This is a genomic window from Flavobacterium phragmitis, from assembly GCF_900112575.1.
Classification (GTDB): Bacteria; Bacteroidota; Bacteroidia; order Flavobacteriales; family Flavobacteriaceae; genus Flavobacterium; species Flavobacterium phragmitis.
Genome location: NZ_FOMH01000019.1, coordinates 57,672 through 104,858, shown reverse-complemented (window position 1 = coordinate 104,858; position 47,187 = coordinate 57,672). Strand labels below are relative to the sequence as shown.

At 32.6% G+C, this 47,187-nt stretch carries 40 protein-coding genes and 1 tRNA gene (1 of these 41 cut by a window edge); 20 read left to right on the top strand and 21 right to left on the bottom strand.

The features are described 5' to 3' along the window. Window positions 1-91 precede the first annotated feature (91 nt). Complete coding sequence (locus BM289_RS24620) at window positions 92-343, bottom strand: GIY-YIG nuclease family protein (protein WP_091499065.1); 252 nt, start codon at window positions 341-343, stop codon at window positions 92-94. Window positions 344-402: 59 nt separating this feature from the next. Continuing rightward, window positions 403-477: transfer RNA gene (locus tag BM289_RS24615), tRNA-Val, on the bottom strand. Window positions 478-1,152: 675 nt separating this feature from the next. Here BM289_RS24615 and BM289_RS24610 point away from each other — a divergent pair. Then, the gene (locus BM289_RS24610) at window positions 1,153-2,937 is read left to right on the top strand and encodes an ABC transporter ATP-binding protein (protein WP_091499056.1); all 1,785 of its coding nucleotides are present in this window, start codon (window positions 1,153-1,155) and stop codon (window positions 2,935-2,937) included. Between the two features lie 221 nt (window positions 2,938-3,158). Here the strand turns inward: BM289_RS24610 and BM289_RS24605 are convergent, their stop codons facing one another. Next, window positions 3,159-4,328: a proline dehydrogenase family protein gene (locus tag BM289_RS24605; protein ID WP_091499053.1), complete on the bottom strand. Its 1,170-nt coding sequence runs from the start codon at window positions 4,326-4,328 to the stop codon at window positions 3,159-3,161. Window positions 4,329-4,577: 249 nt separating this feature from the next. Between BM289_RS24605 and aroB the strand changes: the two genes are divergently transcribed. The 5 genes from aroB to recQ all read left to right on the top strand — a co-directional run bounded on the left by aroB (window position 4,578) and on the right by recQ (window position 11,109). Further along, window positions 4,578-5,645, top strand: a complete 1,068-nt coding sequence (aroB, locus tag BM289_RS24600; RefSeq protein WP_091499052.1) for a 3-dehydroquinate synthase — start codon at window positions 4,578-4,580, stop codon at window positions 5,643-5,645. A gap of 304 nt (window positions 5,646-5,949) precedes the next feature. Beyond that, entirely contained in the window at window positions 5,950-7,353 is a 1,404-nt protein-coding gene (locus tag BM289_RS24590) for a type III PLP-dependent enzyme domain-containing protein (RefSeq protein ID WP_091499049.1), read from the top strand. 98 nt (window positions 7,354-7,451) lie between these two features. Next, entirely contained in the window at window positions 7,452-8,420 is a 969-nt protein-coding gene (locus BM289_RS24585; protein WP_057117936.1) for a deoxyhypusine synthase family protein, read from the top strand. Between the two features lie 8 nt (window positions 8,421-8,428). Continuing rightward, window positions 8,429-8,845 (top strand): DNA primase, encoded by a 417-nt coding sequence (locus BM289_RS24580; RefSeq protein WP_091499048.1) that lies wholly within the window; start codon window positions 8,429-8,431, stop codon window positions 8,843-8,845. A gap of 146 nt (window positions 8,846-8,991) precedes the next feature. Further along, window positions 8,992-11,109, top strand: coding sequence for a DNA helicase RecQ (gene recQ, locus BM289_RS24575; RefSeq protein ID WP_091499047.1), 2,118 nt, complete (start codon window positions 8,992-8,994; stop codon window positions 11,107-11,109). 209 nt (window positions 11,110-11,318) lie between these two features. Here the strand turns inward: recQ and BM289_RS24570 are convergent, their stop codons facing one another. The 6 genes from BM289_RS24570 to BM289_RS24545 all read right to left on the bottom strand — a co-directional run bounded on the left by BM289_RS24570 (window position 11,319) and on the right by BM289_RS24545 (window position 18,176). Next, the gene (locus tag BM289_RS24570) at window positions 11,319-11,834 is read right to left on the bottom strand and encodes a DinB family protein (RefSeq protein WP_091499046.1); all 516 of its coding nucleotides are present in this window, start codon (window positions 11,832-11,834) and stop codon (window positions 11,319-11,321) included. Between the two features lie 21 nt (window positions 11,835-11,855). After that, a complete protein-coding gene (locus tag BM289_RS24565; protein WP_091499045.1) occupies window positions 11,856-14,441 on the bottom strand; it encodes a phosphoenolpyruvate carboxylase in 2,586 nt (861 codons plus the stop codon). A 91-nt stretch (window positions 14,442-14,532) separates the two neighbouring features. Further along, a complete protein-coding gene (locus BM289_RS24560) occupies window positions 14,533-15,012 on the bottom strand; it encodes an Lrp/AsnC family transcriptional regulator (RefSeq protein ID WP_008468989.1) in 480 nt (159 codons plus the stop codon). Between the two features lie 77 nt (window positions 15,013-15,089). Continuing rightward, window positions 15,090-16,244, bottom strand: coding sequence for a M14 family metallopeptidase (locus BM289_RS24555; protein WP_091499042.1), 1,155 nt, complete (start codon window positions 16,242-16,244; stop codon window positions 15,090-15,092). Window positions 16,245-16,535: 291 nt separating this feature from the next. Then, the gene (locus BM289_RS24550; protein WP_091499040.1) at window positions 16,536-17,540 is read right to left on the bottom strand and encodes a hypothetical protein; all 1,005 of its coding nucleotides are present in this window, start codon (window positions 17,538-17,540) and stop codon (window positions 16,536-16,538) included. A gap of 84 nt (window positions 17,541-17,624) precedes the next feature. Further along, on the bottom strand, window positions 17,625-18,176 hold the full coding sequence (locus BM289_RS24545) for a 1-acyl-sn-glycerol-3-phosphate acyltransferase (protein ID WP_091499037.1): 552 nt from the start codon (window positions 18,174-18,176) through the stop codon (window positions 17,625-17,627). Between the two features lie 64 nt (window positions 18,177-18,240). On the opposite strand from BM289_RS24545, the gene BM289_RS24540 reads away from it, so the two are divergent. The 6 genes from BM289_RS24540 (at window position 18,241) to BM289_RS24515 (ending at window position 22,985) form a co-directional block, all read left to right on the top strand. Next, window positions 18,241-18,906: a spermidine synthase gene (locus BM289_RS24540; protein ID WP_091499034.1), complete on the top strand. Its 666-nt coding sequence runs from the start codon at window positions 18,241-18,243 to the stop codon at window positions 18,904-18,906. Between the two features lie 4 nt (window positions 18,907-18,910). Further along, window positions 18,911-19,588: a peptidoglycan DD-metalloendopeptidase family protein gene (locus tag BM289_RS24535; protein ID WP_091499033.1), complete on the top strand. Its 678-nt coding sequence runs from the start codon at window positions 18,911-18,913 to the stop codon at window positions 19,586-19,588. Between the two features lie 6 nt (window positions 19,589-19,594). Further along, window positions 19,595-20,071, top strand: a complete 477-nt coding sequence (locus BM289_RS24530; protein WP_091499032.1) for a hypothetical protein — start codon at window positions 19,595-19,597, stop codon at window positions 20,069-20,071. A gap of 9 nt (window positions 20,072-20,080) precedes the next feature. After that, a complete protein-coding gene (locus BM289_RS24525) occupies window positions 20,081-20,605 on the top strand; it encodes a hypothetical protein (protein WP_091499031.1) in 525 nt (174 codons plus the stop codon). 47 nt (window positions 20,606-20,652) lie between these two features. Further along, the gene (locus BM289_RS24520) at window positions 20,653-21,123 is read left to right on the top strand and encodes a nuclear transport factor 2 family protein (protein WP_091499030.1); all 471 of its coding nucleotides are present in this window, start codon (window positions 20,653-20,655) and stop codon (window positions 21,121-21,123) included. Between the two features lie 119 nt (window positions 21,124-21,242). Next, the gene (locus BM289_RS24515; RefSeq protein WP_091499029.1) at window positions 21,243-22,985 is read left to right on the top strand and encodes an APC family permease; all 1,743 of its coding nucleotides are present in this window, start codon (window positions 21,243-21,245) and stop codon (window positions 22,983-22,985) included. 241 nt (window positions 22,986-23,226) lie between these two features. Here the strand turns inward: BM289_RS24515 and BM289_RS24510 are convergent, their stop codons facing one another. Beyond that, window positions 23,227-24,714, bottom strand: coding sequence for an aminotransferase class V-fold PLP-dependent enzyme (locus BM289_RS24510; RefSeq protein ID WP_091499021.1), 1,488 nt, complete (start codon window positions 24,712-24,714; stop codon window positions 23,227-23,229). Between the two features lie 182 nt (window positions 24,715-24,896). On the opposite strand from BM289_RS24510, the gene msrA reads away from it, so the two are divergent. Further along, entirely contained in the window at window positions 24,897-25,430 is a 534-nt protein-coding gene (msrA, locus tag BM289_RS24505; protein ID WP_091499017.1) for a peptide-methionine (S)-S-oxide reductase MsrA, read from the top strand. Window positions 25,431-25,592: 162 nt separating this feature from the next. Further along, window positions 25,593-27,161 carry a protein adenylyltransferase SelO gene (locus BM289_RS24500; RefSeq protein ID WP_091499016.1) on the top strand — a complete coding sequence of 523 codons (1,569 nt, stop codon included), beginning with the start codon at window positions 25,593-25,595 and terminating at the stop codon, window positions 27,159-27,161. A 77-nt stretch (window positions 27,162-27,238) separates the two neighbouring features. Here BM289_RS24500 and BM289_RS24495 read toward each other — a convergent pair whose 3' ends face one another. Beyond that, window positions 27,239-28,210, bottom strand: a complete 972-nt coding sequence (locus BM289_RS24495; protein ID WP_091499015.1) for a YpdA family putative bacillithiol disulfide reductase — start codon at window positions 28,208-28,210, stop codon at window positions 27,239-27,241. A gap of 1 nt (window position 28,211) precedes the next feature. After that, window positions 28,212-28,685: a CYTH domain-containing protein gene (locus tag BM289_RS24490; RefSeq protein WP_091499068.1), complete on the bottom strand. Its 474-nt coding sequence runs from the start codon at window positions 28,683-28,685 to the stop codon at window positions 28,212-28,214. Window positions 28,686-28,869: 184 nt separating this feature from the next. Between BM289_RS24490 and BM289_RS24485 the strand changes: the two genes are divergently transcribed. Further along, on the top strand, window positions 28,870-29,787 hold the full coding sequence (locus tag BM289_RS24485) for an OmpA family protein (RefSeq protein ID WP_091499014.1): 918 nt from the start codon (window positions 28,870-28,872) through the stop codon (window positions 29,785-29,787). Between the two features lie 19 nt (window positions 29,788-29,806). After that, the gene (locus tag BM289_RS24480) at window positions 29,807-30,355 is read left to right on the top strand and encodes a hypothetical protein (RefSeq protein WP_091499009.1); all 549 of its coding nucleotides are present in this window, start codon (window positions 29,807-29,809) and stop codon (window positions 30,353-30,355) included. A gap of 136 nt (window positions 30,356-30,491) precedes the next feature. Here the strand turns inward: BM289_RS24480 and BM289_RS24475 are convergent, their stop codons facing one another. From BM289_RS24475 to menD, 7 genes are all read right to left on the bottom strand, one after another. Then, the gene (locus BM289_RS24475) at window positions 30,492-31,532 is read right to left on the bottom strand and encodes an o-succinylbenzoate synthase (protein ID WP_091498999.1); all 1,041 of its coding nucleotides are present in this window, start codon (window positions 31,530-31,532) and stop codon (window positions 30,492-30,494) included. A gap of 84 nt (window positions 31,533-31,616) precedes the next feature. Beyond that, window positions 31,617-32,846 carry a tetratricopeptide repeat protein gene (locus BM289_RS24470; protein ID WP_394332986.1) on the bottom strand — a complete coding sequence of 410 codons (1,230 nt, stop codon included), beginning with the start codon at window positions 32,844-32,846 and terminating at the stop codon, window positions 31,617-31,619. A 146-nt stretch (window positions 32,847-32,992) separates the two neighbouring features. Continuing rightward, complete coding sequence (locus tag BM289_RS24465; RefSeq protein ID WP_091498995.1) at window positions 32,993-33,670, bottom strand: metal-dependent hydrolase; 678 nt, start codon at window positions 33,668-33,670, stop codon at window positions 32,993-32,995. A 30-nt stretch (window positions 33,671-33,700) separates the two neighbouring features. Beyond that, window positions 33,701-34,663, bottom strand: coding sequence for a 1,4-dihydroxy-2-naphthoate octaprenyltransferase (gene menA, locus BM289_RS24460; protein ID WP_091498992.1), 963 nt, complete (start codon window positions 34,661-34,663; stop codon window positions 33,701-33,703). 105 nt (window positions 34,664-34,768) lie between these two features. Next, on the bottom strand, window positions 34,769-35,602 hold the full coding sequence (locus BM289_RS24455) for a 1,4-dihydroxy-2-naphthoyl-CoA synthase (protein WP_091498989.1): 834 nt from the start codon (window positions 35,600-35,602) through the stop codon (window positions 34,769-34,771). 764 nt (window positions 35,603-36,366) lie between these two features. Beyond that, window positions 36,367-37,218, bottom strand: coding sequence for a CvfB family protein (locus BM289_RS24450; RefSeq protein ID WP_091498986.1), 852 nt, complete (start codon window positions 37,216-37,218; stop codon window positions 36,367-36,369). A 150-nt stretch (window positions 37,219-37,368) separates the two neighbouring features. Next, complete coding sequence (menD, locus tag BM289_RS24445; RefSeq protein ID WP_091498978.1) at window positions 37,369-39,030, bottom strand: 2-succinyl-5-enolpyruvyl-6-hydroxy-3-cyclohexene-1-carboxylic-acid synthase; 1,662 nt, start codon at window positions 39,028-39,030, stop codon at window positions 37,369-37,371. A gap of 177 nt (window positions 39,031-39,207) precedes the next feature. Between menD and BM289_RS24440 the strand changes: the two genes are divergently transcribed. Further along, window positions 39,208-40,383, top strand: coding sequence for a thioredoxin family protein (locus tag BM289_RS24440; protein ID WP_091498976.1), 1,176 nt, complete (start codon window positions 39,208-39,210; stop codon window positions 40,381-40,383). Between the two features lie 13 nt (window positions 40,384-40,396). Continuing rightward, window positions 40,397-40,894: a GNAT family N-acetyltransferase gene (locus BM289_RS24435; RefSeq protein ID WP_091498966.1), complete on the top strand. Its 498-nt coding sequence runs from the start codon at window positions 40,397-40,399 to the stop codon at window positions 40,892-40,894. An 86-nt stretch (window positions 40,895-40,980) separates the two neighbouring features. On the opposite strand, the gene BM289_RS24430 is transcribed toward BM289_RS24435, so the two are convergent. Further along, entirely contained in the window at window positions 40,981-41,568 is a 588-nt protein-coding gene (locus BM289_RS24430) for a glutathione peroxidase (protein WP_091498964.1), read from the bottom strand. 913 nt (window positions 41,569-42,481) lie between these two features. On the opposite strand from BM289_RS24430, the gene BM289_RS24425 reads away from it, so the two are divergent. Together BM289_RS24425 and BM289_RS24420 are read left to right on the top strand one after the other, a co-directional pair. Further along, window positions 42,482-43,012, top strand: coding sequence for an RNA polymerase sigma factor (locus BM289_RS24425; protein WP_091498962.1), 531 nt, complete (start codon window positions 42,482-42,484; stop codon window positions 43,010-43,012). Then, the gene (locus BM289_RS24420; protein ID WP_091498959.1) at window positions 43,012-43,800 is read left to right on the top strand and encodes an anti-sigma factor; all 789 of its coding nucleotides are present in this window, start codon (window positions 43,012-43,014) and stop codon (window positions 43,798-43,800) included. Before BM289_RS24425 ends, BM289_RS24420 begins: the two co-directional genes overlap by 1 nt. A 245-nt stretch (window positions 43,801-44,045) precedes the next feature. Here the strand turns inward: BM289_RS24420 and ccsA are convergent, their stop codons facing one another. Further along, window positions 44,046-47,187 carry the 3' portion of a cytochrome c biogenesis protein gene (gene ccsA, locus BM289_RS24415; RefSeq protein ID WP_091498948.1) on the bottom strand. Its footprint extends 74 nt past the window's final position, so 3,142 of the gene's 3,216 nt are visible here — the last part of the coding sequence; the start codon falls outside the window, past its right edge — the gene reads right to left on this strand; its stop codon occupies window positions 44,046-44,048.

Here is a 47,187-nt window from a genome sequence, read left to right as displayed (position 1 = left end):
TATTGTTTATCAAACTTCTATAAATACAATCTTAAAGTTAGAATCCCCGACCACTTCCGATTGAGAATCGGAATGCTCTGAATCAGCTGAGCTAATTTTTATTTTTAATCAATTCTTCAATTTTGATTCTGCTTTTCCATGATTTGATCTGTAGTTCTCTTTTGTGAGCTGTTTCTTTTATTTCGTAGTTTTCGGTATAAACTACTTTCCAGTCATTTACATTTCCTGTAAATCCTTTGCTTTTTTGGTTATGACGAATAAGTCTTTCTTCTAAATTGGAAGTAAATCCAATATAGTATCTGTTCTTACTTTCGCTAAATAATATATAAACAACAAATTTCATAAAATGTATTAAAGCAAAAAACTCCAAAGTCATATGACTTTGGAGTTTTTGGAATTTTGTGGGCGATGAGGGGTTCGAACCCCCGACCCCCTCGGTGTAAACGAGGCGCTCTGAACCAGCTGAGCTAATCGCCCTATTTTATTTAGGTTGCTATCATTTTGTGATTGCGAGTGCAAATATACAGCTAGATTTTATATTAGCAAGTAGTTTTTGGAAAAATTATTGAAATATTTTTTATTGTATTGTTTATCAATCTTCTATAGATTTAATTTAAAAGTTCGAATCCCTGACCACTTCCGATTGAAAATCGGAATGTTCTAAACCAGCCGAGCTAATCGTCTTATTTTACTAGAATGCTATCATTTCTATTTACGTGTGAAATACAGCTAGATTTTATATTAGCAAGTGGTTTTTAGAAAAATTATTGAAATATTTTTTATTGTATTGTTTATCAATCTTCTATAAGTTTAATTTATAAGTTCAAATCCCCGGCCACTTCCGATTGAAAATCGGAATGCTCAGAACCAGCCGAGCTAATCGCCCTATTATTACTAGCATGCTATAATTTTGCGATTATGAATACGGGTGTAAAGCTAGATTTTGTATTTGCAAGCAAATTTTAAAAGTAACTGAAACTTTTTTTGCTTTTTTATTTAGAAACCTATTTTTCAAACTCTTAAAAAAGAAACAAATTTTACTATTTTCTTATAATTTCGTTAAAAAGCCAAAATGAGTCTTCTAATTCTTAATATTCCTTTGTAGTAATTCGACTTAGTCATACATTTGCATACCTAAAAATAGTATTCCTAATGGCACGATTTAAAGAAAATGATTTACCAAAATCAAAAATAACGGCTACTTCACTTAATAAAGCAAAAACAATTTTTACATACGCGGGGCATCATAAATGGAAATTCTTCATTGGATTGATTTTTCTGCTTTTAACAGGTGCTACTGCCCTTGCCTTTCCTAAATTAATGGGAATGCTGGTGGATTGTGTAAAAAACAAGGATAACGACCAAGCAAATACAATTGCTTTAGGTCTAATTGTAATTCTGTTTCTACAGTCTTTTTTCTCATTCTTCAGATTATCATTATTTGTAAATTTTACCGAAAACACACTGGCAAATTTACGTTTGGCTTTATATACCAATTTAGTTAAGCTACCAATGACTTTCTTTTCTCAAAAAAGAGTTGGTGAATTAAACAGTAGAATCAGTGCAGATATTACACAGATTCAGGATACTTTAACTTCGACTATAGCCGAATTTTTACGTCAGTTTATCTTAATTATTGGAGGCATCATACTTTTAGCTACCGAAAGTTTTAAGCTTACCTTATTAATGCTTGCCGTAGTGCCTCTAGTAGCTGTTGCGGCCGTAATTTTTGGAAGATTCATTAGAAAGTATTCCAAACAAGTACAGGATCAGGTTGCCGAAAGTCAGGTAATAGTGGAAGAAACCATGCAGGGAATCAGTATTGTAAAAGCTTTTGCAAACGAATGGTACGAAATTGCACGTTATAAAGGAAAAATTCATGATGTCGTAAAACTGGCTATTAAAGGCGGTAAATACCGTGGTTATTTTGCTTCGTTTATCATTTTCTGTTTATTCGGGGCTATTGTTGCCGTTGTTTGGTACGGAGTTCGTTTGAGCATCGGAGGTGAAATGAGCGTTGGACAATTAATTTCATTTGTATTATATTCTACCTTTGTTGGAGCTTCTTTTGGAGGGATTGCCGAATTATATGCGCAGATTCAAAAAGCAATTGGTGCAACCGAAAGAGTTTTTGAATTATTAGACGAAAGTCCAGAAAAAATTAATCCAGACTATAAAGGAGCCCAAGAAAAAATTAAAGGAAATGTTACTTTTAAAAATGTAGCGTTTAGTTATCCAACACGTCAGGAAGTTCAGGTTTTAAAAGATGTTAATTTCACAGCCGAATTCGGTCAGAAAATTGCAATTGTTGGGCCAAGTGGTGCCGGAAAATCTACTATATCTTCGCTTCTGCTTCGTTTTTATGATATTACTTCAGGGGAAATCACGGTCGATGGCAAAAACATCTATGACTACGATTTAGAAAATCTTCGTGGAAATATGAGTATTGTTCCTCAAGACGTAATTCTTTTTGGTGGAACTATCAAAGAAAATATCGCTTACGGAAAACCAGATGCAACCGATGAAGAAATTATGCAAGCCGCTAAACAAGCAAACGCTTTCAACTTTGTTGATGGTTTCCCTGAGAAATTTGAAACTTTAGTTGGGGAGCGTGGTGTAAAATTATCAGGCGGACAACGTCAGCGTATTGCGATTGCAAGGGCTTTACTTAAAAACCCTAGTATCTTGATTCTAGATGAAGCAACATCCTCTTTAGACAGCGAAAGCGAAAAACTGGTTCAAGAAGCTTTAGAGGTATTAATGGACGGAAGAACAAGCATTATCATTGCACACAGACTTTCAACGATTAGAAACGCTGATAAAATCTTAGTTCTGGATAACGGAAAAATCTCCGAAGAAGGAACTCATCAGGAATTAATAAACCTAGAAAACGGAATTTATAAAAACTTAAGTAATTTACAGTTTAGTAACTCTTAAAGTATAAATTCCAATTTTTTAAATTCCAAATTCCAATAACAGAACTTCATTTGTATACAAATGAAGTTTTTTTTTGTGTTAAGTTATAAACCCGACAGGTTTTTAAAACCTGTCGGGTTTAATCCTTAGCACTAACAATTTATTTTAAATAAAAAGCTCCAATTGCAAATTGGAGCTTTTCTATATCTAAGTACTGAAAACTGAGACTGAAAACTAAAAAATCATTTCCCTTTTCTGCGTTTACGTTCTGTTTTAATCATTGATAATTCACGGCTTGTTTGTCCGGCAACTGAAGTGTTTTCTTCAGCACGACGAATCAAGTATGGCATAACATCTTTTACAGGTCCGAATGGCAGATATTTTGCTACGTTGTAACCGTTTTCTGCCAAGTTATAGCTAATATTATCACTCATTCCGTATAATTGCCCAAACCAGATTCGGTTATCGTTTTTGGCAATTCCTTTTTGAGCTAAAATTTCCATCAATTTATAAGAACTTAATTCGTTGTGAGTTCCTGCGAAAATTGACATCGTCTCCAAGTGATCTGCCATATATTGAACAGCAGCATCATAATTATCGTCTGTAGCCTGTTTAGAAACACAGATTGGAGAAACATATCCTTTTTCCTCTGCTCTTTTGTTTTCTTTCTCCATATAGGCACCACGAACCAGTTTCATTCCGATATAGAAGCCTTCATTTTTAGCAATTTCGTGCAAACCTTTAAGATAATCTAGACGATCCCAACGGTACATTTGTAATGTATTAAATACAATTGCTTTTTCTTTATTGTATTTACGCATCATATCGGTAACTAAATCGTCGGCAGCGTCCTGCATCCAACTTTCTTCCCCGTCAATCAATAAGGCTACATCTTTTTTATGCGCTTCACTACAGATTTTATCAAAACGAGCTACTACTCTATCCCATTCAGCTTGTTCAGATGGAGACAGAGTTTGTTTTTCACCCAATTTCTCGTACAATTCAAAACGCCCTAAACCTGTAGGCTTGAAAACAGCGAAAGGAATCGCTAAACGTTCTTTTGCAAACTCAACAGTTCTTAATGTCATTGCCAGAGCGGCGTCAAACTGCTCCTCTTCTTCTTTTCCTTCTACAGAATAATCCAAAACAGACGAAACACCTTTTGTGAACATTTTGTCAACCACCGTAAGGCAGTCATTTTCATTTACTCCACCACAAAAGTGATCAAAAACCGTTGCACGAATAAGTCCTTCAACCGGAAGATGCGCTTTGATAGCAAAATTAGTAACAGCAGTTCCAATTCTTACAAGTGGCTCACTGTCAATCATTTTAAAAAGAAAGTAAGCTCTGTCTAGTTCTGTATCACTCTTTAGCGAAAATGCAACTTGAGTGTTATCGAATATTTTTTCCATTAAGTTTAGTTTTTATGCAAAGATATAGAGTGTTTTGAATATTCTTCATAAAACAAGACGATATTTTTGAGTATCTTCAATAAGATATTATCAGAAAGCGCCAATTTATGAAGTAAATGTTTACCTGCTTAATTATAATGCAGATAAATAAGGTATGCAAGCCTGTATTTTAAACAAATTAGAGTCAAAGTTTGAAGATTATTTCGTTTAAAATACTTTATTTTTGCGCTTTCAATTAACTAAAGAATTATGAACTCTATTCAAGCCAATAATTACCTCGTACATTTTAACCAAAATGCTTACGAAGCTTTAAATAAACATTTAAGAGAAAATAAATATTCTAATATATTTATAATCGTCGATGATCAAACCAATGAACATTGTCTTCCTAAATTTATTCCGCATTTAGAAACAGAATTGGCTATCGAAATTATAGAGTTTGAAGCTGGAGAGGCCAATAAAAATATTGAGACTTGTATCGAAATCTGGAATATTTTAACAGAACTTGGAGGCGATAGAAAATCGCTTGTAATTAATGTTGGTGGAGGTGTAGTTACAGATTTAGGAGGTTTTGTTGCTTCTACTTTTAAAAGAGGTGTAGATTTTATCAATGTCCCAACTACCTTATTGTCTATGGTTGATGCATCTGTTGGAGGAAAAACAGGAGTTGACTTAGGAAATCTTAAAAATCAAATTGGAGTAATCAATGTGCCTCAAATGGTTTTAATTGACACAGCGTATTTAGAAACTTTGCCTCAAAGTGAAATGCGTTCTGGCTTGGCTGAAATGCTGAAACATGGTTTGATTTATGATGCACCTTATTGGAGACAATTTTCAGATTTAAAATCGATTGTTTTTGATGAACTAGATCAATTGATTTATCGTTCTGTTGAAATTAAAAATGAAATTGTAATTCAAGATCCAACGGAAAAAAACATTCGTAAGGCCTTAAATTTCGGACATACTTTAGGACATGCCATTGAAAGTTACTTTTTAGAAAGTGAAGAGAAAACAACTTTGCTACATGGAGAAGCCATTGCTGTAGGAATGATTTTAGAAAGTTATATTTCACTTCAAAAAAATCTAATTACAGAACAAGAATACAGAGAAATTAAAACGATTATCAAAGGCATTTATGATGATGTAATTTTTGAAGAAAATGACATTGATCCGATATTAGAATTACTGATTCATGACAAAAAAAATGAATACGGATTAATTCAATTTGCATTGATTGAAGGAATCGGAAAGATAAAAATTAACCAATCCGTTGAAAATAAATTAATTCTAGACGCGTTTCAAGATTATAAATCTTAAACTTTTTTTAATCGAAAGCGTTGCATTTGGTATATTTTATTTTTTACATTTGCCCCATGAAAACAAACAAACAAAGAAGACATTTCAGCTCTTACAGAAACCGCCTTAACAGTTCTTTATTAAGAATGTTGGATCGTTTTTATAATAGTAAAAGTCCGTTTTGTTTTGATGTTTTCCAATGTTCAAAAGCGGAGCATGAAAAGTTGCCAATTATATTTGCAAATATTAGAGTTTGAATTAAGATTTAGCATAAAAAACACTAAATTTAAAATACAATTACAATCTCTAAAACTTTGACAAATAAATGAATACAAAATATTCTGATCTAATAAATCAAACATACTACTTTCCACAAGAGGAATTTAAATTAAACAAAGACAACCTTTTATTTCATAACATCGATTTAATGAAATTGGTTGAACAATATGGCACTCCATTAAAGTTTACTTATTTACCTCAAATTTCTGAAAACATAAATAAAGCAAAAGCTTGGTTCAGAAAATCAATGGAAAAGAATAAGTACGACGCAAAATACTACTATTGCTACTGTACAAAAAGTTCTCATTTTGAGTATATCATGAACGAGGCTTTCAAAAACAATATCCATATCGAAACTTCATCAGCATTTGATGTTAATATTGTTGAGAATTTATTAGAAAACGGAAAAATCAACAAAAGTACTTACGTAATTTGTAACGGCTTCAAAAGAGACGAATATATTAGCAATATTGCCAGATTAATCAATAACGGACATAAGAATACTATTCCAATTATTGATAATTATGAAGAATTAGATTTACTTCAGGCAGAAATTAAAGGTAAATTCAAAATCGGAATCCGTATTGCTGCTGAGGAAGAACCTAAATTTGAATTTTATACTTCAAGATTAGGAATTGGTTACAAAAACATTGTTTCTTTCTATAAAAAACAAATCCAGGAGAATGATAAGTTAGAGCTTAAAATGCTTCACTTTTTCATTAATACTGGAATTAATGATACATCATATTACTGGAATGAGCTTGTAAAATGTATTAAAGTTTACATTGCTCTTAAAAAGGAGTGTCCAACTCTTGACGGTTTGAACATTGGAGGTGGTTTCCCTATTAAAAACTCACTTGCCTTTGAATATGATTACCAATATATGATTGATGAAATCATCAATCAGATCAAAATTGCTTGTGATGAAGCTGAAGTGGATGTTCCAAATATTTTTACGGAATTTGGATCCTTTACTGTAGGCGAAAGCGGTGGTGCTATCTATCAGATTTTGTATCAAAAACAACAAAATGATAGAGAAAAATGGAATATGATTGATTCCTCTTTCATCACCACTTTACCAGATACTTGGGCTATAAACAAACGTTTTATCATGCTGGCTATTAATCGCTGGAATGATACTTACGAACGGGTTCTGTTAGGAGGTCTTACTTGTGATAGTGACGATTATTACAATTCTGAACAAAACATGAATGCCATTTATTTGCCAAAGTACAATAAAGAAAAACCTTTATACATTGGTTTCTTTAATACTGGCGCTTATCAGGAGACAATTGGAGGATACGGCGGTCTTCACCACTGTTTGATTCCACAGCCTAAACATATTTTAATAGATCGTGATGAAAATGGTATTCTAGCAACAGAAGTTTTCTCAGAACAACAGACTTCTGACGATGTATTAAAAATTCTAGGCTACAAAAAAAAGTTGTAAAAAAACGGCAGATTAAGTAAAAGAAATATTTAGAAAATTCTTAATTTGCATTAACATCCAAAAAGGTTAAACTTTTTAATTCAAAAAAAAACAAAAAAATGAAAGGACCAATCAGTCAGTTTATTGAAAAACATTATTTGCATTTCAATTCTGCTTCACTTGTTGATGCCGCAAAAGCATACGAGCAGCAATTAGCCGATGGTGCAAAAATGCTGGTAAGTATGGCTGGCGCAATGAGTACAGCAGAAATTGGAAAAATTTTTGCTGAAGTAATCAGACAAGACAAAGTACATATTATTTCATGTACTGGAGCAAATCTAGAAGAAGACATCATGAATCTTGTAGCTCATTCACACTATGAAAGAGTTCCAAACTATCGTGATTTAACTCCAGAAGACGAGTGGGCTTTATTGGAAAGAGGATTAAACCGTGTTACAGACACTTGTATCCCTGAACATGAAGCATTCCGTCGTTTACAAAAACACATTTACAAAATTTGGAAAGATGCAGACGATAAAGGAGAACGTTATTTTCCGCATGAATTCATGTATAAAATGTTATTATCTGGTGTTCTAGAAGAATATTATGAGATTGATTTAAAAGATAGCTGGATGTATGCAGCTGCAGAGAAAAATTTACCGATTATCGTTCCGGGATGGGAAGATAGTACAATGGGAAATATCTTTGCTTCATACGTAATTAAAGGAGATTTAAAAGCTTCTACCATGAAATCTGGAATTGAGTACATGACTTTCTTAGCAGATTGGTATTCAAAAAACAGTTCAAACGGTATTGGTTTCTTCCAAATCGGTGGTGGTATTGCAGGTGACTTCCCTATCTGTGTTGTTCCAATGCTTTACCAAGATATGGAAATGCACGATGTTCCATTCTGGAGCTATTTCTGCCAGATTTCTGATTCAACAACTAGTTATGGATCTTATTCTGGAGCGGTTCCAAATGAGAAAATCACTTGGGGTAAGTTAGATATCAAGACCCCTAAATTTATTATTGAGTCGGATGCGACAATCGTTGCTCCGTTAATTTTCGCATATTTATTAGATTTATAAAATAATTTATGAAAAGAGTTATAGTAGACTACGCTAAACTTACCAATGAAATTTTAAATCTTTTGGTTGAAAAATTTCCTGATGGTTACGATGATTCGGATGTAATCCGTTTTAGAAATGCTAAAAACGAATTGGTTGAAGCTGTTGAAGTTCGTACTGAGGACACTATTTACTTAGTTAAGATTAGTACTAAACTTGCTGACAGAATTGAAAACTACGATGAAGATGATGATTTAGATGTTGATGTAGATGCAATTGCACCAGTTAAAGGTTTGGATCTTGATGACGATATTAGCGACGATGACGACGACGAAGATGATAATCAAGATAAACCAGATTCTGACGGTGGAGACGATGATGACGATGATGATGACAACGATAAGGCAGATACTGATTACGATGAAGATGAAGATGATGAAGATTAATTCATTTTCTTTAAAATAAATAAAAGGAACTCTATAATTGGGTTCCTTTTTTTATATTTTGAATTAAACTTTAAACAAAATTTATATTTTTGTGTTTTGTAAGATTATTTCTAAATTTATTCACTCAACATAAAAATTATACGCCAATGACTTCAGAAATTTTACACGCAACTTTAAAAGAAAATTTTGGTTTTGAAAAATTCAGACCAAATCAGGAAAATATAATAAGCACGATACTTTCAGGGCAGGATACATTAGCAATTATGCCTACAGGTGGCGGAAAATCTATATGTTTTCAGCTTCCGGCTTTAATATTACCTGGAATCACAATTGTAATTTCTCCCCTGATTGCTTTAATGAAAGATCAGGTTGATAGCTTAAAAACCAATGGAATAGCAGCTTGTTACATTAATAGTTCACAATCTTCACAAGAACAGCAATATTATATTGATAATTTAAAATCTAATAAATTTAAGCTAGTTTATATCGCTCCCGAAAGTCTTTCTTATCTAGATGTTGCCTTTAGTGAACTTACCATAAGCTTAATTGCTATAGACGAAGCACATTGTATTTCATCATGGGGTCACGATTTTAGACCCGCTTATACCAATTTAGGCTATTTAAAAAACCGCTTCCCTTCTACTCCAGTTCTAGCTTTAACTGCTACGGCGGATAAAGCTACCAGAACCGATATTGCCAAACAATTGAATCTAAAAAAGCCTAAAACGTTTATTGCTTCTTTCGATCGAAAAAATCTGAGTTTAGAAGTCCGTCCAGCGTTAGACCGCGTTAAACAAATAATTGATTTTGTTGAAGATAAACCTAATGAATCTGGAATTATTTACTGCCTTAGTCGAAAAACAACTGAAGAACTTGCAGAGAAATTAAAGAAAAACGGAATTACAGCAAAAGCTTATCATGCTGGTTTAGACAATGAAACCCGAGCCAAAACTCAGGATCAGTTTATCAATGACGATTGCCAGGTTGTTTGTGCGACTATTGCTTTCGGGATGGGAATTGACAAATCGAATGTGCGTTGGGTTATTCATTATAATCTTCCTAAAAATATAGAAGGATATTATCAGGAAATTGGAAGAGCCGGACGTGACGGCCTTCCGGCAGAAACTATTTTATTTGAAAGTTATGCAGATGTGATTCAGCTTCAGAAATTCGCATCTGAAGGATTGAATGCAGATATTCAGCTGGCAAAATTGGATCGTATGAAACAATATGCTGATGCTGTAAGCTGTCGCAGAAAAATTTTGCTTTCTTATTTTGGAGAACTTGTAACCGAAAACTGCGGAAACTGCGATATTTGCAAAAATCCTCCAACTTTTTTTGATGGGACGATTCTCGCGCAAAAAGCATTATCCGCTATTACACGTTTAAAAGAATCTGAACCGTTGGCTGTTATTGTAGACTTTTTGCGAGGCTCGAGAAACGCCTATATCTACGAAAAAAATTATCAAGAGCTAAAAACGTACGGAATTGGCGCCGATGTTTCTTGGTACGATTGGAACCAATACCTTATTCAGCTTATCAATTTAGGATACTGCGAAATTGCCTTTCATCAGCACAATAAAATATTATTAACTCCTTTTGCCAAAAAAGTTTTATTCGAAGGCGAAAAAGTAAAACTCACTACCGTGGTTAAGAAAGCTATTGAAAAAGCTGAAGCAAAAGAAATCAAAACCAGAGCAGTTAAAAATTCCCTATTCGAAACACTTCGAAAATTGCGTTATGAAATTGCACAGGAAGAAGAAGTTCCAGCTTATGTGATTTTTAGTGATGCATCGTTGCGCCAAATGGAAATCTTGAGACCAATGAGTGATGAAGAGTTTCTTGCTGTTGAAGGTGTCGGAAAAGCAAAATTGGAGAAATATGGTGATGACTTTATCAAATCAATTATCGAATTTGAAAGAAATAAATCCGTTGTTAAAAAAGAGAAAAAAGAAAACACCTACGCTAAAACATTAGAATTATTTGAAGGCGGACTTTCTGTAAAGGAAATTGCGGAACAACGAAATTTAGGAGAAACAACAATTATTTCTCATTTAGCCAAATTATACGTTGATGGAAATGATATCGATTTAAGTCAGTTTGTATCTGAAGATGAAATTTTGAAAATTGAAAAAGCTCAAATAGAACTGGAAAATCCGAATGCATTAAGACCTTATTTTGAGTATTTTGAAGAAAAAATGTCTTATGATAAGATACGGTTTGGATTGGCATTTTTGGAGAGAAAACTTCAAACAACTAAATAAAAACTTCATTTTTTTGTCATTTCGACGAAGGAGAAATCACACTAGTTTTTCCACAAAGAAAATAACAAATCTTTGTAGAGTTTCGAGTGTTATTTCTCCTTTCAGTAAAAATGACAAAATTATGTAAATGAACAGTTACGTTTATTAAAACAACAAAACCCGACAGGTTTTAAAACCTGTCGGGTTTGATTTATCATAAAATGGAAACTTTATAAATACCTTTCTTCAAAAACTTTCTGATGATGTTTTTGATGTCCAATTATTATAAAACCTAAAGCACGGACAGAAATTTGATTACCAGAAGCAGTTCCTATTCTTTTCAATTGTTCATCTGATAAACTTTTGTAAAACAATAAATTGGAATGTCTTACCGCAGAAAGTTCGGTCAATAAATCCTGAAGATGTCTGGAATTGGCATCAGTATTGTCAGCATAATCTTGTTCTTCAAAACTTGGCAAAGGCGTTTTGTCATTTCTTGAAAAGCGTAAAGCTCTGTAAGCAAAAATACGTTCAGTATCAATTACATGCTGAATAATTTCTTTAATCGTCCATTTTCCTTCTGCATAGCGATAGTCAAATTTGTCCATCGGAAGATTTTGAACAAATCGAATAAAATCATGAAGAGAAATTTCTAACTCTTCAAGTAATTTGCCTTCTCCTGCTTGTTTCAAATAAGTTCCAAAATGACCTGAATATTCGTTTTCTGCTATTTCGCTAACGTACATATTGTAAAATTTAATTATTTATTAAGCAGAGTTTCTACTTGCATTAGTGTTTCCAAAAAGAGATCTTGTTACAATTTTCTCGTAAACTTTAATCAAATCTTCGTTTGGAACTTCTGCTTTGTTCAATTCATTAATTCTCAATAAGGCATATTGTTGAATTGTCAATAAAGGCAATACAATACGCTCTCTAATCTGAATTGAAGCAATACCATCAGGATAATTTTCCATCAAAGTTTTGTGCCCTGCAATTTTCAAAAGAAGTCTTTTTGTTTCCAAAAACTCAGTGTGAATAATATTCCAGAATTCTCCAAATTCAGGATCTTTACTCATATAAGCTGTTAAAGGCAGGAATGATTTTGCCAATGACATCATACTGTTTTCTAATAAAGTTTTGAAAAACAGAGAGTTATGATACAAATCACTTACTTTGTCCCATTGACCGCTTTCTTCAAAATGTTTTAATGCAGAACCCACACCAAAGAATCCAGGAACGTTTTGTTTTAACTGACTCCATGAACCTACGAATGGAATCGCTCTTAAGTCAGCAAAATCAAGAGATTCTGATTTACTTCTTTTAGATGGACGGCTTCCAATGTTTGTTTTAGAGTAATATTTCAACGTACTCATTTTTTCCAAATACGGAATAAACTTCGGATGATTCTTAAAACTTAAATATTTTTGGTAACCTAAATCGGCTAATTGATTTAGAATCTGAGTTTCATCAGCTGATAATTCATTTTTATCTTTTCCAAAAACCTGATTTGTAACTCCGGCTGTCAATAAGTTTTCAATATTATAACGACAAGAATCTAAAGTCCCGAAATTAGAACTAATAGTCTGTCCCTGAACCGTAATCTGAATTTCGTTATTTTCGATTTTTGGCCCTAAAGAAGCATAGAATTTATGCGTTTTTCCTCCTCCACGAGCAGGTGGTCCTCCACGGCCGTCAAAGAAAATAGCTTTAATTCCGTATTTTCTAGAAATTTCAGTCAATGAAATTTTTGCTTGATAAATACTCCAATTCGCCATTAAATAACCACCATCTTTTGTTCCGTCAGAGAAACCAAGCATGATAGTCTGCTTGTTTCCTCTTGATTTTAAATGCTTAGAATATTCAGGATTAGTATACAACTGCTCCATAACAGAATGTGCATTCTGCAAATCATCAACAGATTCAAAAAGTGGAATAACATCTACAGTAGGATTTTCCCAATTGTTCAAACGAATCATCGCGAAAGTTTCCATTACGTTCAAGGCACTTTCGTTATTACTAATAATATAACGGTTTGCTCCTTCTTCTCCATTATTTTTCTGAATCGTTTTAATAGCCTGAACAGATTCTAAAGTAGATCTTGTAATTTCATCAGTAAAATCAGCCGGATTTAAATCTCCTTTTACTTTAGATAAAACATCAATTTTTTGATTTTCTGTCAATTCATAATAATTCGTAGGGAAAATTGCTGAACCAGAATTCAAATAATAATCTACAACATCCTTAAATACTTTATTATGGATTTTACTATTTTGACGGATATCTAAAGTCGCAAAATGAAATCCAAATAAATTAATTTTAACCAAAAGGGCTTCTAATTCATCTAAGTATAATGACTGATGTTTTTCGATTATAATATCTCTAATTTTATTTAACTGAGTCAACAATTCTTCTAAAGTAATGAAAATATCACCTTTAGAATAGAATACAGAACGATAAAGTTTATGTTCAAGATCAGCTACTAAAGTATCTACACCTGAGAAAGTTAGCTTACGCTTAAGGTTTCTCATTTCTACATAATAACATTTCAAAATTGAAGTTCTTAAACGATCTGCAACTTTAAGTGTAATTTCTGTAGTAACGAATGGATTTCCGTCACGGTCACCTCCCGGCCAGAAACCAAGTTTAATTAATTGGTTTTGGATTGGAGTTCCTTCTTTGATATTTTTCTGAAGATAATGAACAATTTCTCCAGCTGTAGCATAAAAAACATTTTCCAAATACCAGATCAAACTTACTGCTTCATCATAAGGATTTGGTTTTTCGTGCTGGATAAAAGGCGTTTTTCCTAACTGCGCTAATAATTGTTTAATCTTAAGCAAATCATTCTGACGAATAGCTTCAGTTAAATCGTTAATAATTCCTAATACTGGTCCAGGATAAAACTGAGTTGGGTGCGCCGTTAAAACCGTACGAACATTGAAGTTTTCTAAAAACTCAACTAATTCATCGTCTTTTTCCTTAGCATCTGACTTTTCTTTAATGTCACGCAAAGAACCACGTCCTTCCATATTATTCACTTCTGGAAAAGCAGCATCTTCAATAGCATCAAACAATACAATCTGGCGCTCTATATATTGAATAAATCGAAACATTAAGTCAATTTTTTCAGTTTCAGAAGCGTTACTTAGAAATTTATTAGAGAAGAAATCAAAAATTTCTTTTGGAGTTTCTTGTTTTTTAAAGCCCGTCTCGCAAGTTTCTGTAAATAAAGGAAGTAGAACTCCTGTATTATCTATAGAATCAAATGGTAATGTTATAAAAACACTATTATAAATGTGGTATTTTGAGAGAACGTCTTGATTAAAACGCTCGATTTTCGGCAACGTATACATAATTGTGTTATAGTTGGTTGGTTAATTAGTCATAAAAAAACCCCAAGAATAAACTTGAGGTATATTTTAATATAGCATTCAAGAAAAGTTATTACATATTTTTGAAAATAGTATGCATCAAACGCTTCTTATCGTTTATACTTTCCTCTAAAGAAATCATAGTTTCAGTTCTGTAAACACCATCGATATCATCAATCATAAAGATAACTTCTTTCGCGTGCTTAGTATCTTTTGCTCTAATTTTGCAAAAAATATTGAATTTTCCTGTAGTTACAGAAGCTACAGTAACGAATGGAATTTGGTTAATTCGTTCTAATACAAATTTTGTCTGAGAGGTATTATTTAGAAATACACCCACATAAGCAATAAAAGAATACCCTAATTTATCGTAATCTAAAGCTAAAGAAGACCCCATGATTATACCTGCGTCTTCCATCTTTTTTACTCTAACATGTACTGTTCCAGCAGATATCAATAATTTTTTTGCAATGTCAGTAAACGGAACTCTCGTATTGTCTATTAACATATCTAAAATCTGGTGATCTACTTCATCTAAACGAAATTTACTCATAATTGTTTAATTAATATTACTAATTGCTATTACAAAGTATAAAATTATATATAAAAAACAAGAAATTCACATAAAAATTAACTTTTTATTAATCCGTTAACAAATTTAACATTTTTATTTAAATAAAAATTTGCTTTTTGACCCACTTTTGGAAAATTTAAGAAATCATCCGAATATTCTTCGCCTTTTGCGTCATATTCATAATGTCCAAAGAAATTTCCCAAATCACCTACTTCTGCTATATAGGCGTTAAAATGAATCTTATTTTCGATTAATTCCTCTTTGTATTGTGCGACAAAATTCGTAATAATTTCGATACCATCATAATTTATTTTGACATTTTTATACATAAAATCATAAAAAACCACATTATTTTGTGAAATATTCAAATATTCACCAATTCGGTTATCCACTAAATCGTTTTCGGAAATAAGTTTAAAGCTCAAAATTAACGAGAAAAATATGTACTTACGTGTAATTTCTCTGTCGTAATCGCCCGGATAATGCCCTGCTTCAAATAAGATCGTTGGAACTCCTAAATATTGAAAAGTGTCTCCAATACAATTAATATTAAATGAGTCGTCAAAACGTCCAACCTGTCCTGGAATATATTCCTGAAGTACTTTATTAATGCCTGCAATGATATTTATAGCTTTTTGTCTATTCTCATTTACTTCTCTTTCATCGTTATAAGAAGGAGCCAAAAAAGAAACTGTAGCCGGTTTTCCTTCCGTTCCAGCTCCAAAAATAGTGCGCTGATCATGAAGATTAAAACAATAGTGTGGTTTAAAGTCTTCAAAAACTTTGCGCAAAACTTTACTTTCTGGTTGAGTCAGGTCTTGTGAATCTCTGTTTAAATCAATTTCATTAGAATTTGCTCTCGTATAGAATCTAGCACCATCCGGATTTAATATCGGAATCCAGTAAAAAGTAAAGGTATTGAGCATTCTTTTAGCAAAATCAGTATCATCATTCAATAAATTGATAAAGTCAAATGATGCTTTGGTTGTGGTGCTTTCGTTTCCGTGCATCTGAGACCATAGATATACTCGTGTTGCTCCAGTGCCAATTTGATAACTATATATAGGTTCGCCTAAAACAGACTTTCCTATAATTTGTACTTGATTGTTGGTGTTTAATCTATCTAAAAGGGGCTGAATATGATCTAAAGTCAAATATCTCCCAGATATACTCTGCTCTTTGTATTGTATAAAAAGATTTTCTAAATTCATTATGTTTTGATTAGTTGACAAAAGTAAAGATCTTTATTTTTACAATTATAAAAGCGGGCAAGCTTTAACAATTTAATAGTGTAATCATTTTTTTTAAACAACAACTGAATTTGATCTTGGAAAGTTCTAATCTTTATAAAAGTATATTTATGCCTCATTTTTCATAATTGAAAAATTAGAGCGTATTTGGAGATTGGTACAGAAAATTTTCAAATACACGATTCTCACGCGTTTGAAAAAAAGCCTGATTCAGAATTCTGAATCAGGCTGAATAGTATTTTTTTCTGAAAGTTATTTTCTAAAAACAAAAACAGACGTTACACCCGCTTCTAATCTTACATTAGTTGGAGCAAAATCACCAGACGCTGTTGGATAGGTATAAGTTAGAACTTCTCCTCCCGCATTTAATCTTTCAGCAACATAAACCTTTTTTGTAACATGATCGTAAGCGACATCCACAGGATTTCCTAAAAGCGAATTTGGTCCATAAATTCTTATTTGATTTGTCTGCGCAATTGTTCCTGAAGCAGAAGTTGAATTAAATACACTTGTAAAGTTTTTTATAAAAATCAGTCCTCCATCTGTTCCAGAAGTTGCACTTCCTACATCTGTTAAAATCATAGTATCATCTGAAGCAGAATAAGTGATTCCGTGTGTACGAACTAAGCCTGCAATCGTTACTCTTTTTGTAGCAGTAATTGTTCCAGATGCATTATTCATGTAGTCTTTAAACAAAACAATATCGCCTGTCAGGTCAGCTACAGCATACAAATCATTCCCGTTTACATGAATTCCCCATAATTTAAAATCGGTTGTAAATGTTTTTAAAAGAGAAAAGCCAGTTGTAGTTTTTTTATAAACAAAAAGTTTATTTGTCATTCCGTTTGAAGCAAACTGATCTTGTGCAACGATAACTATATCTCCAGAAACAGCAGTTTCTCTTGCATTTGTAAATTCAGTATTCAGACCGCTCAAAGTTAACTTTAAATTATCGATACCTGTTTTTATGGCATCTTTTATACCAGTGTAAGTTTCCAGTCTATTGTTAGTTCTTGAAGCAACAATAACTGCATCTGTATCGCTATTATAAGACACTCCTTCGGCATCAAGTGATGCAATAGTAAAGGATTTAACCATTGCTGAAGTTGATAATAAATCTTGATAACTAATCTTTCCAGAAGTATTGCTGGATGTAAATAAGACAGCTTCAGATGAATTTGTTTTTTCAGAATCACCACTGTCACAAGACGTAAAAATCAATAGTAAAAAGGCCGATGTAATAAATAGTTTTTTCATAAATATAATTTTTGATAGTTAATTATACTTACGAAAAATCCATTTGATTGGTTTTACTGGTAAAATAAACGCTACTGTTTCTTTTTAAAATGAATATCCATTTTCAGGAATTTTCCCCAAAACTCCTTCATAATGTTTTTTCAAAACTTCAAAGTCGGCTTCATAATTTCCGGTTGGATAAAATGGCTCTCCAAGATTTACTTCTTTTTTGCCCCAGTCAAAAGCTACAGGAACAATTGGGACTTTCGCTTTAAGCGCTATAAAATAAAATCCGGTTTTAATTTCTTTAACTGCTTTTCGGGTTCCTTCTGGTGCGACAGCCAAACGAAAGATTTCTTTGCGTTCAAAAATTGCGGCTATAGAATCTACTTTGTTTAATCCGCCAGTACGATCTAAAGGTTCTCCGCCTACATTTCTAAAATAATAACCAAACGGAAATCTGAATAATTCCTTCTTTCCTACCCAATTCATTTGTAATCCGGAGATGCCTCGGGTAAAAAGTCCTATGTAAAAGTCATGATTACTGGTATGAGGCATTACCATTAGGATACATTTTTTTATTTCGGCATTTTTCAATCCTATTATCTTCCAGCCCATTAGCTTAAAGAATAAGAATTTATATAATAGTTTTTTCATTAAAGATGTAATATTTGATTCAAAATAAAAGATTTAATGGTAAATTTGAGTAAAAGCATACAAAATGATTCGAAAATTTTTCAGTTACATTATCCCCATAAAAATATTTAAAAAGAAATCAGCAAGAAGCAAAATGATTGAGGTTACATGGGCAAATGGCGAACTGGTTTTAGATACTGAAAATACCAACTATTCTTATGGAAGTTTACAGCGTATATTAAGGTACGGACTTCGAAATATTGGCTATGAGAATATTCTAAAAATGGATCATATTTTATTATTAGGAGTTGCTGGCGGAAGTGTTGTTAAAACCTTAGTAGATGAAATTGAATATAAAGAAAAAATAACGGGTGTTGAAATTGATCCTGAAATGATTCAGATTGCAAATCAGTATTTCAACCTCAATCAGATTAAACAATTAGAAGTAGTTATTGATGATGCTTTTGAATTTGTTTTAAAAACCAAAGACAAATACAACCTTATTATTATTGATATTTTCGAAGATACACATATGCCTAACTTCTTGTTCGAAAAATTTTTTCTAGATAGAATCTGTACCTTATTGAAAGATAAAGGTTATGTTTTATTCAACACCATGATTCTGGATGAAGCACATAATGTCAGAAATCGAAAATATATTTCTGAAGTAAATTCAGAACTGTTTACTACTAAAATGTTGCCACGAATTGAAACACACAACGAAATAATAATTATAAATAAAGTAGCTTAATTTCATGAGACCCCTTACCTCCATTTTAAACGCCTTACCTCCTACTAAAGTTATTGATGAAACAATTTGTATTTCAGAATACACACCTATTAATCTTTCTTTTTCAAATCTGGAACTGATTGATGCGAAACTCAATACATCAGAAGATTTTGAAAAATACATTACAGATTATCTGCAGAGAAAAAATGCCAAAGTTGCTTTTGGCGGTTATATAGAAGGGCGCTCATTATATCAGCGAAGTTCCATTTTTTTGAATGAATCAAAACCGGAACGCAATATTCATATTGGCTTAGATTTATGGGCAGAAGCTGGAACAATAGTCCTTGCAGCATTAGACGGCAAGGTTCATAGTTTTAAAAACAACATTGGATTGGGAGATTATGGACCAACCATAATATTGGAACACGAAGTAGAAAATCAAAAATTTTATACTTTATACGGACATTTGTCGTTAGAAAGTATAGAAAACTTAACGATCGGAGACTATTTCAAAAAAGGCGAAAAGATTGCGACCTTGGGAAAAGCCTCAGTAAATGGAGATTATGCTCCGCATGTCCATTTTCAAATCATACACAATATTGAAAATTACCTAGGAGATTATCCTGGTGTCTGCAATACAAAAGACCTGAATTTTTATATCGAAAATTGTCCCGATCCTAACTTATTATTAAAAATTACTTAAATAGTTATGAAGAAAGCAGGATTGATTATATGTTTGTTATTATTAATTGGATGTAAATCTAAAACAGTAAACAGAGATACTGAAGATTTAAAAATAAAGAAAGTTTCCGGATCTGAAATAAATGCAAATCAACAGCAAAAAGCATATGATTTAGGAAAAAGAGTGTTGATGACTTGTAATACTTCAAAATTTAAACCTTTTAATGAAACTGAAGTAACCAAATCGGTGATGGAAAACACAACCGAAGAACGTTTAACCAAGACCTGTCAAAGGTTTAGACAGTATTACGGAAGCTTTATAGATTTAAAACTGGAAGGAGTTTACAAAACCAAACAGGAAGTCATTTATCGCTATCACGCTTTGTACAGTAAAAAAGTTGCAAACAAAGAATTGAGAGTCTTTGTAAATGATGAAAATCTCATTTCGGCCATAAAATCAATGGACTGGGATGAAAAATTTGATGCTAAATTGGCTAATCAATAAATTAAAAATATGAATTTAAAATTATCCCTTCTTCTATTATTGTTTATCTCGACATTTGCAAAAGCACAGCAAACTATTAGTGTAAAAGGCTCAGCTCCTTTTCCTGCAACTCAGGAATACACTTTTATCTGCGAAAAATATGCTTATACAGGTGAGGCAAAGATTCAAATAGCAAAAACAGATAAAGGCGGTCTTTTAAAAATTACAATTGATACTGCAAATGACAAAGCTAGAATTGCCGGCGGTTTGTATGTAGATTTAACAAATGCAGATGTTATTGCGTGTACAGATAAAAACGTAAAAGAATCAGCTGATGGAAAAACAACTTCTTATTATTATTTTACTCCGGCAGAATGGTTAAAACTCAAAAAGACTGACATCTATGCTGTTAGATTTATAATTGCCGGAGGATCAAATGATTTTGGAAATCAGACAGGATATTTTACTGCTTATAACAAAATGAATTATTTCTCAACGGCATTCGATAAAAGCAAAAAAACATTTGATACAGCTAAAGAAATTAGTGTTCTATAATGATTTTTTAATCTAATAAATCTTATATTTAACATTAAAAATTTCCTATGAATTCAAACGAAGCCTTAATAACAAAATTTTATACCGCTTTTGCTAATGCCGATGCCAGAACAATGAGTGAATGTTATCATCCCAAAGTTCACTTTATCGATCCTGCTTTCGGTTTACTTAAAGAAGATCAGGTTTCAAAAATGTGGGAAATGTTACTTTCAAAAAGCAAAGGAAAATTAAAAATTGAGTTTTCTAATGTACAAGCCGATGATTCTACTGGTTCTGCCAATTGGGTTGCTACTTATAATTTCAGTAAAACAAACAGAAATGTAGTCAATAAAATTAGGGCTGAATTTGTTTTTCAAGACGGACTAATTATAAAACACACCGACAACTTTGATGTATGGAAATGGTCAAAACAAGCTTTTGGCCCTATTGGATATTTACTTGGCTGGACGGGCTTTTTTCAGAAAAAAGTGCAGAAACAAGCCTTATTATCACTTCAAAAGTTTCAGGAATCTAAATAATACCTTCTTAAAAAAACTTTAATTTCCAATAAGTTTTTAGATAAATATCTGCCTTTTTACTCGATTATAATTATTTGTTGCTTGCTGTTTTTTACTAAAAGTGTAAATCTCAAATACTAATGAAAGAAATCGTACACAAAAAATTAAATCAATTACAGGCAACTGCGATTTGTGGGAATGATATTAGTTCTTCCTGTCTGTATGTTTCGGCTTTAACAATCTTGTATGCCGGGCAATATGCATGGATTTCATTGCTTATTGTTGCTGTTGTATTATTTCTTTTCAGAAAAATTTATGGAGAAGTTGTAGGCGCAATTCCATTAAATGGAGGCGCCTACAATGTTCTATTAAATACTTCTACTAAACGATTGGCTTCTTTAGCCGCTACCCTGACAGTCTTGTCTTATATGGCAACAGCAGTTATTTCAGCCTCAGAAGGAATGCATTATTTGCATGGAATATTTGAAGGACTCAATGTCACAATTGCGACTGTTGTTGTCTTAGTTTTATTTACTGGCTTGGCTATTCTAGGAATAGGAGAATCAGCATTTGTGGCCGTTATAATTTTCCTGACACATATTGGTACATTAAGTTTGTTAGTTTTAGCTTCAGTTTGGTTTGTTCTGACTCATGGTTTAGGAACTTTTCATATTAATTGGCACACTCCTATTGCCTATGAAAGTATTAAAACAGCACTTTTTCTAGGATTCTCAGCGGCGATGTTGGGGATTTCAGGTTTTGAAAGTTCTGCCAATTTTGTTGAAGAGCAAGAACAGGGTGTCTTCCCAAAAACACTTCGAAACATGTGGGGGATTGTGAGTTTCTTCAATCCTGTTATTGCAATATTGCTAATCAGTGTAATTCCGTTAACAGAAGTTGGAGAAAACAAAGAATCTCTTTTAGCACATTTAGGACAAACTACCGGCGGAGCCTGGCTTGCCTGGCTGATTTCTATTGATGCCGTTATGGTACTCTGTGGAGCAGTTTTAACTTCATTTGTTGGTGTTTCCGGACTTTTAAACCGAATGACTTTGGACAGAATTCTCCCAAATTATTTCCTAAAAACAAATAAAAGAGGTGCACATTATAGAATTGTCATCAGTTTTTTAATCCTTTGCATTTCTGTGCTTTTTGCTACAAGCGGTCATCTAGAATCTTTAGCAGGAGTATATACCTTCTCGTTTTTAGCCGTTATGGCTCTATTTGGAATCGGTAATTTACTTTTAAAGTACAAACGCAGTAAGCTGCCAAGACCAGAACGAGCTCGAGGTATTGCTGTTACTGCTGCTGTAAGTTTTGTTATTGCTGCTTTTATTGGTAACATGGAACTCAACATTAATTCGTTCTATACTTTTCTCCAATATATGATTCCTGCTTTGATATTTATCGGAATCATGTTGAATCGTGTTATGCTCATTCGATTACTAATTGAAGCTTTAGAATATTTCTATCAGCCGCTTAGAAAAATGGTAATTATAAGTAATCGATATTTGCAGAATTTAAGTTCACAAATTAATTCACAGGAATTTGTCTTTTTTACAAAAGGCGACGATATTACAATTTTGAACAAAGTCCTACAATATGTTGAAGATAATGAAACCACTAAGAAGCTAAAAATTGTTCATGTCAAAAACGACTCAACTAATAATGAAGCACTTAAAAAAGATCTAGAAGTCTTAGATCGCGCCTATGACGGACTTGATATAGAATATTTAGAGATTCAAGGTGTTTTCGGTCCAGAAATAATCGACGAGCTTTCCCAAAAATGGAAAATTCCTAAAAACTTTATGTTTATCGGTTCGCCAGGAAATAAATTTTCTTATCGTGTTTCTGACCTTGGAGGAGTACGTTTGATTATGTGATTTTTGAGGAGCAGAAATATTCTTGTTTTAAATAACGTCAAGTCCCGCTATCCGTTGCAATCTTTTACTTTTTAAAGAAAAAAGTAAAAGGATTTCCACTTCTATCGGGGCTAAATTAGAAGCTTTCATTTTCCTAAGAAACTATAAACCCGACAGGTTTTAAAAACCTGTCGGGTTTATCATATTGAATATCTATAAAAAATCTTTGCTCCTAATAACCATTGGGATTGTGGTCAAGAAACTAAGATTTAAACCAGCTTTCCACTAACTCGTCTTCAAATGAAGTAGCGTTTTTATGAATAAATTCATTTCTGTTTTTATCATAAGAATAATCCAAAGCCCATTCTTTATGATTTGCCGCCAATTCTTTAATACTTTGACAAACAAAAGCAATCTCTTTATCTGTAGTTGTTGGATGAATCGACATTCTAATCCATCCCGGTTTTTTTATTAAATCACCAATTGTAATTTCGTTAACTAATTTATTGGAAGTCTCTTGATCAACATGTAATAAGTAATGGCCATAAGTTCCTGCACAGCTGCATCCGCCTCTAGTCTGGATTCCGAAACGATCATTTAGGATTTTTACTCCTAAATTAAAGTGCAGATCATCTATGAAAAACGAAATTACCCCAAGACGTTCTTTATGTTGTCCAGCTAAAATCTTGATATTTTCAATAGGCTCTAATTCACTAAAAACATAATCAACGATTTCATGTTCTCGATGCATAATGTTTTCGATTCCCATTTCTTCCTTAAGTTCAATCGCTAAAGCTGTTTTAATAACCTGAAGAAAACCAGGAGTTCCACCATCTTCACGATCTTCAATGTTATCAATGTATTTGTGTTCACCCCAAGGATTTGTCCAGCTTACAGTTCCACCTCCAGGACAATCTGGAATCATATTATTGTATAATTTTTTATTGAAAATTAATACGCCAGAAGTTCCAGGACCTCCTAAAAATTTATGTGGAGACATGAAAACCGCATCCAAATATGCTTCCGGATCAGCAGGATGCATATCTACTTCTACGTAAGGACCAGAACAAGCAAAATCCACAAAACAAACACCATTGTATTGGTGCATTAATTTTGCAGCTTCATGAAAAGGAGTTCTTAATCCCGTAACATTAGAACAAGCTGTAATTGAAGCAATTTTAATCGTTCTGTCGCTGTATTTTTCTAATAAAGTTTCAAGATTTTCTAAATTGAAAAGTCCTTTTTCGCAAGACGGAATAATTTCAACATCAGCAATAGTTTCCAGCCATGAAGTCTGATTAGAATGATGCTCCATATGCGAAATAAAAACAATTGGTTTCTTTTCTGCTGGAACATTGGTGAAACTTTTCAAATTCTCAGGAACTTTTAGACCTAAAATTCTCTGAAATTTATTGATAACTCCAGTCATTCCCGTTCCATCTGTAATCAGGACATCATCATTATTTGCATTCGCATGACGTTTAATAATATGTCTGGCATGATGATAGGCTTTTGTCATCGCAGTACCAGAAACAGTAGTTTCAGTATGTGTATTGGCTACAAAAGGACCAAAATGATTTAATAATTTTTCTTCAATAGGGCGATATAATCTTCCGCTGGCAGTCCAGTCAGTATAAACGATTGTTTTTCTGCCATAAGGTGACGTAAATTCCTGATTTATACCGACAATATTCTGTCTAAATTCCTGAAAATAAGTTTCAAGGGTGATGGTACTATTTTTGCTATTCATTAGTTGTGTCTTGTGTTTGACTGCAAATATATCGTTTTTTTACAAAATTGCGAATTTATCAATAACAAACTTCAAACATTACATTCCTATCGTGTATATTTAGTTAAAAGGACTATTTTTTAATAAATTATCATAATATCCTATCGAATTAATAGGTAATAAACAAACAGAAAGTATTATTTATGGGAAATTTATCAGTAGCTACCTTTGGTGGTGGTTGTTTTTGGTGTATTGAAGCTGTAATTCAGCGTTTAAAGGGAATAGAATCAATAAAATCAGGTTATTCAGATGGATTTATAAAAAATCCTGCTTATCGAGAAGTTTGCACTGGCAGAACTGGACATGCAGAGGTTATCCAAGTTACTTTTAATCCTGACATAATTTCATATCATGACTTAATTTTTATCTTTATGACAAGTCATGATCCAACAACTTTAAATCGTCAGGGAGGAGATAGCGGGACGCAATATCGTTCTATCATCTTATATCATAATGAGGAACAAAAAGAAGTTGCGGAAAAAGTATTTGAAGAAGTACAGCCAGCCTATGCAGACCCAATTGTAACGCAATTGAAACCTTTTGAAGTGTTTTACGAAGCAGAAGATTATCATCAAAATTATTATAATGAAAATCAAGAAGCTGGATATTGCCAAGTAGTAATTGATCCGAAAATTCAAAAACTAAAAAAAATGTACGCTGATATGTTAGTGTATTAATTTTTAGGTTAGCCACAGATTATAAAGATTAAAGGGATATTTTGATGGCCACGAATTTTCACTAATTTTTTAGTTGAGTTTATAAAAAAAATAATTCGCGAAAATTCGTGTAATTCGTGGCAAAAAAAAACTTTATAATCTGTGGTAAAATAAAAAAGCAAAATGAAAAATTTAAAAATAAACAATAGATTTACAGCAGAGTTACCAGCGGATCCTGAATTAAAAAATGAAATTCGTCAGGTAAAAAACACTTTGTTTTCGTATGTAAATCCAGCAAAACCTTCTAATCCTGAACTAATACATGCTTCCGAAGAAGTTGTTGCATTAGTCGGAATATCAAAAGAGGAAATTCATTCAGACGAATTCCTAAATGTATTTTCAGGAAAAGATATTTTGCCAAAAACACAACCGTATGCTATGTGTTACGCTGGACATCAGTTTGGAAACTGGGCTGGACAGCTTGGCGACGGTCGTGCCATTAATCTAACTGAAGTTGAAAACAATAATCAATTTTACACATTGCAATTAAAAGGTGCAGGAAAAACGCCTTATTCCAGAACAGCCGATGGATTGGCCGTTTTACGTTCTTCTATCAGAGAATATCTTTGTGCCGAAGCCATGCATTATTTAGGAGTTCCCACTACCCGATCGCTTTCTTTGATTCTTTCTGGAGATCAAGTGTTGCGAGACATTTTATATAACGGAAATCCAGCTTATGAAAAAGGAGCTGTGGTTTGTCGTGTGGCTCCATCATTTATTCGTTTTGGAAGTTTTGAAATGTTAACGGCCAGAAATGAACTTAAAAACCTTAAGCAGTTTGTAGAATATACCATCAAACATTACTTTCCAGAAATTAAAGGCAAGCCAAAAGAACAATATATTCAGTTCTTCCAAAAAGTGACAGATACAACCCGTGGAATGATTCTGCACTGGCAAAGAGTTGGTTTTGTTCACGGAGTTATGAATACGGATAATATGTCAATTCACGGAATTACGATTGATTATGGTCCGTATGGCTGGTTGGAAAATTATGATCCGGATTGGACTCCTAATACAACAGACAGTCAAAACAGAAGATACCGTTTCGGAAATCAACCTCAGGTTGCGCAATGGAATTTATTTCAATTGGCAAATGCACTCTATCCTCTTGTTAATGAAGCTGCGCCTTTGGAAAAGATTCTAGATTCGTTTATAATTGATTTTGAAGAAGACTACAAAATTATGTTTTTAAATAAATTAGGAATATTTACTTCAAGTGATACTGACGATAAAATTGTAAAAGGTCTAGAAGAAATTTTACAATTATCAGAAACTGATATGACTATATTTTTCAGAAATCTTAGTCAGATCAAGAAAGAGGATTCTGTAGAACAAGCATTCGAAAAGATTGAGTATGCATTCTATTTCCCAATGGAAATAAAAGATAAAATTCTAGATGCATGGCAGAAATGGCTTTCTGTTTATCTAAAGAGATTGAAGATTGAAACACTTTCTGATGAAGAACGTGCTTTAAAAATGAATCAAATAAATCCAAAATATGTGCTTAGAAATTATATGGCACAATTGGCTATAGATGCGGCTGACAAGGGAGATTATTCTTTAGTGGATGAATTATTCCATCTTTTGAAAAATCCTTATGACGAACAGCCAGAATCTGAAAAATGGTTCGCGAAACGTCCAGATTGGGCAAGAACAAAAGTTGGTTGCTCCATGCTTTCTTGCAGTTCTTAATTTTTTTCGCCACGAAATCACGAATGATTTTTTGACAATCTATAAGAGTAAAAATTTGTGAATTCGTGGCGGAAAAACTATTTAGAAGTAATGTAATCCACAATCATGCTAGCGTGGATTCTTGAATTTTCTATAAACCATTTGTGCGTCTGCATACCGCCACAGACTACACCAGCCAAAAATAAACCTTTAACATTGGTTTCCATCGTTTCTGGATTGTAAACTGGAATTTTCAATTCATCATTTGAAAGATGGATCCCCATTTTTTCCAGAAAATTCAAATCTGGTTTATATCCCGTTAAGGCTAAAACAAAGTCATTCTCAATTGTAATTTTACCATTTGACGTTTCAATTTCAACTTCATTTTCGCGTATTTCAGTAATATTGGATTGAAAATAAGCTTTAATACTTCCTTCTTCGATACGGTTTTCTATGTCTGGTTTTACCCAATATTTTACACGGCTGTTGATTTCGTTTTTACGAATCACCATTGTAACTTCTGCTCCTTTTCTCCAGCATTCCAATGCAGCGTCTACAGAAGAATTATTGGCTCCAACAACCAAAACTTTTCGAAATGCATACTCATGTGCTTCTTTATAATAATGACGGACTTTAGGCAGATTTTCTCCTAAAACATTCATTTCAATCGGAATATCATAAAAACCGGTTGCAATGATGACATTTTTAGATTGATACTTTTGTTTGTCTGTTTTTATTTGGAAAATACTATTGTTATCTTTCTTTACATCAATAACTTTTTCAAAAAGATTAATATTGAATTTAAAGTAACGATGTATATTTCTATAGTATTCTAAAGCTTCCTGACGCCCAGGTTTTGGTGCAAGACAATTAAATGGAATGTCTCCAATTTCTAATCTTTCTGCTGTTGAGAAAAAGGTCATATAAAGCGGATAGTTAAAAATACTATTTACGATTGCGCCCTTTTCTATAATTAAATATTTCAGATTTTTCTTTTCGGCTTCAATGGCGCAGGCAAGTCCAATTGGTCCTCCGCCTACTATTATAAGGTCGTATATTGCTTCTGTCATTTTATTTCTCCCAGTCTTTAAAAGGATTCTTACTCAAAAAAGCGTTGTAATATCTTTCGTCATTGGTCACTTCTTCTCCAAGCCAATCCGGTTTTTCAAAAGATTCTGTTTCAGAACTCAATTCTATTTCTGCCATGACTAAACCTTTGTTTTCTCCGTAAAATTCATCAACTTCATAAACATGATTTCCTGATTTTATTTCGTAACGTGTTTTTTCAATTTTGCCTTTCTCACACAATTTTAATAGTTCTGTAGCTTCATCCAGCGGAATTTCATTTTCCCACTCAAAACGAGACATGCCACCACTTTGGCTTATTCCTTTGATAGTAATAAACCCTTTATTTCCTTTAATTCTAACTCTAACGGTTCGTTCTGGAACAGAACTTAGATATCCTTGAGCAATTTTATTTTGAGTAAAAGCTTGATTCTTGAAGTCGTCAGATTTGACAAGAAATTTTCTTTCTATTTCGACCATTTTAAAACGTAAATTATTTTGATGCAAGTTACTCATTTTAATCAAGTCCGAAAAAAGATAAAAAATGAAAAATATGTTAATTTGAATATTCAACTTCAAATTAAAAACATTAAAATAACTGATTATTAATATATTACGTGTTATTTTTTTAGTTAAATTTGATAGAATCTTAACTTCATCATCTATGTCTAAAAAAGCACTTTATCTATTAGGCATTGCAATAACCATTATTTTAGGTACCTTTTTATATCTGAAATTCTGCTGCAACTGCTCTGAGAAAATTACAACGGATGATACTCCAAAAACAGTTTCAACACCTGTACAGGAGCCAAATTTTGTTCCGTTTGTATTAAACGGCCCTGGAATTGAATATCAGACACATGATAACCTCAAGTTCCTTAAAAACAGCGCAACTTTAATAATACCTGTCAGTGATTCTGTCATCAATGGTATTCAGAAATTAAAGACATTCCTGGTTTCAAACCCTCAGCAAAAAGTAACGATAACGGGCTACGCAACATCAGATGAAACAAATTCTACTACTTTTGAGAATTTGGGTCTGGCGAGAGCCAACGAAGTCAAAAATTATTTTGTCTCTGAAGGATTATCAGAAAAACAATTCAGCACCAAAGGAGAAATTATAGACAAATGGAAAATGACCGCTGACACACTTCTAGGCCCAGCAAATTATGCCTTTGACACTATAGATTCTACTTCCACAAGTGCAGCAACTGATGAATGGACTGCTTTAAAAGATAAAATTAATGCAGATCCGTTAATTCTTCATTTTAACACCAATCAGTCTAAAGAAACTTTAACGACTCTTGAAAAACAAAAAGTTGCTGATATTGTAAAATATACCGAACATGTAAAAGAGGCTGTTGTTTTAGCTGTAGGTCATTCTGATAATGTTGGAAACCGTGATTCAAACATTGTTTTAGGACAAAAAAGAGCGGTATTTTCTAAAAATTATCTTTCTAAAAATGGTATTGATGCCACAAGGATTGAAACACAATCCAAAGGCCCAGATGAACCAATTGGAGATAATAATACTTCTGAAGGAAAGGCATCAAACAGAAGAACCGTAATTACTATTAAATAATTAATCAAAACATACGATCATGAATATACCTTGTATCTTAATACCTGTGCTAGTGGGATTAATCTGTGGAATTTTAGGTTACTTACTAGGAAAAATGAATTCGAAAAATGATGATTCTCTTGCATTGTCGCTTCAGGCTGATTTGGATGCGTGTAAAGCTAATACACGAAATCTAAATGCGAGAATTTCTACGTTAGAAGCTGATTTAGCTGCTGCAAAAACTAATCCGGCACCACAATCATTTACAGCAACTGCTCCAACTATAATACCATTTAACACCGAATTGGCGACAACTGTTCTTGGCAAAAAAATAAAGGAAAATGACTTGAAAATAGTTGAAGGAATCGGGCCAAAAATAGAAGCTTTATTCAATGACGCTGGAATAAAAACGTGGTATGATCTTTCTCAGGCTTCAACAGAAAAACTACAGTCTATTCTAGATGCTGGAGGAGAAAATTACGCCATTCATAATCCGAGTACTTGGGCAAGACAAGCTCTAATGGCTTATCAGGGAAAATGGCAGGAATTGAAAGACTGGCAGGATAGTCTTTTAGGTGGAAAAGAATAATTTTTTTAAGGTTCATTGAGGCAAAGTGACAAAGTGACAAAGGTTTTAGATTTTTGCTGTTGATGCTTTATCTTCTTTACTTTTTCACTTTGTTACTTTGTTACTTTGTTACTTTGTTACTTTGTTACTTTGTCACTTAAAAAAAAAAATCTTTTTGCCATTCTTTTTCGAAATTATACCAAAGTTGTCCATTTCTAACTTCTAAGGGACAATCTATATTATTTATATATAAAGCTCCAGTTCCTAAACCTTGTGGCATTTCTGAGTTTTGAAGAAAAGTCCATTGTGCGATGGCATTTAAACCGATATTACTTTCTAGAGCAGAAGTAATCCACCAGCCAATATTATACTTTTCTGCAAGTGTAATCCATTCTTGTGTTCCTCTGAAACCTCCGATAAAACTTGGCTTTAAAATAATATACTGGGGTTTTATTTCCTTCAATAGTTTTTCTTTTTCTTCAAATGAAAAAACGCCAATAAGCTCTTCGTCTAAAGCAATTGGAAATGGTGTTTCTTTACAAAGTTTTTCCATTTCTCTTATATTGCCTTTTTTGATTGGCTGTTCAATGCTATGTAGATGAAATTGATTCAATTGATTTAGTTTATCTAAAGCTTCACTTATTGAAAAAGCGCCATTTGCATCTACTCGAATTTCTATTTCTTCTGGCGAAAAATGACTTCTTATAAACGCTAATAATTCCAATTCTTTTTGAAAATCTATTGCTCCAATTTTAAGTTTTATACAATTGAAACCAGCAGCTAATTTATCTTCAATCTGCTGTTTCATGAAATCAGATTCTCCCATCCAAACCAGGCCATTTATGTTGATTGAACTTACATTTTTAGTAAAATCTGATGGAAGTAAAAGATATGGATTTTCACTTTTTAAGGATAAAAAAGCCATTTCAATTCCAAACTGGATTGACGGAAATTCTAATAAAGCTTCCCAAAGTACTTCTTCTCCTAAATGGATATTATCACAGGCCCATTTTAGTTTTTCTTCATAATCTTCTCGATCATCTGCGCTTAATCCACGAAGAATGCCACACTCACCTATTCCTTTTCTGTCGTTTTCTTCCAAGATTATAAACCAGGTTTCTTTTTCGGTCATAATGCCTCTTGAAGTTCCGGATGGTCTTTTAAACTGTAATAAATATTTTTGATAAGATGCGTTCATTTTTTTAGATGCTAAGATACTAAGGTACTGAGATGCTAAGTTTTATTAAACCGACTTTAAAAAGCAACTTTATATCTAAGAAACTTAATTGTATAATTTTAAGATTTTTTCAAAATCTTTTGAAGGTAAACCTGCTTTTTCAAAAGTCTCAAAATCAAGTTTTGTTTTCTCAATCCAGCTTAAGCTGTCTGTAACGTTCTGAGTTTGGTATTTTTTGTAAATGGCTTTAGCTGCGCTGTAATCATTGCTTACTAAATAAGTATGCGCCAAATTTAATTTTACCAATAACTCTGTATCGTCCAATTTTTCTCCGTCTTGAAGTGCTTTTAAAGCCTTTGCATATTGTTTAGTCAAAATATAACAATAGCCCAAAGAACTATAATCTAAATCGGTTGCTTTTCCTTCGTTAACGATAGTATTTAATTTAGGAATTGCTTCATTGTATTTTTGTGATTTGATTAAAGAAGAAGCTTGTTTTCTTAAATCATTAAAGACGTTTTTAGAAATGTCAGCATCTTTATAGCAAGCATTTCCAAAATCTTTGTAAACTTTTGTTTTTTCAACAGCCAATAATTTCTGAAACTCATCATAACGATATTGTTTCATAATTTTATTTAAAATGCAGACACAAAAATCATCTGAATTGGCCATTTTTTGTGCCATTGTAGAAGTTTTACATAAACTTATGATTTCGTTTTTATTGTCTTTATTCCAGCCTCGGTTCAGCTTAGTATCAACCCAGGGTACAACTTCTAAAACTACTTTCTGACTTAAAATCCAATTTTTACTTTCAAAACCAAACCAGATGGTACTGATATTTTCTTTTAAACAAGATGATTTACCAACAGATAAACGTTTAGCATCTTTACTTACAGGTTCAGCTTGAGAATAACAAGCATCACTGATTTTGCCATCTGCAACGTATTTTTTTGCATTTTCATTCGAAGTAAATATCGAATAAGTGCATTCGTCGTCTCCGGAAATTTTAGACATCAAAAAAACTGCTCCTGCAGATCCCTGACTCACTCCTGTTGGATCCGGAATAGCTTTTAGTAATGAAACCAAACTATTTGTCAGTTCCTGATTTTTATCTAAAAGTGTAATTCGGTAAACAATTTCTGTAGTTCCAACTGGAAGATCTTCTGTTGCAATAGAAATTCTATCGCGCGCTGGAACCAAAATCTCTTTTGTAGTTGCTCGCTCTTTATCCCAATAACCGTCTTTTTGAGAAAAAGCGTTATAAGAAATTACAATAAAAAGAGCTAATAATAATTTTTTGAAAGTTGAATTTTGTGAGGATGCTTTAATTGCCACAGATTTCACAGATTAAAATGATTTTTTATTTTAAAAACTCCAGTACTTCAATAACATAGATTGTGCCAAATAACAATTTCTCTTTGCCTTTAAAAGATATAGCCGAATCAAGAATTATCTCCTTTTTTCGGCTATACTTACAATATTTATAATTCAATAGATTCACCAATTTCTAAAAGCATTAAATCTTTTCCTTTATCAAAAAATTTACGAATAGATTCTTCATGATTGATTTCGATATAACCGAAAGTGTCAAAGTGATATCCAAGAATTTTGTCACAATCTACAAAATCTGAAGCGATAATAGCATCTTCAACATCCATTGTAAAATTGTCACCAATTGGAAGAATTACTAAATCTAATTCTGTACGAAGCGGAATCAATTTCATATCGTAGGTCAAAGCCGTATCTCCAGCGATGTAAATGTTTTTATGCTCGCCTTCAATTACAAATCCGCCAGGGTTTCCTCCGTAAGTTCCGTCAGGAAAACTGCTGGAATGAATTGCGTTTACATATTTTACTTTTCCGAAATCAAATTTCCAGCTTCCGCCATGATTCATTGGATGTGAATTAAAACCTTTGCCTCCATAGTAAGTTGCAATTTCTGCATTAGAAACAATTACTGCATTGGTATTTTTTGCGATAGTCTCAACGTCTAAAACATGGTCACCATGTGCATGTGTAACCAAGATATAATCTGCTTTTAGCGAATTGATGTCAATTCCTGAGGCTTTAGGATTTCCAGTAATAAATGGATCCACGATAATATTTTTTCCTCCTACTTCAATTCCTAAAGAAGCATGTCCGTAATATGTAATTTTCATTTTTTGTATAATTTAAAAGTTAAAGGCTTTTTATCTTCCGCCCAAAAACAGGTTTACAATAATGTCTGAAATCAATGAAATCATACAAACCGTTAATAGGATTGAAAGTAAAAATGTACTCAATGCCAGTTTTTTTAATTCTGGATCTAATTGTTTAGGATCATGATTTTTATAAACTGTAATTAAATGTTTAGTTAAAGGGATATAAGCCAATATAAACAAATATTGATCAAAGTTATAATCACTTAAAATAGCAAAAATCACAACCAAAAGCATCGCCGTAACAATTAAAGTATAATGATAAACTTTTGCATTTGCAGCGCCAATTTGTACTACAATCGTATTTTTTCCTGCTTTTTTATCTGATTCCTGATCGCGCATATTATTTAAATTCAAAACCCCAACACTCAATAATCCAATTGAAATGGCCGGAAGAATTAAAAGCGGATCAACCTCTTTCGCGTATAAAAAATTCACTCCTAGAGTACTTACCAATCCAAAGAAAATGAATACAAATACATCTCCAAATCCTCTGTAGCCATAAGCAGAATTTCCTACAGTATATTTAATTGCAGCAAAAATCGCTGCAATTCCCAACAATAAAAATAAGATTGAATAACCAAAATTATCTTTACCAAAAGCAAAATAAATCAAGATTATGGCAGACAATAAAGTTAGTAAAGAAGTAATTATAATGGCTTTTTTCATGGCCTGAGGCGTAATAACACCGCTCTGAATAGCACGCTGTGGCCCTACTCGATCTGCGTTATCGGTACCCTTTACTCCATCCCCGTAATCATTGGCAAAATTGGATAATACCTGTAAACCTAACGTTGTTAAAAGTGCGAAACCAAAAATTTTCCAGCTAAATACTTCAGTGGGCGTATTAATTGTTTCTGTTGGATTTGATAAAGCATAAATACTTCCAACGATAATTCCAGAAACTGATAAAGGCAATGTGCGCAATCTTGCGGCTTCAATCCAATGTTTCATATTGTAATTTTAGATTTTAGAATGTAGATTTTAGATTATTTATGTTCTGATTAAAAATGGATAGACTGAAAATCTAATAGCTAAAAATCAGAAATCTAAAATTATTTACGGTAACCATTTATTTTCTCCGAAATTTGGTTTTCTTTTTTCTAAGAAAGCATTTCTTCCTTCTTTTGCTTCTTCTGTCATATAAGCCAAACGAGTTGCTTCTCCAGCAAAAACCTGTTGTCCAACCATTCCGTCGTCTGTTAAGTTCATGGCAAATTTTAGCATTTTAATGGAAGTTGGTGATTTTTGAAGGATTTCCTGTGCCCATTCGTATGCAGTCGCTTCCAACTCATCGTGAGGAATCACAGCATTTACCATTCCCATTTCAAAAGCTTCTTGTGCAGAATAATTTCTACCTAAGAAAAAGATTTCACGAGCTTTTTTCTGACCTACCATTTTTGCTAAATATGCAGATCCGTAACCACCGTCAAAACTAGTTACATCGGCATCAGTTTGTTTGAAAATAGCGTGTTCTTTACTTGCAAGAGTCATATCGCAAACTACGTGCAAGCTATGTCCACCTCCAACTGCCCATCCTGGTACAACAGCAATTACCACTTTAGGCATAAAGCGAATTAAACGCTGTACTTCTAGTATATTTAAACGGTGCTGTCCATCTTCACCAACATAACCTTGATGTCCGCGTGCGTTCTGATCTCCACCGCTGCAGAAAGAATAAATTCCGTCTTTTGTCGAAGGTCCTTCAGCAGAAAGCAAAACTACTCCAATTGAAGTGTCTTCTTGTGCATCATAAAAAGCTTGGTATAATTCTGAAGTAGTTTTTGGGCGGAATGCATTTCTAACATTTGGTCTGTTAAAGGCGATTCTTGCTACTCCGTTACATTTCTTATAGGTTATATCTTCAAATTCTCTGGCTGTAATCCAATCCATTTTGATTTTTTTGTTTAAATAATTATACGGTAAAAATAAGGCATTTTTACAATTTTACCTACTCAATTTAGGTTAAGTCTTATCGAAATCGATACGCAATGTTAACAATTAGTATTTACTTACAAAAAATAACATTTTTTAACATTAGTTTAGAAAAATAATAATTAATTTTACACCCTAGAAATCAATGAGATACATTTTGTTTCAATGATTTCAGATTGATTTTCTTTCACTGATTTATTAACCTAAAAAATGATTTTTTTGAGAAAATTTAAAAAATTTGTCGCTCATTTTTTAAGGGTTTTAATTAACAGACCTCAAATTAAAGAGCAAATGATTTATGTGTTTGTCGAAACTTCAAGAAGAAAAAAGTAACACCTAAGGTTAAAAGTTAGAATTGTATATAATTAGTATATAAATGATAACGAAAAAGGAAAAAGTACTAATTCAGACTTTCTAAAAGTTATTTTATAAACCAATGGAGGAGCCGTGAAATTATCTTTTTGCTTTTAAGATATTTGCATTAATTGTTTAAAAGACATACCGTCAATGGGATAATCTCTAAAATACGTAAAGCTATTATTCTGAGATGGATTCGAATTATTTTATTTCTGTTTTTTTTTAATTACAATTTTTTTTAAAACTAGAATAAAAAGCGAAAGGCTGCTTGTAATGAGCAGCCTTTCGTGTTATATAAACTCTGTAATTTCAAAAAAACAAATTCCAAATTCCAAGCTCTGATTGAATTATAGTAAAATTGGAATTTAATTAATCAAGTAAATTCCGTCTTCTTTAATTTCAATAAGTCTTTCTTTATATAAAGTACCAATTGCTTTTTTAAATGATTTTTTACTCATTTTTAAAACGGTTTTGATATCTTCTGGATGCGAATTATCGTTTAATCTCAAGAATCCTCTGCTTGCTCTTAATTCACTTAAAATTTTCTCTGCATTAGGTTCTATGCTTTCAAATCCTTGCGCTTGAAGTGCTACGTCTATTTTATTATCAGGGCGAATGTTTTTGATATAGCCACGCAATCTTTGCCCTGTTCTAATCGAATCATCGTACACTTCGTCTTTATATAAAAGACCTTTGTGACGCTCGTTTATAATTACATTGATTCCCATATCAGTAATATGAGATACAATTAAATCCACTTCCTCGCCTTTTTCTACCGTCAAATCATCGTTGCTTAAGAACTGATTGGTTTTACTAGATGCAACTAAACGATTGGTTTGTTTGTCCATGTATAAATAAACCAAATAGCGTTTGCCTTTTTCCATCGGACGGGCTTGTTCTTTGAATGGAACGAGAATATCTTTTTCCATTCCCCAATCCATAAAAGCACCAACATTATTGATGTAATTGACACGCAAAAGCGCAAATTCATTCAATAAAATATAAGGAACCAAAGTTGTTGCAACTGGACGCTGTTCGTGATCCAGATAAACAAAAACAATTAATTCTTCTCCTATTTCAAACTCTTTTGGAACATATTTGTTTGGTAATAAAACATCGTGAACACCTTCGGGATCATTTTCAGGATTGCCTAAAAACAAACCAACTTTGGTATCACGTAATATTGTAAGAGTATTGTATTTTCCTATTTCCAGCATTTTTTTAATATTCTAAGTTGATTAAACAACTAAGTTTTGTCGCGCAAAGGTACGAAGTTTGAAAATGGTAAATCAAAAATGTTTAGCATAAAATAAAAAGTGCCGTTAAACGACACTTTCATTCCTATTTTTTAGATGCAAATCAAAGACTTAATTTAAGTTTTTAAAATACTGTTTCAAAATAACATCATTTTCGTTTGTCGGCGTAAAAACTTCTAAAATCGTTGGAGCATCATTTGTTTCATACAATGATTTTATACCCTTGTTTAATGATTCCAAATCATTAGCTGTAAAATAATTGCAGTGATACATTTTAGCTAAATGTTCAGCAGTTAAATGATGTGAGGTTTCAAAATAAGTATTAAAAACCGGTTTTTCCTGATGTCCCGGCAGGATTCTGAAAATTCCTCCTCCTCCATTATTTACTAAAATAATTTTGAAGTTTTTAGGAATATAAGCGTTCCAAAGTGCATTACTGTCGTATAAAAAGCTGATATCACCCGTGATGAATACATTTTGTTTTGAATTACCAACTGCAGCACCAATTGCTGTTGAAGTGCTTCCGTCAATTCCGCTGGTTCCTCTGTTACAGAAAACCTCTATAGATTCATCAATATCTATTAATTGAGCATAACGAATCGCCGAACTATTGCTGATTTGAAGCTGGCTGTTCTTAGGAAGTGATTCTATTACTTTTTCAAAAACTTTAAAGTCAGAAAATGCAATTTCTTTTAAATATTCTTTTCTCTTTTCAAGTCTTTCTTTGTAAACAGAATCGATACTTTCAAAATAATCACTTTCTGCAAAAGAGGTTTTGGAAAGTAAATCTTTAAAGAAATCATTTGGTTTCATTTCAAAATGCTGCGTCAGTGCGCCAAAGGTATCATAAGCTCGTAAACTATCAATATGCCAATGATGTTCCGGTTTGTATTTTCGTAAAAAAGCTTTGATTCTTTTAGAAACTACCATTCCGCCAAAAGTGATTAAAACTTCAGGATTAAATGCTTCAAAATCAGAATCATCAAAAGGTGTAATTAAAGTATCAATACTATTAATAAAATTTGGATGATGCAAATTAGAAGTTGTTTCCGTCAGTACCACAATCGAAGGATCTGAAGCTAAATTTGCAATAATTTCCTTATCAATTGTATTAGCTTCATTTACTCCAACGAGAACTAATTTTCTTTTCGCTTTATTCCAAATAGAAACGAATTCCTCACTATTTTCTATAGCTTTTGGACTATTATCTGAAATGAAATTGGTAATTATTGGTTGAATAGAAAGTTCATCTGTAGTTTCATACAAAGGTTCTTCAAAAGGTGCATTGATATGAACTGGTCCTTTTTGTAAAATCGAGGTTTCAATTGCTTTATTGATTTTTAAATCATTTTCTTCTGAAGCTTCTTCCGTAAGATTGGCATTGAAAACCGAATGATTTAGAAAAACATTTTGCTGGCGAATCGTTTGCCCATCTCCAATATCAATTTTACTCTGCGGACGGTCAGCAGAAATAACAATTAACGGAATCTGACTGTAAAATGCCTCCGCAAAAGCTGGATAATAATTTAATAAAGCAGATCCTGACGTACAAGCTACAGCGGTTGGCTGTTTGGTTTGCTGTGCGATTCCTAACGCAAAAAAAGCAGCACATCGTTCGTCTGCGATGCTGTAACATTTAAAATTAGGATTTTGCGCAAATCCAATCGTTAAAGGGGCATTTCTGGATCCTGGAGAAATAATAATATTCACAATGCCTTTGGCTGATAAAATTTCGATAATGCTTTGTGCAAGCGCTATTTTGGGGTAAATCATTCTGATCGTATATTACTTTTATAAAGAAAATCCCTGATTTGATTTTTCTTAATCTTGCTTACAAAGTTACAAACTTCGCAGTTCATTTAAGTTATAATTAGGAATATATTAAGGCTCTTTCTCAAAAAAGGAGATATATTTGTAAAATCGAATTATTAATAAAAGCCTGACTTAATTATGCGTTTCTTTTTAGTACTTTTTTTAGCCGTTACTTTTCAAACTGTAAATTCTCAGAATCAATTTGTTCCTGTTGATATTCCTTATAAAACAGCCTTAGAAACTGCGAAGAAAGAAGGAAAACCACTTTTTATTATGCTTTATGCCGATTGGTGCCCGCATTGTAATTTGATGAAAACGGAAGTTTTGAACGATCCTGCTGTAATGGATTTTCTAAATAAAAATTTTGTCTGTACATATAAAAACATCGAAAAAGAAGAAGGAATTGCTTTAAAAACTAAATTCACTACCAAATCACTTCCTACTTTTTTGTTTCTTGATGCCAATGAAACCTTGATTTATGCCTTAAAAGGAGAAATGAAAAAAGCAGATTTTCTAAATGAACTTCGATATTCATTGAATCCTAAAATGCAGTTGCCTTATTTAGAAAAAGAATTTATGGCCGATCCAAGTAATTCGGATAAATACTTTACTTATTTGAATACTTTAAAGAAAGGAAAAGACAGAACGGAATTATCACCGGCAACTCATACTTACCTAAACACACAGTCTGATGCTCAGTTGGTCAGCGAATTGAACTGGAGAGTGATTGCAAACGGTGTTACAGATATTAAATCTAGAGAATTTCAGTATGTTTTAAAACATCAAAAAGAATTTGCAGCTGTTGCTTCACAAACTAGAATTGACAGAAAGATTGAAAGTATTGTAAACGAACTGTTGCGTCCACTGGTTGATAATTTAGACACTGTAAACTATTACAAACAAAGAGAAATAGCAAAATCAATTCGTTTGCAAAAAACTGATTCATTGGTTTTTAAATATGATTTAACGTTGGCAGAAAGAACTGAAAAATGGGATTTTTATAAAAAAGTTACCCTTGAAGATACTGAGAAATTAGCTTGGAAAGATGCGAGCTTTCTTAAAGAAATTGGGAATACTTATTTTAAACATATTGATGATACAGAAAGTTTGAAAAAAGCGATTTTTTGGGTAAATCATTCTTTAGAATTAAATGATTCGTATGACGGAAATTTACTCGAAGCCAAGTTGTATAACAAAATAAAAGACAAAAAGAAAGCTTTAGAATATGCTAAAGAAGCCAAAGCCATTGCAAAAGAAATGGGCTGGGATTCTAAGGATGTTGACGCTTTACTGGCTGAACTAAACAAAAAATAATTACATAAATACAATGAGTATCATTTTAAGACCAGCAACTGAAAACGATTTGCAAAAGATATTAGAAATAGTAAATCATTCCATTTTACATACAACAGCGAATTACAGCTATGAAATTCAGACTTTGGAAGTGCAGCAAAAATGGTTTGAAGATAAAAAAGCTAAAAATCTTCCAGTTGTGGTTGCAGACTTAGATGGTGAAGTAGTTGGTTTTGGAAGTTATGGTCAGTTTAGAGAAAAAATAGGTTATCAATATACTGTTGAACATTCTGTCTATGTAGTGGATAATATAATTGGAAAAGGAATTGGTTCTAGGCTTTTAACTGAGTTAATTCGACTAGCAAAAGAACAGGGTTATCACGTTATGATTGGCGCCATTGATGCCGATAATGCTGGAAGTATTGCTTTTCACGAAAAATTTGGTTTCGTGGCAACGGGAACCATTCGTGAAGTAGGCTACAAATTTGACCACTGGCTGGATTTGGTTTTCATGCAGTTGATTTTGAAGTGATTTTTGCCGTAAAAGATGTGCGCATTTAAAATAAAACCCGACAGGTTTTAAAAACCTGTCGGGTTTGAAATTCTAAATCAATAAACTTAACTTTTTATCCAATTAATAACTTCTGGATCAGTTGGCAGAGTTCTTGGTTTAATTACTTTAACCAACTCTCCTTTTTCATTAATTAGGTATTTCTGAAAATTCCATTCTACCTCAGAATCTTGTAATCCATTTTTAGATTTTTGAGTTAGGAATTTGTAAACCTCACACATATCGCTTCCTTTAACTGAAACTTTGTTCATCATTGGAAAAGTTACACCGTAGTTTTGCTGGCAGAAACTTTCAATTTCTTTTGCTGTTCCAGGTTCTTGAGAAGCAAAATTATTGGCTGGAAAACCTACAATCACGAAACCTTTATCTTTATATTCTTTGTAAATAGCTTCTAAATCTTTGTATTGAGGCGTTAAACCACATTTTGAAGCCGTATTTACGATCATGATTTTTTTGCCTTTCAAGGACGCAAAGTCAAAAGTATCTCCAGATAAATCTTCGACTTTAAATTGATAAATAGTTTCTTTTGCCATGGCTTTATCTGTTTTAGATAATTTGTTCTTACTTGTTTGAGCATTCGCTTGTGCACCAAATAAAAGAGCGGCACCAAATAGTATTAAAAGTATTTTTTTCATCGTATAATTTTTTATAAAATTAGCTAAAATACGCTTCACTAAAACTTAAATTTTATTAATCAAAAGTTAAATAAAAAATGAAGCCTAACGTTAATCAGACGTTAGGCTTCCCCCCATACAAACAAATCAAACCATGAATTAATTATTATGCAATCTTTTATTAATAAAACAATATCTCATTAAAATTATAGTTGATGACTCGGTTGTATTGAAAATCTTTTTATCCCCCAATGCCTAACGTACCCTCAAAATATTTTCAAATGGCTTGTAATATTGTATCTACTTGAATCTTACCTAATCGTCATGACATAATAAAAAGTCTTCAATCTGGAAGTCCGAGTGCATCAACTATACTATTTTTTATATCTAAAATTTAAAGAACATCACCAATCTTACTGTTTATAAAGCTTGATAAACACTAAAATAAAAACCAGAAAATCGAATATTTTTATAAAATCCATAATCTTGAAAGTTTATCTATTTATAATGAATTCTTCAATCTCAACTAAATTTCAAGCTGCCTTATAATTGTCGCTTCTTTTTTAAAGTCGTTCTCATTAAAAACGGTCATCGCTAACACAGTAGTCAATCCGACGATGAGTATTTTTATTATTTGCTTGCTATCCATAATATTGTTTTTTAAAGAACGACTTTAGTTTATACTGTTCAAAGCGTATTATTTAGAATCAAATTATTATGATCTTTTTCTTACTTATAAAATTATTTACGTAATTGGATTGTTTTTGGTTTTAAAAAAAGTAAAAAAAATCATCTTTTTTTTAAAACCCCTATATTTTCCTAGGTTTTTAACTACAAAAAAAAATAAAAGAAATAAAAGAAAAATAATTTACCTTTATAACAGCTACCACTAAACATCTAAATTTTCATGTTTAAACTTTAAAAATCCAAATCTATGAGTCAAGAAGAACTGCTAGTTTTAATTTACAAAAAGGACGAAAAAGCTTTTACGCATTTATACGACATGTACTCTAAAAGTTTGTTTTCTGTCATTCATGTCTTAATCAAAAATCGAGAAGAAGCGGAAGATGTCCTCCAAGATGTCTTCGTGAAAATCTGGAAAAACATCGATTCTTATAACGAAAGTAAGGGCCGATTTTACACTTGGATCCTTAATATTGCTCGAAATACCTCAATCGACAAGCTTCGTTCTAAAAATTTTAATAACAGTCAAAAAAACCTTTCTTCGGATAATTTCGTAAATCTGTTAGATGACAGTAATAAACTAACCAATAAGCTTGATGCAATCGGAATTCAGGAATTTGTCAAAAAACTGAAACCAAAATGTATTGAGATCATTAATTTATTATTCTTTAAAGGATATACCCAGCAAGAAGCTTCAGAAGAATTGGCACTGCCACTGGGAACTATAAAGACGCAAAACAGAAACTGTATTAACGATTTACGTAATTATTTGAAAATATAATGGAAGCACAAGAATATATAGAATCAGGAATTCTAGAGCTGTACGTTTACGGCTTATTAAGCGAAAAGGAAAACCTAGAAATAGCTGAATTAGCAAAAAAGAACCCTGAAGTAGATCAGGAAATTATTTCGATTGAAAAGGCTGTAATAGCTTTATCATCGAGCTTCTCTCCTTTCCATTCTGTGGAGAATTTCGAGAAGATTAAAGCACGTCTGGAGCTTAAACACGGAAAAGTAGTCGATATGAAACCGACTTCAAACTGGTCTCAATATGTGGGCTGGGCTGCTGCAGTATTACTATTGTTAGGTTTAGGATATCAGACTTTGGAGTTATCAAAAACCAAAGATGCTATTTCTACAGTTGGAAATGAGAAAAATAAAATTCAAAGAGAATATGCTTTCTTAGATCAGCAGAATAAGCAGACTGAAAAGAACTTAAGTATTGTTAGAGATATCAAAAATATTGGAGTTACTCTTGGCGGTCAGGCGGTTTCTCCAACTTCTTTTGCAAAAGTATACTGGAACCAGCAAACTAAAACGACTTATATCGATGCTGCTGGATTACCAACTCCGCCAAAAGGAATGGTTTATCAGGTATGGTCTTTAAAATTAAGTCCAGTTCTTACGCCAACAAGCATCGGTTTGTTGGATAATTTTGAAGGAAATACTCAAAAAATCTTTGCTGTAAGCCAAACCGATTCAGCAGAGGCTTTTGGAATTACTTTAGAGCCTGCTGGAGGAAGTCCGACTCCAACAATGGAACAACTTTATACTTTAGGAAAAGTTTAAAATTTAAATTCGCATAAAACTTATAAGGAGCTGTTTTTAAAATAGCTCTTTTTTTATGCTTCAGAGAAGCAAAATATTTATAGAATAAATATTTGACCCCGCAGGTTTTTTTTATAGATAAAAGTTTTTTAATATTTTGTTCAGTGCAAAAGGTGTTGTTTCAAACAAACGTTACTAAAACGCAAAAAAAGCTCAGTGTTTATACTGAGCTTTTCCGATACGAATCAATAATTAATTGGATAATCCTATTTTTTTACCTTTTTCGTTTTATAGTATTTTCTATATTTTGGATAAGTAATCGCTCCTATTAAAGTAATTGTAATCAAGCAGTAATAAATCCAGCTTAAAGAATGTGCTTCTCCACTTGCATAAGAGTGTAAACCAACTAAGTGGAAGTTTACTCCATAATAAGTAAATAATATAGAAACAAAAGCATACATACTCATTAAATTGAAGAACCATTTACCTCTTAAAGCAGGAACAAAACGAGCGTGAATTACAAAAGCATAAATCATAATCGAAATTAAGGCCCAAGTTTCCTTTGGATCCCATCCCCAGTAACGTCCCCAGCTTTCATTTGCCCATTGTCCACCTAGGAAGTTTCCAATCGTAAGCATGATTAAACCAATGGTTAAAGACATTTCATTGATATAAGTGATCTCTTTAATATTCAATTCCATTTTAGCTTTGTTTTTCTCTGTTGTAAAGAAAATCAATAATAATGATACAAAACCTAAAATCATTCCTAAAGCAGTCGGACCATAACTACCTACAATAACTGCAACGTGAATCATTAACCAATAGGAATTAAGAACTGGCTGTAAGTTTGCAATTTCCGGATCAATCCAGTTCATGTAGGCTGCCATTAAAATCATAGCCGTCACGAAAGCAGATGAAGCAACTGTTAATTTTGATTTTCTGTCAAAAGCCAATCCGAAGAACATGGTTGACCAGGACACATATACTATAGATTCGTAAGCATTACTCCAAGGTGCATGCCCAGAAATATACCAACGTGCTATTAGTCCTAATGTATGAAGCACAAACAACAATCCAATTATAATATGGAAAGCGTTTATTGTAATACGAAGCCATTTTTTCTCAAAGAAAATGTTGACAATAATAAAGATGAACATAAAGCTAGCTGCTGTAATATACCAATAAGTCAATTTCTGAAAAACATCGTATTTGTTGTAGGCAATTTCTGCATCGATTTTTTGTTCGCTAGGCATTACTTTGGCTCCAAATTTCTTTTGGAAACCATGAATACTTTCTACTAAATTATCAGCTGTATCAAAGTTTTTTGCGATAGATCCATTATTCAAAGCACTAAAATACAAAGGCAGGATTTGTTTCACGTAAGTTGAATCCATTCCTTTAAATCCAGCACCTTCACGTTCTAAATATGAAACCCATTTATGATTTGGATCATTTGGAACTGGGAATATCTTTAAAATGCTGCCACTTAAAGCAGATTCCATTAAGTTTACTTTTTTATCTGTCTCAATATAATCTTTCTCAAACTGATTTGGATTTGCAGCTTTATAAGCAGCATCTAAATAAGGTGATAGTTTATAATTTCCCTGCTCATCAAAGAATTTTACAAATGGAGCGTATTTATCTTTTGGATCAATACCAATAATTTTTCGGATACTGTCATTTCCTGATTTAATGTAAATTAATGGAACCTGAATCCAAACCTGAGCATATTGTGTCATCGATAAAAACACCTGATCAGAATTCATTTCGTTATATTTATCACTGTGGCTTACTTTTCGAAGCAATTCAGATGAAAAAGTATTAATCGGCTTCATTCTTCCACCGGCATCCTGAATAATCAAACGTCCAAATTTTGCTGCATGTGCTTCTGGAGCTTTATAAATATTCAATAACGAATCTAATTGTTTTTTGCTTGGCGGTGCTGTAACGTGATTGGCATGATCATTTGGATCTGCTGTATGTGCATGATCGTGATCGTGTGAATGTACATGTGTTGTCTGTTGCGCAAAACCACTTAAGCTCAACATTAAAACTAAAATCGTAAGTAGTTTTTCTTTTTTCTTTTTAACAGCCTCAAGTTTACGCTTTAAATCTCCAAAACGAGAATGTTTTGTAAACATAATTCCCATTAAACCTATGTAAAGCATGAAATATCCAAAATAGGTAATGTTGGTTCCCCAGAAATCATGATTTACAGATAAAACCGTTCCTTTTTCGTCTGGATCAAATGAAGATTGGAAAAAACGATACCCCTTATAATCCAAAACATGATTCATAAAAATATCGGCATCAAAAGTTTCTGTAGAATCCTGAACGGTTACTTTACTTTTAAAAGCAGAATAACTTTTTTCAGTTCCAGGGTATTTATCAGCAATAAAGTCATTTAATCTTACTTTGAAAGGCAAGATATATGCCTTACTTCCGTAAAATAGAGAATATTCAATGTTGCCAATTTTTACTGTTTTTGGTTCTCCAACCTGTCCTTTAGAACCAAAAAGCATAACTTCTTTTTCCTGTCCCTCGGCTTTTACTTTAACGACTAAAGCATCTGAGTGTGTTTTAGCTTTATAATCATTATTCGATTCATATTCTACTTTTCCTTTCATTGCAGGATCTGGAAATACAATTCTGATATCTCCAATGCTGTATAAAGAACGCATCATTAAAGGCTGTACATCATCTTTGGTGACTTTACCTTTTAGCTGGTCGGCCATTCTCATAAATTCTCCTTCAAAAGGGGTTTGAATAGTGTATGTATCACCTTTTGTATTGATATTGATGGCTCCGTCTGTTTGTTTATTCAAAGCAAACAAAACATTGTGGATATTCTGAACTTCCCCTTCTTTTAAGTAATGTTCTTCACGTCCGCCTGCACCAGCTTCAACTAATTTAAGGTACAAAGTTCCGTTTGCATCTGGTTTAACCACTTCCTTCGCTCCCATGATATAATTAGCATAAGAAACTTCAAAAGGAGTTTCGTCAAATTTGCCAGAAATAGAAAAATCATTAGTGGTTGCTGGAGATAATAAAAGACTTTTTTCAAAAACTCTTCGTTTCATTTCTCCTTTATATTCACCATCAACAAAAACGGTTAAAAAAGTCTTATCTGAATATACTTGGTTTTCTGCCGCACCTTCACGAATTGGCATCATTCCTTCATAACTAATATAACGAGTAATAAAAGCTCCTATAATGATAAAAATAAAGGCCAAGTGAAGTAATAAAGTGGCCCATTTTTCTTTTTTAAGTAACTGATAACGTTTGATGTTTCCGAAGAAGTTAATCACGAAAACTACCATTATGGCTTCAAACCACCAAGTATTGTAAATTAAAATTCTGGCTGTGTCGGTATTGTATTTACTTTCGATAAAAGTTCCAATACCCATT

Bases quoted from the DNA above. Each gene is read 5' to 3' on its own strand.
- BM289_RS24440 (WP_091498976.1), top strand. From the start codon at position 39,208: ATGCGTTTCTTTTTAGTACTTTTTTTAGCCGTTACTTTTCAAACTGTA.
- BM289_RS24485 (WP_091499014.1), top strand. From the start codon at position 28,870: ATGTCTAAAAAAGCACTTTATCTATTAGGCATTGCAATAACCATTATT.
- BM289_RS24510 (WP_091499021.1), bottom strand. From the start codon at position 24,714: ATGAATAGCAAAAATAGTACCATCACCCTTGAAACTTATTTTCAGGAA.
- BM289_RS24525 (WP_091499031.1), top strand. From the start codon at position 20,081: ATGAATTTAAAATTATCCCTTCTTCTATTATTGTTTATCTCGACATTT.
- BM289_RS24475 (WP_091498999.1), bottom strand. From the start codon at position 31,532: ATGAACGCATCTTATCAAAAATATTTATTACAGTTTAAAAGACCATCC.
- BM289_RS24430 (WP_091498964.1), bottom strand. From the start codon at position 41,568: ATGAAAAAAATACTTTTAATACTATTTGGTGCCGCTCTTTTATTTGGT.
- BM289_RS24520 (WP_091499030.1), top strand. From the start codon at position 20,653: ATGAATTCAAACGAAGCCTTAATAACAAAATTTTATACCGCTTTTGCT.
- BM289_RS24455 (WP_091498989.1), bottom strand. From the start codon at position 35,602: ATGGATTGGATTACAGCCAGAGAATTTGAAGATATAACCTATAAGAAA.
- BM289_RS24620 (WP_091499065.1), bottom strand. From the start codon at position 343: ATGAAATTTGTTGTTTATATATTATTTAGCGAAAGTAAGAACAGATAC.
- BM289_RS24545 (WP_091499037.1), bottom strand. From the start codon at position 18,176: ATGAAAAAACTATTATATAAATTCTTATTCTTTAAGCTAATGGGCTGG.
- BM289_RS24610 (WP_091499056.1), top strand. From the start codon at position 1,153: ATGGCACGATTTAAAGAAAATGATTTACCAAAATCAAAAATAACGGCT.
- BM289_RS24500 (WP_091499016.1), top strand. From the start codon at position 25,593: ATGAAAAATTTAAAAATAAACAATAGATTTACAGCAGAGTTACCAGCG.
- BM289_RS24560 (WP_008468989.1), bottom strand. From the start codon at position 15,012: ATGAGTAAATTTCGTTTAGATGAAGTAGATCACCAGATTTTAGATATG.
- BM289_RS24490 (WP_091499068.1), bottom strand. From the start codon at position 28,685: ATGGTCGAAATAGAAAGAAAATTTCTTGTCAAATCTGACGACTTCAAG.
- BM289_RS24565 (WP_091499045.1), bottom strand. From the start codon at position 14,441: ATGTATACGTTGCCGAAAATCGAGCGTTTTAATCAAGACGTTCTCTCA.
- BM289_RS24580 (WP_091499048.1), top strand. From the start codon at position 8,429: ATGAAAAGAGTTATAGTAGACTACGCTAAACTTACCAATGAAATTTTA.
- BM289_RS24550 (WP_091499040.1), bottom strand. From the start codon at position 17,540: ATGAAAAAACTATTTATTACATCGGCCTTTTTACTATTGATTTTTACG.
- BM289_RS24420 (WP_091498959.1), top strand. From the start codon at position 43,012: ATGGAAGCACAAGAATATATAGAATCAGGAATTCTAGAGCTGTACGTT.
- BM289_RS24540 (WP_091499034.1), top strand. From the start codon at position 18,241: ATGATTCGAAAATTTTTCAGTTACATTATCCCCATAAAAATATTTAAA.
- BM289_RS24450 (WP_091498986.1), bottom strand. From the start codon at position 37,218: ATGCTGGAAATAGGAAAATACAATACTCTTACAATATTACGTGATACC.
- BM289_RS24465 (WP_091498995.1), bottom strand. From the start codon at position 33,670: ATGAAAATTACATATTACGGACATGCTTCTTTAGGAATTGAAGTAGGA.
- BM289_RS24495 (WP_091499015.1), bottom strand. From the start codon at position 28,210: ATGACAGAAGCAATATACGACCTTATAATAGTAGGCGGAGGACCAATT.
- BM289_RS24590 (WP_091499049.1), top strand. From the start codon at position 5,950: ATGAATACAAAATATTCTGATCTAATAAATCAAACATACTACTTTCCA.
- BM289_RS24555 (WP_091499042.1), bottom strand. From the start codon at position 16,244: ATGAATTTAGAAAATCTTTTTATACAATACAAAGAGCAGAGTATATCT.
- menD (WP_091498978.1), bottom strand. From the start codon at position 39,030: ATGATTTACCCCAAAATAGCGCTTGCACAAAGCATTATCGAAATTTTA.
- BM289_RS24480 (WP_091499009.1), top strand. From the start codon at position 29,807: ATGAATATACCTTGTATCTTAATACCTGTGCTAGTGGGATTAATCTGT.
- recQ (WP_091499047.1), top strand. From the start codon at position 8,992: ATGACTTCAGAAATTTTACACGCAACTTTAAAAGAAAATTTTGGTTTT.
- msrA (WP_091499017.1), top strand. From the start codon at position 24,897: ATGGGAAATTTATCAGTAGCTACCTTTGGTGGTGGTTGTTTTTGGTGT.
- BM289_RS24530 (WP_091499032.1), top strand. From the start codon at position 19,595: ATGAAGAAAGCAGGATTGATTATATGTTTGTTATTATTAATTGGATGT.
- BM289_RS24570 (WP_091499046.1), bottom strand. From the start codon at position 11,834: ATGTACGTTAGCGAAATAGCAGAAAACGAATATTCAGGTCATTTTGGA.
- BM289_RS24585 (WP_057117936.1), top strand. From the start codon at position 7,452: ATGAAAGGACCAATCAGTCAGTTTATTGAAAAACATTATTTGCATTTC.
- BM289_RS24515 (WP_091499029.1), top strand. From the start codon at position 21,243: ATGAAAGAAATCGTACACAAAAAATTAAATCAATTACAGGCAACTGCG.
- BM289_RS24425 (WP_091498962.1), top strand. From the start codon at position 42,482: ATGAGTCAAGAAGAACTGCTAGTTTTAATTTACAAAAAGGACGAAAAA.
- BM289_RS24435 (WP_091498966.1), top strand. From the start codon at position 40,397: ATGAGTATCATTTTAAGACCAGCAACTGAAAACGATTTGCAAAAGATA.
- BM289_RS24605 (WP_091499053.1), bottom strand. From the start codon at position 4,328: ATGGAAAAAATATTCGATAACACTCAAGTTGCATTTTCGCTAAAGAGT.
- aroB (WP_091499052.1), top strand. From the start codon at position 4,578: ATGAACTCTATTCAAGCCAATAATTACCTCGTACATTTTAACCAAAAT.
- BM289_RS24535 (WP_091499033.1), top strand. From the start codon at position 18,911: ATGAGACCCCTTACCTCCATTTTAAACGCCTTACCTCCTACTAAAGTT.
- menA (WP_091498992.1), bottom strand. From the start codon at position 34,663: ATGAAACATTGGATTGAAGCCGCAAGATTGCGCACATTGCCTTTATCA.